Genomic DNA, 57,242 nt, shown 5'->3' on the forward strand with positions numbered 1-57,242 from the left:
TAACCGGGGTGGCCCTGAAACGCGTCCGGGGCCAGATGCGGCGACGAACCCGCTTGCCGGAACCGGCCCGGGGAGCCGCCAGCGGATCGCGGATCCCCGGGCGGGATCAGGAGCGCGTCTGGATCCCCTCGCGGATCTGGCGCAGCAGGTCACCGGCGGAGTCCACGGGCCGGCCCGGGAACATCGCCATCGCGACGCTGCCGTGGTCGGCCCAGCCGCAGATCGCGAAGTCACCGCCCTCACCGCTGGTCGTGCCGCACTTCATCACCCCGCCGAACCGGCCGGGGGAGACCTCCCGCAGGCCGGTGACCTTCCCGGTCTCGTCCGTCATGAGGCGGAACAGGGTGTCCAGGTCGCGTTCCGGCTGCCAGAGCAGGGTCGTACCGCCGAAGATGAGCACCGACCGCTTGTCGTCCGCCGGGTCCCGGTAGACGGTGCCGAAGCTGCGGTCCAGGTCGATGTCGGCGGACAACCCGTCGCGCAGGTACTCGGCGGTGCTGCGGGCGCGTTCGCTGTCGTCCCGTCGCAGGCCGGCGACGGTGTCGGGGCTCGACAGCTCGGTGTCCTTCTGCTGCGCCACCCGCCAGCCGGCGATGCCGAGCGCGCCCACCCCCGCGAGGCCGGCCGCCAACACCACCGCGAGGACGATGCGCCGACGCCGGGATCGGGGCGCGCGGCCGGGGCCGTCCTCCGGGTCCTGGTTGCCGAGCCGGATCGGCTCCTCGGTGAGGTCGATCGGCTCGGGCTCGTCGGCGAGCGAACGCTGCGTGAGATGCGCGTCGGACATAGCCGACACCGTACGCGAACAACAGGTGGCGCACGTCAGGTCCTCGGAAGCGCTCCGTAGACTTTGAGGGTGACCGAGAGACTGGATGCCCGACGCCCCGACGCCCCGACCCTGTCCGCCCAGTACCAGCCGGGCGAGGTAGAGCAGCGACGGTACGAGCAGTGGGTAGCCGGCGGCCGGTTCCGGGCGTCGGCCCAGAGCGACAAGCCCCCGTTCACCGTGGTCATCCCCCCGCCGAACGTCACCGGCTCGCTGCACATGGGCCACGCGTTCGAGCACACGCTGATGGACGCGCTGACCCGGCGCAAGCGGATGCAGGGCTACGAGGCGCTGTGGCTGCCGGGCATGGACCACGCCGGCATCGCCACCCAGAACCTGGTGGAGCGGCAGCTCGCGGGGGAGGGCCTGTCCCGCCACGACCTGGGCCGCGAGAAGTTCGTCGAGCGGGTGTGGCAGTGGAAGGCCGAGTCCGGCGGCGCGATCCTCGGCCAGATGCGTCGCCTCGGCGACGCCGTCGACTGGGACCGGGAGCGTTTCACCATGGACGCCGGCCTCTCCCGGGCCGTGCAGACCATGTTCAAGAAGCTCTTCGACGACGGGCTGATCTACCGCGCCAACCGGATCATCAACTGGTGCCCGCGCTGCCTGACGGCCCTGTCCGACATCGAGGTCGAGCACACCGACGACGACGGCGAGCTGGTCTCGATCCGATACTCGGCCGACGTGGTGGTCGCCACCACCCGGGCCGAGACGATGCTCGGTGACACCGCCGTGGCGGTGCACCCCGACGACGAGCGGTACCAGCACCTGATCGGCACCGAGGTCGAGGTGCCGCTGACCGGCCGGCGGATCCCGATCGTGGCCGACGAGCACGTCGACCCGGCCTTCGGCACGGGCATGGTGAAGGTGACCCCGGCGCACGACCCGAACGACTTCGAGATCGGCCAGCGGCACGGCCTGCCGGCCCTGGCGATCATGGACGAGCGCGGGGTGATCACCGCCCACGGCCCGTTCCAGGGCCTGGACCGCTACGAGGCCCGGCCGGCGATCGTGGCCGCGCTGCGCGAGCAGGGCCTGATCGTGGCCGAGAAGCGGCCGTACGTGCACGCCGTCGGTCACTGCTCCCGGTGCAAGACCACGGTCGAGCCGCGGCTGTCGCTGCAGTGGTTCGTCAACACCGGCCCGCTGGCGAAGGCGGCCGGTGACGCGGTGCGCGACGGCCGGGTGAAGATCGAGCCGGCCGAGCTGGCCAAGCGCTACTTCGCGTGGGTCGACAACATGCACGACTGGTGCATCTCCCGCCAGCTGTGGTGGGGCCACCGCATCCCCGTCTGGTACGGCCCGGACGGCGAGATCGTCTGCGTCGGCCCCGACGAGGAGCCGCCGACCGGCGCGGGCTGGCACCAGGACGAGGACGTCCTGGACACCTGGTTCTCCAGCGGGCTGTGGCCGTTCTCCACGCTCGGCTGGCCCGAGCAGACGCCGGACCTGGCGAAGTTCTATCCGACCAGCGTCCTGGTCACCGGCTACGACATCCTGTTCTTCTGGGTCGCCCGGATGATGATGTTCGGCCTCTACGCGATGGACGGCCGGCAGCCGTTCGACGTCGTCGCCCTGCACGGCATGGTGCGCGACGAGCACGGCAAGAAGATGTCGAAGTCGTTCGGCAACGTGGTCGACCCGCTGGACTGGATCGACCGGTTCGGCGCCGACGCGACCCGGTTCACCCTCGCCCGGGGCGCCAACCCCGGCCAGGACGTCCCGGTCAGCGAGGACTGGTGCCAGGGCTCCCGCAACTTCTGCAACAAGCTCTGGAACGCCACCCGCTTCGCGCTGATGAACGGCGCGCACGTCGACGGGCCGCTGCCGGCCGCCGGGGAGCTCTCCACCGTCGACCGGTGGATCCTGTCCCGGCTGGCGCACGTCACCGCCGAGGTGGACGAGCAGTTCGAGGCGTACGAGTTCGCGAAGGTCTGTGACCTGCTCTACCACTTCGCGTGGGACGACGTCTGCGACTGGTACGTGGAGTTGAGCAAGCCGGTGCTCGCCGAGGGTGGGCCGGGGGCCGACGCCACCCGCCGGGTGCTCGGGCACGTGCTCGACCAGCTGCTGCGGCTGCTGCACCCGGTGATCCCGTTCGTCACCGACGAGCTGTGGATCGCCCTCACCGGCGGGGAGACGGTCATGACGGCCGCCTGGCCGGCTGCCGACCGTACCGGAATCGACGACGCCGCGGAGGGCGAAGTCGGCACCGTCCAGCGGGTGGTGACCGAGATCCGGCGCTTCCGGTCCGACCAGGGCCTGCGGCCCACCCAGCGGGTGGTCGCGCGGCTCGACGGCCTGGCCGGCGCGGGCATCGCGGGCCACGAGCGGCTGATCCGGTCGCTGGTCCGGCTCGACCCGCCCGCCGACGACTTCCAGGCCAGCGCCACGCTCGCCATGCCCGGCGAGGTGAGCGTCGCGCTGGACACCCGCGGGTCGATCGACGTGGCCGCCGAGCGGGCCCGGCTCACCAAGGACCGGGCGGCGGCCGAGAAGGAGGTCGCCCAGGCCCGGGCGAAGCTCGACAACCCGGCGTTCGTGGGGAAGGCCCCGGAGCCGGTGGTCGCCAAGATCCGCGAGCGGCTGGCCACCGCCGAGGCCGACCTGGTCCGCATCGACGCCGCTCTGGAGGCGCTGCCCTCGTGACCGACCGCACCGACCGCACCGACCGCGCCCGTGGGGGCGACGGTGGCCGCACCGAGTTCGCCGAGGTGGAGGCCGCGCTCAACGGGCGCGGCTTCACCCGCATGCACTTCGAGCTGGACCGCATCGAGACGCTGCTCGACCTGCTCGGCAGCCCGCAGCGGGCGTACCCGTCGATCCACCTCACCGGGACCAACGGCAAGACCTCGACCGCCCGGATGATCGACTCGCTGCTGCGGGCGTTCGGGCTGCACACCGGCCGCTACACCAGCCCGCACCTGGAGAGCGTCCGCGAGCGGATCAGCCTCGACGGGGAGCCGGTCGGCGAGGACCGGTTCGTGGCCACGTACCGCGAGATCGCCCCCCTGGCCGAGCTGGTCGACCAGCGCTCCGCCGAGCCGCTGACGTACTTCGACATGACGACGGCCCTGGCGTTCGCGACGTTCGCCGACGCCCCGGTGGACGTCGCCGTGGTCGAGGTGGGGCTCGGCGGCGCGGAGGACGCCACGAACGTGATCCAGGCCGGGGTGGCGGTGCTCACCCCGATCGGGCTCGACCACACCGAGTGGCTGGGCGACACGCTCCAGGACATCGCCCTGCACAAGGCCGGAATCATCCACAAGGGGGCCACGGTGGTCTGCGCGGCGCAGGAGGAAGAGGCCGCCCGGCCGATCCTGGAGCGCTGCGCCGAGGTCGGCGCGACCGTCGCCCGCGAGGGGTCCGAGTTCGGCGTGCTGCGCCGGTCGGTCGCCGTCGGCGGCCAGGTCCTGGACATCCAGGGACTCGGCGGGGTGTACGAGGAGATGTTCGTCCCGCTGCACGGCGCGCACCAGGCGCAGAACGCGGCGGTGGCGCTCGCCGCCGTGGAGGCGTTCCTCGGGGCGGGGGCGAAGCGGCAGCTCGACGTCGAGGCCGTCCGGGAGGGTTTTGCCGCCGTCAGCTCGCCCGGCCGGCTGGAGAAGGTGCGCACCGCCCCGACGATCCTGCTCGACGGCGCGCACAACCCGCACGGGATGGCCGCCACGGTCACCGCGCTGCAGGAGGAGTTCGCGTTCAGCAAGCTCGTCGGCGTGCTCGCCGTCCTCGGCGACAAGGACGCGGCGGGCCTGCTGGAGCTGCTGGAGCCGGTGCTCGACCACCTGGTGGTCACCCGCAACTCCTCGCCCCGCGCGATGCCGGAGCAGGAGCTGGCCGAGCTGGCCCGGGAGGTCTTCGGGGCGGACCGGGTGGAGGTGGCCGAGGAGATGCCCGACGCGATCGAGGCGGCGGTGGCCCAGGCCGAGTCCGACGTGCCCGGCGAACTGGCCGGGGTCGGCGTGCTGATCACCGGCTCGGTGGTGACCGTGGCCGACGCCCGCCGGCTGCTCAAGCGATGACGTCCCCCAGGGACCCCTCGTCGCCGGCCGGGCCCGGCCGGTCCGGCGCGGACGCGAACGACGGGGCGGGCTCGGGCGGCGACGGGCTGGGCTCGGGCGGCGACACTGCGGGTGCGGGCGGGGACGGGGGCTCGGGCGGCGAGACGGCGGGGCAGCGGCGGTCCGGGCTGCGTAACCCCGCGGGGGCCGTGCGTGGCCTCGGGGCGGGGACGCTGGGCCTGGAGGCGCTGGTGCTGCTGCTCGCCATCCAGCCGATCCGGGTGGTCGGCGGCGAGCTCAGCGGCGCGGCCGTCGCGGTGATCGTGTTGTTGGCCGTGGCGGCGGTGGCGCTCGCCGGCATGATGCGCCGCCCGTGGGCGTGGCACGCCGGCACCGTGCTCCAGGGGGCGCTGATGCTCGCCGGGCTGCTGCACTGGTCGCTGCTGGCGCTCGGCATCATCTTCGCGTTGGTCTGGGGCTACGCCCTGCACGTGCGCCGGGTGATCCTCGGCCGCTGAGCCGCCGGTGGGTGTTAAGAAGGGCCCCCTGCTCTACCGAATGCGTTAACAGGGGGCCCTTCCTTGCGCCTCAGGCGTCGGCGCGGGTGCGCCACTGGGTGAGGGCCACGCCGTGGCCGTCCGGGTCGCGGAACGCCGCCGCCCACACCTCCAGCTTGGTGCCCCGGTTGACGACCCGGGGGGCGTAGGTGAAGCGGACGCCGGAGTCGCGCATCCGCTCGTACGCGCCCTGGATGTCGTCGACCTCCAGGTTGACGTGGACGAGGCGGCGGCTCATGGGGGCGGCACCGGCGACCTCGCGCAGCACCAGCCGGGTCGCCCCGGAGGCGAGCACGGCGTTGCCGGAGCCCCGGTCGACCTCGGTGAAGCCGAGCGTGTCCCGGTAGAACTCCAGCGAGCGGCCCAGGTCGGTGACCAGCAGGGTGATGCCGACGCCGCTGATCGGGGCGGCGGCGTCGGCCGGCTCGGCCTCCGGGTCGTAGCCGAAGATCGCCTCGTCCAGCTCGGCCTGGTCCAGGGGCGCCGGCCGGGTGCCCGGGTCGTCCAGCGGCACGTCGATCGGGTCGAGGGAGGGGCGCGCGTCGACCGGGTCGGCGGGCGCGGGGCCCGCGTCGATGGTCTCCACCGGCACCGTCGGTTCGAACCGCTCGTCGGCCGGGTCGAACCGTTCCTCGGTCGCCGCGAAGCGCTCCTCGGCCGGGGAACGGGGGGCCGGGGTCGCCCGGCGGGGCAACTGGCCGGCGCTCGGCTCCACCAGCGTCCCCTCCAGCACGACCGGTCCGCCGGGGCGGTGGTGCATCACGACGGGCTCCCGGTCCTCCGGCAGCGGGCCGAGGTCGTCGTGCAGCGGGTGGAGGTCGTCGCGCAGCGGGTCGGGTGCCGACGGGTCGCGCGGGTCGTCGTGGTAGTCGTCGTCCGGGCCCCGGTCGGCCCACGGCGGCGCCTCCTGCCCGATGAGCACCTCGTCGACCGGGTCGGGGCCGCCGAACTCGGGCGGCAGGTCGGCGGCCGCCGCGGCGGCGGTCTCCGCGTGGGTGGGCACGTCGTCCCAGAGGACCCGGACGTGGCGCTGGTCGTCCAGGGCCACCCGGATCGGCAGGGACTGGCCGACCGACGGCCACTTCGCCACCGGCACCCTCGGCTCGATGATCTTTTTCGACCGGGGCGGCATGCCCGGCGCGTCGATGACCAGTTGCAGCTCGCAGCGGCCGAACGCATACGTGGTGGGGGGCTCGGAGGCGCTGTGCACGTGCCCGACGCCGACGACCCAGGTGCGCCCGCCGCCGCGCACGGTGGCCAGCGCGATCGCCAGCACCACCAGCGCCACGCCGAGCGCCACGATCGCCCAGCTGGTCATGCCCAGCCCGAACAGGACCACGAAGGTCGCCACGGTGCCGAGCACCGCGGCGATGAGCTTGCGTACCGGCGCGATGGGTCGGTTCCCGTTAGCCACAGTGGACCTCCCTGGAGTCAAGGGCCAGGCTAGGCCGGATCGGCGACCCAGGGAAAGAGCAGCCGCCGCGCCGGCGCCGGGACCGGGTCGCTAGGCTGACCGTACCCAGCCGAGCCGCCTTCCGCGCACAGGAGGAACCCAGCGTGTCCAGCAGCAGCCCGGACGAGCGCACCCTCGTCCTGATCAAGCCCGACGCGGTCCGCCGTGGCCTGGTCGGCGAGATCCTCTCCCGCTTCGAGCGCAAGGGCCTGCGGATCGACGCCATGGTGTCCCGGACGATGGACGGCGACTTCGCCGACCAGCACTACGCCGAGCACGTCGACAAGCCGTTCTACCCGCCGCTGAAGGGCTTCATGACCGGCGGCCCGCTGGTGGCGCTCGTGCTCGCCGGCGACCAGGTCATCGAGGTCGTGCGCGGCATGATCGGCAGCACCGACGGTCGCCGGGCCGCCGCCGGCACCATCCGCGGCGACTTCTCCCTGTCCAACCGGGAGAACCTGGTGCACGCCTCCGACTCGACCGACAGCGCCAAGCGCGAGATCGCGCTCTGGTTCCCCGAGCTGGACTGACGGGTTCCCGAGCCGGACTGACGGGTATCCGACCGGCGGGCGGCGGTGCCGCCCGCCCGGTCGCCTCACGCCGCCAGTCCGGCGAGCTTGTCCGGGTTGCCGACCAGGTAGAGGCCGGTGATCCGGCCGTCGGCGGCGGCCACGGCCAGCGCGTACCGCCGGCCGTCGGGCCAGTGGATGACGACCCCCGGCTGGCCGTTGAGCTCGGTCGGGGCGAGGCGGGGCGGCTGCCGCCTGCGGGGCCCGTGGACGCCGGCGAAGAAGCGGGCGACCCGGTCCGCCCCGCGCACCGGGTTGCGGGCCGACCGGACCCGCCCGCCGCCGTCGCTCCACGCCGTGACGTCGTCGGCCACCAGGGCGGTCAGCCGGGCCAGGTCACCGTCGCGGGCGGCGGCGAGGAACGCGTCGAGCAGCCGCCGCTGCTCGCCCGGGCCCGCGGTGAAGCGGCGGCGGTCCGCGGCGACCCGGTCCGTCGCCCGGTGGTGCAGCTGCCGGCAGTCCGCCGCCGACCGGCCGAGGATCTCGGCGATCTCCGCGAACGGCAGCGCGAACGCGGTGCGCAGCACGTAGACGGCGCGCTCCGGCGCGGTCAGCCGTTCCAGCAGGTGCAGCAGCGCCAGCGAGAGCGAGTCGCGCAGCTCCGCGTGCTCGGGTGGCCCGAAGGGCGGTTCGGCCGGCGGCCCGAAGGGCGAGGGCGCGGTGGCCACCGGCTCGGGCAGCCACGGACCGACGTACGTCTCCCGGGCCGCCTGCCGCGCGCGGAGCCGGTCGATCGCCAGCCGGGTGACCACCCGGGACAGGTAGCGGCGCGGCTCGGCCACGGCCGCCCGGTCGGCGCCGAGCCACCGCAGGTAGGCGTCCTGGAGCACGTCCTCGGCGTCGTGCAGGCTGCCGAGCAGCCGGTACGCCAGCCCGAGCAGCATCGGCCGGTGCGCGTCGAGCGCGCCGGCCGCCCCCGTCGCGTCGGCTGCCGTCGCCCGGCCCGGCTCCGCCGGCGGAAGCGGCGCGCGGCCGGGCCCGCACCCGCTCCCGGCCAGCCGCGCCCCCGGTGCCGTCACTCGTGCGTCGAGGGGCGGCGTCGGGTGGCCGCCACGATCCGGTTCCACACGTTGATGGTGGCGATCGCGACCGTCAGGTCCGCCAACTCCTTGTCCGACCACACCTTCGCGGCGGCGTCCCACACGTCGTCGGGCACCCCGTGCTCGCCGAGGCGGGTGAGCGCGTCGGTGAGCGCGAGCGCGGTGCGTTCCCGCTCGTCGAAGAAGGGCGCCTCCCGCCAGGCGGCCACGGCGAACAGCCGCCGGCTGGACTCGCCCGCCGCGAGCGCCTCCCGGCTGTGCATGTCCACGCAGAACGCGCAGCCGTTCAGCATGGACGCCCGGAGCTTCACCAGCTCCAGCACCGTGTGGTCGACGTTGTCCCGGGCGTAGCGCTCCAGCCCGGACACCGCCCGGTAGGCCTCCGGCGCCACCGCCGTCAGGTCGATCCGGCTCATCGTGCCTCCCATCGTCGTGAGCATGCACCCGTCACGACGGTCGGCGAGGGCCCGGATGTGACGGCTCGCGGTGTGACGCGCGTCATCCCGGCGGCGCGCGGGGGCACGGCGCCCCCGACTGGTCAGTCGGCCTTCCCCCGCCGGTCATCCGGCCCGCCGCGACAGCACACCTGCCCCCGGTACACCACTGGTGACCAACTTCCCGTGGAGGGGACAGATGACTTCTCTCGACCGACGTACCCTGCTGCGCGCCGGCCTCGCGACCGGGGCGGGCCTGGCCGGCGGCGCCCTGTTCGGCGCGGCCGGCGCCCAGGCCACCGGCGCCGGGGCGACCCCGCCGGCAGGCGCGCCCGCCTGGCGGCCCTCCGGCCGGCCCGTGCTCACCCACGGCGTGCAGAGCGGCGACGTCACGGCCGACTCGGCGCTGGTGTGGACCCGCGCCGACCGGCCGGGCCGGATGTGGGTGGAGGTGAGCCGCCGGCCCGACCTGCGCGGCGCGCGGCTGCTGCGCGGCCCGGTGCTCGACCCGTCCGCCGACCACACCGGCCGGGTGCGGGTGCGCGGCCTGCCGTGCGGCGAGCGGCTGCACTATCGGGTGTCGGTGGAGAGCCTGGACCGGCACGGAGTGCGCAGCGAGCCGCTGGTCGGCTCGTTCGCCACCGCGCCCGGCGCGCACGGCCGGCGGGGCGTGCGGTTCGTCTGGACCGGCGACATCGCCGGGCAGGGGTGGGGCATCGCCCCCGACTTCGGCGGGATGCGGATCTTCCAGGCGATGCGGTCCGTCCGCCCCGACTTCTTCCTGTGCAGCGGCGACACCGTGTACGCCGACGGGCCGCTCGCCGAGACGGTGACGCTGCCCGACGGCCGGATCTGGCGCAACCTGGTCACCCCGGAGAAGAGCAAGGTCGCCGAGACCCTCGCCGAGTACCGGGGGCAGTTCGCGTACAACCTGCTCGACGAGCACCTGCGGGCGTTCGTCGCCGAGGTGCCGCAGGTCAACCAGTGGGACGACCACGAGGTGACCAACAACTGGTATCCCGGCGAGGTCCTGGCCGACGCCCGGTACACCGAGCAGCGGGTGGACGTGCTCGCCGCGCGGGCCCGGCAGGCGTTCGGCGAGTGGCTGCCGGTGCCGGCGGGCGGGCCGCTGTACCGGAAGCTGTCGTACGGGCCGCTGCTGGACGTGTTCGTGCTGGACATGCGCACCTACAAGGACCCCAACGACGGCAACACGTACGCCGACCCGGAGCGTGGCCTGCTCGGCCGGGAGCAGCGGGCGTGGCTGGTCCGGGAGCTGAAGCGGTCCCGGGCGACGTGGAAGGTGATCGCCAACGACCTGCCGATCGGCCTGGTGGTGCCGGACGGGTCGGCGCAGGAGGGCGTGGCGCAGGGCGACCCCGGCGCGCCCGCCGGGCGGGAGCTGGAGTTCGCCGAGGTGCTGGGCTCGGCGCACCGGGCCGGGGTGACCGGGATCGTGTTCCTCACGGCCGACGTGCACTACACGGCGGCGCACCACTACGACCCGGCGCGGGCGGCGGTGGCGGACTTCACCCCGTTCTGGGAGTTCGTCTCCGGGCCGGCGCACGCGGGCGCGTTCGGGCCGAACGCCCTGGACGGCACGTTCGGCCCGAAGGCGGTCTTCGTCAACGCCCCGCCGCGGGCGAACACGTCGCCGGCCGAGGGCTTCCAGCACTTCGGCGAGGTGGCCATCGACGGGGAGTCGGGCGCGTTCACGGTGCACCTGCGCGACCGCGACGGGGCGTCGCTCTGGACCACCACCCTGCCCGCCCCGGGCCGCTGACCTGATCCCGACCCGGTCCGCGGGCGGTTGCCGTGGTGCGCGAGACGGTAACCGCCCGGGGCCGGGCGGGGCAGTTAAGTCGGCGGCGGGCGCCGCCGCCGATCGCGTATCCTTGACCCTCAGTAAGGCGACGACCCGGCCATCACCGGTGAGCCTCCGGAAGAACAGCCGGCGCAACCCGGCCCAGTAGAACCGGACGGGTCCGGCCCGTCACAGCCGGCAACGAGCGGGCGGTCGATCCTGGCCGCCAAGCGGGGTGGTACCGCGGGCCTTCCCCGGCGCGCCGGTGACGGCGTACCGGAAAAGGGCTCGTCCTCGCAGACCCACAGTTGAGTGAGCTGCGCGAGGAGAGCGACCCCCGATGGCCTATCCGTTGCACGACCCGACCGCCGCCGGCGTCCCGGCGAGCCCCGACCTGCCCGCGGTCGAGCGCCGGGTGCTGGAGCACTGGGCGGCCGACAAGACCTTCGAGGCGTCCGTCGAGGCCCGCCCCGCCGGGGACGACGGCAAGAACGAGTACGTCTTCTACGACGGCCCGCCGTTCGCCAACGGCCTGCCGCACTACGGCCACCTCTTCACCGGGTACGTCAAGGACGCGGTGCCCCGCTACCAGACCATGCGGGGCCGGCACGTCGAGCGGCGCTTCGGCTGGGACTGCCACGGCCTGCCCGCCGAGGTCGTCGCCGAGAAGCAGCTCGGCATCACCAGCAAGGCGGAGATCCTCGACCTCGGCGTGGCCCGGTTCAACGAGGCGTGCCGCACCTCGGTGCTGGAGTTCACCCAGGACTGGGAGCGGTACGTCACCCGGCAGGCCCGCTGGGTCGACTTCGCCAACGACTACAAGACCCTCGACCTGGACTACATGGAAAGCGTCATGTGGGCCTTCAAGACCCTGCACGACAAGGGCCTGGTCTACGAGGGCTTCCGGGTGCTCGCGTACTGCTGGCGGTGCGAGACCCCGCTGTCGAACACCGAGACCCGGATGGACGACGTCTACAAGGACCGGCACGACCCCACGCTGACCGTGTGGTTCGAGCTGACCGCCGACGACGCCGCCCCCGAGCTGCTGCGCGGGCCGGTCCGGCTGGGCGTGTGGACCACCACGCCGTGGACGCTGCCGTCGAACCTGGCGCTCGCCGTCGGCCCCGACATCGAGTACGCGGTGCTGGAGCGCGACGGCGACCGGTTCGTCGTGGGCGCGGCGCGGCTGGGCGCGTACGCGAAGGAGCTGGAGGGGTACGAGCAGCTCGGGACCGTGTACGGCCGCGACCTGGTCGGCCGCCGCTACACCCCGCTGTACGACTTCCTGGTCTCCCGGGCCGGCGAGAACGCGTACCAGGTGCTCGGGGCCGAGTTCGTCACCACCGAGGACGGCACCGGGATCGTGCACCTCGCCCCCGCCTTCGGCGAGGACGACCAGAACGTCTGCAACGCCGCCGGCATCCCGACCGTCGTCACCGTCGACGACCACACCCGGTTCACCGCGCTCGTGCCGCCGTACCAGGGCGAGCAGGTCTTCGACGTCAACAAGCCGGTGATCCGGGAGCTGAAGGAGCGGGGGGTGGTGCTGCGGCAGGACACCTACACCCACTCCTACCCGCACTGCTGGCGCTGCGACACGCCGCTGGTCTACAAGGCGGTGTCGTCGTGGTTCGTGGCGGTGACGCAGTTCAAGGACCGGATGGTCGAGCTGAACCAGCAGATCAACTGGACGCCGGGCCACATCAAGGACGGCTCGTTCGGCAAGTGGCTGGCCAACGCCCGGGACTGGTCGATCAGCCGCAACCGGTTCTGGGGCTCGCCGATCCCGGTGTGGAAGTCCGACGACCCGAACTACCCGCGCCTCGACGTCTACGGCTCGCTCGACGAGATCGAGCGGGACTTCGGCGTACGCCTGACCGACCTGCACCGGCCGGCGGTCGACGACCTGGTGCGCCCCAACCCGGACGACCCGACGGGCAGGTCGACGATGCGCCGGGTGCCGGAGGTGCTGGACTGCTGGTTCGAGTCCGGCTCGATGCCGTTCGCCCAGGTGCACTACCCGTTCGAGAACCGTGACTGGTTCGAGCACCACTACCCGGGCGACTTCATCGTCGAGTACATCGGGCAGACCCGCGGCTGGTTCTACACCATGCACGTGCTGGCCACGGCGCTGTTCGACCGGCCGGCGTTCCGCAACTGCCTCAGCCACGGCATCCTGCTCGGCTCCGACGGGCGCAAGATGTCCAAGAGCCTGCGCAACTACCCGGACGTCTACCACGTCTTCGACTCGTACGGCTCCGACGCGATGCGCTGGATGCTGATGTCGTCGCCGGTGCTGCGCGGCGGGGACATGCCGGTCACCGAGGGGTCGATCCGCGACGCCGTCCGGCAGGTGCTGCTGCCGCTGTGGAACGTGTGGTACTTCTTCTCGCTCTACGCCAACGCCGACGGCTACACGGCGAAGCGGCGGGTGGACTCCACCCACCTGCTCGACCGGTACGTGCTGGCGAAGACGAACGAGCTGGTCGCCACGGCGCAGGCGCAGCTCGACGCGTACGACATCTCGGGGGCCTGCGCGACGGTCCGGTCGTTCCTCGACGCGCTGACCAACTGGTACGTCCGCCGGTCCCGCGACCGGTTCTGGTCCGGCGACGCCGACGCGTTCGACACGCTCTGGACGGTGCTGGAGACGCTGTGCCGGGTGGTGGCGCCGCTGGCGCCGCTGACCGCCGAGGAGATCTGGCGTGGCCTCACCGGCGAGCGGTCGGTGCACCTGACCGACTGGCCGGCGGCCGAGGAGTTCCCCGCCGACCACGACCTCGTCGCGGCGATGGACGCCGTCCGGGACGTCTGCTCGGCGGCGCTGTCGCTGCGCAAGGCCAAGGGGCTGCGGGTGCGGCTGCCGCTGTCGAAGCTGACCGTGGCCTCGCCGGTGGCGGCGCAGCTGCGCCCGTTCGCCGACCTGGTCGCCGACGAGGTCAACGTGAAGGTCGTGGAGTTCTCCGAGGAGGTCACCAGCTACTGCCAGCAGGTGCTGACCGTGGTGCCCCGGGCGCTCGGGCCCCGCGTCGGCAAGCAGGTACAGCAGGTGATCAAGGCGGTCAAGGCGGGCGAGTGGGAGCTGGTCGACGGCGCCCCCGTCGCCGCCGGGGTCACCCTCGCCGAGGGCGAGTACGAGCTGCGCCTGGTCGCCGCCGACGCCGAGCACTCCGCGCCGCTGCCCGGCGGCGAGGGCGTGGTCGTGCTCGACACGGAGGTCACCCCGGAGCTGGCCGCCGAAGGGCTGGCCCGCGACGTGGTGCGGGTGGTGCAGCAGGCCCGCCGCGACGCCGACCTGGACGTGTCGGACCGGATCGCGCTGACGCTGTCGGCGTCGGCGGAGGTCCGGGCGGCGGTGGCGGCCTACCGGGACTTCGTGGCCCGCGAGGTGCTCGCCGACTCGATCGAGGTGGTGGCGGAGGACGCCGACCTCGCCGACCGGGCCGACCGGCCCGGCTTCGCCGGCGAGGTCGGCGACGGCGACCGCGTGACGGTCGCGGTGCGCCGCGCCTGAGGTGTAAGGAGGGGCCCCCTGTTAACGCTTTCTGTATAGGAAGGGGCCCCTCCTAACTGCCCCGGGCCGCGTCGTGTGACGGCCCGGGGCGGTGCCGGCCATCGGCTGCGGCGTCCATCGAACGGTCGCGGCGGCAAGGAAAGGTCGGGGCGGCCAGGAAGGGTCGCGGCGGCCACGGAGCGGGCGCGGCGGCGACCCGTGCGGGCGGGCTCGACAGCGTCGGCTAACGTGACAACACCCGTGCCAGTACGACCGCCGGTATCGGCCCGACCGCTGGTTACCGGCCCGACCGGCCGTCACCGCACGGCCGCCTGTCCCAGCACGACCCCGGAGGACCAGTGCCGCTGCTCTACACCATCGGCAAGCTCACCGTGGCACCCACGCTCCGGTTGGCGTTCCGACCGACCGTGGAGGGGCTCGAGCACATCCCGGAGACCGGGGGCGCGATCTTCGCCGGCAACCACCTCTCGGTCGCCGACGAGCTGTTCCTCGGCACGGTCGTGCCCCGGCACCTGGCGTTCTGGGCGAAGTCGGAATACTTCAAGGGCACCGGCGTGAAGGGTGCCTTCTCCAAGTTCGTGCTCACCGGCCTGGGGGCGATCCCCGTCGAGCGGGCCGGCGGCCGGGCCGCGCTGTCCGCGTTCGACGCGGCGATCCCGGCCCTGCGGGGCGGCGACCTGGTCGCCGTCTACCCGGAGGGGACCCGCTCGCCCGACGGGCGGCTCTACCGGGGGCGCACCGGCGCTGCCCGGCTGGCCGTAGCGGCCGGCGTGCCGATCATCCCGGTCGGCATGATCGGCACCGACAAGGCCCAGCCGATCGGCGCCCGGGTGCCCCGGCCGGGCAGGTCGAAGATCATCGTCCGGTTCGGCAAGCCGCTGGACTTCACCGGTCGCCCCGACGACCGGACGTCGCTGCGCGAGATGACCGACGAGCTGATGAGCGAGATCCAGAAGCTCACCGGTCAGGAGTACGTCCCGCGCTACGCCCCGCCGCGCGCGAACGCGCCGGTCGCCGGCGAGCCCCCGGCCGGGGCCTGACCCGCCCGAGCACGCCCGGCCTCCCGGGGTCGCGCCGTTTCTACGGCCGTTCCCAAGGGGCGGGTCGGTTCTGCGGGGCGGGTCGTCACGGCGCGTCGTTGCCGCGGCGGCGTTCCTGCGCCACGACCCGGTCGACGTCCGCGAGGCGGTCCAGCTGCTTCATCGTGCGGGCCATCCGGGCGTTCGCCGGGATCCGGTCCCGGTTGCGGTCCAGGAACGCCCAGTACCCCGCCGTGTACGGGCACGCGTCCGCGCCGAGCCGCTTGCGCGGGTCGTACCGGCAGCCGCCGCAGTAGTCGCTCATCCGGTTGACGTACGCGCCGCCGGAGACGTACGGCTTGGTGGTCATCCGGCCCAGGTCGGCGTACTGGCTCATGCCGACCACGTTGGCGGTCATCACCCACTCGTAGCCGTCCACGAAGCGGGTGTGGAACCACTCCACCAGCTCGGCCGGCCGCCAGCCGCGCTGCAGGGCGTAGTTGCCGAGCACCATCAGCCGGGGGATGTGGTGCACCCAGCCGTGGTCGCGCACCCCGGCCAGCACGTCCGACAGGCAGTGCGCCTGCACCGCGTCGGCGTCCAGCTCCTGGAACCAGCCGGGCACCGGGCGGCGGGCCGCGAGCGCGTTGCTGCGCCGCCAACCGGCGTCGAAGTGCCAGTACAGGTGCCAGACGAAGTCCCGCCAGCCCAGGACCTGCCGCACGAAGCCCTCCACGCTGGCCAGCGGCGCGCCCTGGCTCCGGTACGCCTTCTCCGCGCCCCGGATCGCGTCGAGGGGGTCGAGCAGGCCGAGGTTGAACGAGGAGGAGAGCATGCTGTGCGCCAGCCACGGGTCGGTGGAGAGCATCGCGTCCTCGTACGGGCCGAAGGCCGGCAGCCGGTGCCGCAGGAAGTGGCGCAGCCGGGCCTGGGCCTCCTTCGTGGTGGCCGGGAAGCGCCGTGGCCCGTCCCGGCCGACGAACCGGATGCCCTCCCGCTCCCAGCGGTCGAGGTCGGCGCGGACCTCGGCGTCGATGTCGTCCTCCTTCGGCACCGGCGCGGCGGGGACGGCGAGCCTGCCGTCCTTCGGCGGCGGCTCCCGGTTCTCGACGTCCAGGCTCCACCGGCCGCCGACCGGCTCGTCGCCGTCGACCAGCACCCGGTGGTGCTCGCGGGCGAACCGGTAGAACGCCTCCATCCGCAGCGCGCCGCGCCGCCCACCGGCCCACTCGGCGAAGTCGTCCAGGCTGGTGACGAAGCCGCGCGGCGGCAGCACGGTCACCCCGTCCCGCCGCCGGACGAACTCCAGGGCCCGGCGCGAGGTGGGATGACACACCTCGACCGGCTCGCGGACCTTGCGCAGCCCCTCCGCGTACGTCTCGGTGCGCAGGTAGGTGGCCTGCGCACCGAGCTCGGCGGCGCGGTGGCGCAGCGCGGAGAGGATCAGGTGCGCCTTCTGCCGGTGGTAGACGCGGCGGCGGAAGACCGCCTTCGACTCGATCAGCAGGACCGGCTGGCGGCGGTCGTCGAGGAAGTGCGGCCCCAGCTGATCGGCGAAGAGCCAACGCCGCGGCATGCCCCGATTGTGGCCCGGGTCGGCCGCCGTCCGGCCCGGAAGCCGGAAAACCCGAGCACCCGAGACCACCGGCGCGGACCCGCCGCCCGCTGGTCCGCCTCCCGTCGCCCGCCGGCCGGGCGGGGCGCGTCACGTCGCGCTGGAGCCCACCTGTTCCGGGGTGATGATCTGCTCGCGCATCTCGTCGAGCAGCCGGGCGCTGTCGTCCACGGAGAGCTGGGTGAAGATCCCGGTGGTGAGGCTGCCGTGGTCGACCGAGGTGCAGACCACGACGGCGGTGGCGTCGAGCGCGCCGACGGCGCAGCGGGCGAACCGCCCCCGGACGTCGGTGTCGACCACCTGCGGATCGCCGAGCTGGTATCGCGGCTTGAGCCGGGCCAGTTCGTCGTCCGCGTCGCTCTCGGGGGTCAACCGGAAGCCGGTGCCGCCGAACACGACGACGGGCTTGCCGGCCGACGAGGCGTACACGCCGGCGAAGGTGTCCTCGGCCAGCAGGTGCGCCTCGCGCGTCTCGGCCTCGAGCTGGTTCGCGGTGGCCTTGCTGCGGGCGTCCTCGCGCAGCGACAGGTCGGCGATCTGCGCAGGCAGCGCCGCCTTCGCCGGATACTGCTCCCACATCGGCTTCACCCAGTACGCCGGGCAGCCGCAGCAGCAGGCGATGCTCAACAGCAGCACCCACGGCCAGCGCCGCCGGCGTCGGCGGGGGGCCTTCGGCGCGGGCGGGGGAGGGGCGGGCCGGCGTTGTTGCGGAGGCGGTGGGGGCGGTGCCACCGGGCGAGCCGCAGGCGGGGGTGACACCTGTCGGGCCGGCGGAGGCGACACCTGCCGGGGCGGCGACACCTGCCGGGCGGGTGCCGGCGGCAGCGGCCGGGCCATGGGCGGCGGGGCGGACCGGGCGGCCGGCGGTGGGCTGACGGGCCGGGCAGCGGGCGACACGGGCCGGGCCGGCTGCGGCGGGGTCACCGGGTGGGACGCCGCCGGGGTGCCGCGACCGACGACGGGTGCCGAGCCGGCCGCCGGCCCCGGGTACTGCCGGGTGGGTGGCGTCGCGGGGTACGGCGTGGTCGGCGGCAGCGGGGGCAGTTCGGCGGCGTGCAGGTCCCAACTGCCGGTGTCCACGCCGGCCCACGGGTCCACCGGAACCTGGCTCTCCGGGGGCGGCAGCGGCCCGTGCCCGACGGGTGCGGGCGGCAGCGGAGCCGGGGGCGGGGTCGACGGCGGAGGGGCAGGCGGGGTGAACACGGCGGACTCCCCCCAGCTCCGCTTGCGCGGGACCGGCGGCGGGACCGACGCGGACCCGCGCAAGCGGGGCGCGGGCGGCTCGGCGGCGGCGGGGTCGACGGTCGTCCGGTCCGGACGCGCGTCCAGCTTCGTGGCGTCCGGGCGTGCGGCGGATTCCGGGGCGTCCGGGCCGGGATCCAGCCTCGTGGCGTCCGGGCGCGAGCCCAGCTTCGCGTCCTGGTGGGCCTCGATCCTCGTCGGGTCCGGGGTGGGGGTCGGCCTGCTGGCCCTGGCACGGCCCGGGGCGAAGGCCGGCGAGGTCACACCGGCCCGGCCGAGGGCGGGCCGCGGCGGCGTGGGCTCGACCCGGGTCGGGTCCGGGCCGGGGAGCGGCGGGGTGGGGGCGATCCGGGTCGGGTCCGGGCCGGGGCGCGCCGGGGTGGCGGAGCCGACCGGTCGAGGCGGCGCGGGAGGTGCCCCGTGGGCGCCGGCAGGATCGACCCGGGTGGGCTCCGGCCCCGGCGACGAACCGGGCTCCGGCGAGGCGTCCGCGACCGGGACGGTCGCCTCGGCGGCCCCGCCGTCGGGGAGCGCGGCGGTCCTGGTCGCGTCGGTTCCGTGGTCGATCGCCCCGTCGGTCACCTCCGTGCTGTCGCCGGTCGCCCCGTCGGTCGCCGCGCCGTCGGCCCTCACCGCACCGTCGGCCCTCGTCGTACCGCCGGTCGGCGGCTCTCCGTCGGCGCCGGTCGCGCCGTTCGTCCTCGGTTCTCCGTCGGTCGGCGTCTCCGGGTCGGTCGGCGCGTGCTCCATGGCCGCCGTCTCGACCGGGGCCGTCGTGTCGTCGGTCGCCGTGGAGCCGGTCGCTGTGGAGCCGGTCGCCGTCGTGTCGGTCGCGGTCGTGTCGTCGGTCGCCGTCGTGTCGGTCGCCGGCTCGGCGGAGGGGACCGGCACGGCATCGACCGGCTCGACCCGCTGGGTGCCGACCTGCTGGGTGTCGACCTGCTCGGTGTCGGTCTGCCCGGCCTGCGTGGGGTCGGCCTGCCCGCTGTCGGCAGGCTCGGCGGGGCCGTGCGGGGTCGGTGCGACGGGCGATGGTACGGGGGAGGGGGCCGCCTCTCCGGCGACCGCCGGGCCCTGGTCCTGGTCGACGGCCGGGGTGCCCCCGTCGGCCGGTCGATCTGCTCCCGGCTGCGGGTGCGGCATCGCGGCAATCTCCTCTCGCGCCGGTCCGAGGTTAGTACCGGCGTGCCACCGGCGGCGATCCGCCCACGTCCGGGGCGACCGTGACCAGGCTCGCGGCCCGCTTGCCCACGCCGGGAGCCGGGAGATCCCGCAGCGGTGACCGGGCCGCGCCGCGGGACCGGACGTTCTTCCGGCTGGGGCCGGGCGGGCGCGGTGGGCGCGACGCGGCGGCCGGCGGGCGGACGCGTACCCTTGGGCATCATGAGCGTTCCGTCCACCACGCCGCGTCCCGCCGTGGAGCCGTCGATCTGGCCCCGTCTGGAGCCGCTGCTGCCCCAGGTGACCAAGCCCATCCAGTACGTCGGTGGCGAGCTGGGCGCGGTGGTCAAGGGCTGGGACGAGGTCGTCGTGCGCTGGGCGCTGATGTATCCCGACGCGTACGAGGTGGGCCTGCCCAACCAGGGCGTGCAGATCCTCTACGAGGTGCTCAACGAGCTGCCGGACGTGCTGGCCGAGCGGACGTACGCGGTCTGGCCCGACCTGGAGAAGCTGATGCGCGCCCACGGCGTGCCGCAGTTCACCGTCGACGCCCACCGCTCGGTGCGCGACTTCGACGTGTTCGGCGTCTCGTTCTCCACCGAGCTGGGCTACACCAACCTGCTCACCGCGATCGACCTGGCGGGCATTCCGCTGCTGGCGGCCGACCGCACCGACGCCGACCCGGTCATCGTGGCCGGCGGGCACGCCGCGTTCAACCCGGAGCCGATCGCCGACTTCGTTGACGCCGCCGTGCTCGGCGACGGCGAGGAGGCCGTCCTGGAGATCACGGCGATCGTCCGGGAGTGGAAGGCCGAGGGCTCCCCGGGCGGCCGGGACGAGCTGCTGCTGCGGCTGGCCCGCACGGAGAGCGTCTACGTGCCGCGCTTCTACGACGTGGACTACCTGCCCGACGGCCGGATCCAGCGGGTGGTGCCGAACCGGGCGGACGTGCCCTTCCGGGTGCACAAGCGCACGACGATGGACCTGGACGCCTGGCCGTACCCGAAGAAGCCCCTGGTCCCGTTGGCCGAGACGGTCCACGAGCGGTACGCGGTGGAGATCTTCCGGGGGTGCACCCGGGGTTGCCGGTTCTGCCAGGCCGGCATGATCACCCGGCCGGTGCGGGAGCGGTCCATCACGACCGTGGGGCAGATGGTGCAGCAGGGGCTGGAGTTCTCCGGCTTCCACGAGGTGGGCCTGCTGTCGCTGTCGTCGGCCGACCACTCGGAGATCGGCGACATGTGCTCGGGCCTGGCCGAGCAGTACGCCGGCACCAACGTGTCGCTGTCGCTGCCGTCGACGCGGGTGGACGCGTTCAACATCGACCTGGCCCAGGAGCTGTCGCGCAACGGCCGGCGCACCGGTCTGACCTTCGCCCCCGAGGGCGGGTCGGAGCGGATCCGTAAGGTCATCAACAAGATGGTGTCGAAGGAAGACCTGATCCGCACCGTCGTCACCGCGTACACCAACGGCTGGCGGCAGGTGAAGCTCTACTTCATGTGCGGCCTGCCCACCGAGACCGACGCCGACGTCCTGGAGATCGCGGACATGGCGCACGAGGTGATCCGGGCGGGCCGGGCCGCCACCGGCAGCAAGGACATCCGCTGCACGGTCTCGATCGGCGGGTTCGTGCCGAAGCCGCACACCCCGTTCCAGTGGGCGTCGATGGAGCGGCCGGAGGTCATCGACCACCGGCTGCGGCTGCTCAAGCAGGCGATCAACGCCGACCGTTCGCTCGGCCGGGCGATCGGCTTCCGCTACCACGACGGCGAGCCGTCGCTGATCGAGGGCCTGCTCAGCCGGGGCGACCGCCGGGTCGGCGCGGTCATCCGGCGGGTGTGGGAGAACGGTGGCCGGTTCGACGGCTGGAGCGAGCACTTCTCGTACCAGCGGTGGGTGGACGCCGCGACCGAGGTGCTGCCGGCCTTCGGCGTGGACCTCGACTGGTACACCACCCGCCAGCGCGACGAGCTGGAGGTCCTGCCCTGGGACCACCTGGACTCGGGCCTGGACAAGGACTGGCTCTGGCAGGACTGGCAGGACTCCCTGTCCGAGTACGAGCAGGACGACTGCCGGTGGACCCCGTGCTTCGACTGCGGCGTCTGCCCGTCGATGGACACCGAGATCCAGATCGGCCCCACGGGCAGGAAGCTGCTCCCACTGACCCCGGTCAACGGTGCCGGGCTGCGGATTCCCGCCCCCACCCCGCAGTGATCCCCCCGCGCGGGATGATCAACCGATCCGAGGAGCACGACGATCAGTAGGAAACCACAGCCGGAGGGCGGGCAGGCGCCGGTCGTCCAGCGCGTCCGCATCCGGTACGCCAAGCGTGGGCCGTTGCGGTTCACCTCGCACCGCGACTTCGCCCGCGCGTTCGAGCGGGCGCTGCGGCGGGCCGGGGTGCCGATCGCCTTCTCCCAGGGCTTCACCCCGCACCCCAAGATCTCGTACGCCAGCGCGGCCCCGACCGGGGTGGCCAGCGAGGCGGAGTACCTGGAGATCGGGCTGCGGGAGCCGGTCGACCCGGGGCAGCTCCGGGCGGCGCTGGACGCCGCGCTCTCGCCCGGGCTCGACGTCCTCGACGCGGTCGTCGCCGCCGGGGGCAGCCTGGCCGACCGGATCGAGGCGTCGTACTGGCGGATCGAGCTGCCGGAGGTGGAGCCGGCCGTGCTGGAGCGCGCCGTGGCCGCTTTCGCGGCGGCGGGGGAGGTTCAGGTCGAGCGGATGACGAAGCAGGGGCGGCGCACCTTCGACGCCCGCGCGGCAGTCATGAAGATCGATGTGATCCGGTCCGTCGAGACGCCTTCCGGGGCACCGGGCGTGTCGTGTGCGATACTCGAACTGGTCGTCCGGCAGGTCACCCCGTCCGTGCGACCCGATGACGTCCTTTCCGGCCTGCGCGCGGTGGCCGACCTGGAGCCGCCGGTCTCCCCGAGGGTGATCCGGCTGGCGCAGGGCACGTTGACCGCACAGGGCGAGATCGTCGATCCGTTGGACGCGGATCGCGACGGGGCAGCCATCGTGTGAGCGTTGACCGACGGTCAGCGTTCTGGCAGGCAGACTTCGGCGGTCGCGCAGCTCGCGCGCCCGGCGGAAACACTTTTGCGGCGACCCTGCGTGGCAGCGCTCACCCGCGCCCGGGGCAGCCAGAACTGGAGAACGTCCATGCTCGAGAACGAGCCCGAGGGCGGCGAACGGACCGGTTCCCAGCCGGCCGGCGACACCGCTGACCGCACCACCGACACCGGCCGCGCCGGCGGTGACACCGTCACCGGCACGGCGGATCTCACCGCGGGCGGCCCCACCGCCGAGGGGGCGGCCCCGGCCGGCGGGCCCACCGCCGCGCAGGGCGAGGCCGCCGGGGATGCCGCCGCCGAGGCGCCGGCCCCGCCGCCCCGCAAGCGGGCCACCCGTCGGCGGGCCACCCCGCTGAACCAGCCGGAGCAGACCGAGGCTCCGGTGGAGGCGTCCACCTCCGCCGGCTCGGCCAGCGGGGAGGCCCCCCAGGCCGAGGTCCTCGCCCCGGTCGCCGGTGAGCTGGAGGAGGCGCCGAAGACGCCGCGTCGACGCCGGAAGGCGACCACCGCGAAGGCGACGGCGGAGCCGATCGTCGCCGCCGCCGCGGAGGAGGCCGGCGCGGAGGTCGTACCCCCGGTCAAGGTCACCCGGACCCGCCGCCGCAAGGCCGCCGCGGCCCCGGCGGAGGCCCCGGCCGCCGAGCCGGCCGAGGCCGCCGCGCCGGGCGAGCAGCCGACGGAGGCCGCGCCGACGCCGGCCGTGGCCGAGCCGCCGGCAGCCCAGCCGCCGTCCGCTGCCGCAGCCCAGCCGGATGCTGCCGCTGCCGGCGGTGCCGTGGACCAGCCGGCAGCCGGTGCGACCGAGGCCAGCCAGCCGGCCGCTTCCGGCCGGGCCGCCGCCGGGCGTGGCCGCCGCCGGTCCAGCGGCGCCGAGAACCGTTCCGGGGAGGTGCCGCCCGGGGTGGCCGTCTCCGGTGCCGTCGAACTGCCGGCCGGCACCGCCGAGGCTGCCGAGATCATCGAGCCCGCCGAGCCCGCCCAGGTCGCCGAGCCCGCGCAGGCCAGCCAGCCCGTCGAGGCCGCCGAGCCCGCCACGCCCAGCGAGCCGGTCGAGGCCGCCGAGCCGAGGACCCGCCGGCGGCGGGCCGTTCTCTCCGCGCCGACCGTCCTCTTCATGGCCCCGCAGCCGGACGAGCCGCCGGTCGCCCGGGTCGTGGTGTCGACGCCGGTGGAGCCGGAGCCGGTCGAGGAGCAGCCCGAGCCGCCCCGCCGGCGTCGCCGCGCCCGGCGCGAGGTCGAGCCGGTCGAGCAGGCCGAGGTGCCGGAGGTCGAGGAGGAGCCGGCCGCCGAGGCGGAGGAGCCCGAGGCCGCCGAGGACGAGGAAGACGAGGAGAGCGCCGCCCGTCGGCGTCGCCGCCGGGGACGCCGGGGCCGGGGCCGGGGCAAGGGCGGCGCGGACGAGGCCGACGACGACGAGGCCGAGGAGGCCGCCCAGGCCGAGGAGCCCGAGGCCGAGGGCGACGAGGACGAGGGCGAGGGCGAGACCGACGAGGGCGGGGACGGGCTGACCCGTCGTCGGCGGCGTCGCCGCCGCCGGGGCGCCGGGGACACCGACGGGGGCGCCGACGACGGCGTGCCGACGGTCGTCAAGATCCGGGAGCCGCGCAAGGCCGTCGACGAGGTGCAGGGTGTCTCCGGCTCGACCCGGCTGGAGGCCAAGCGGCAGCGCCGCCGGGACGGCCGGGAGCAGCGCCGGACCCGCCCGCCGATCCTGAGCGAGTCCGAGTTCCTGGCCCGCCGGGAGGCGGTCGACCGGGTGATGGCCGTCCGCCAGCGCGGTGACCGCACCCAGATCGCCGTCCTGGAGGACGGCGTGCTGGTCGAGCACTACGTCACCCGCAACTCCTCCGGCACCATGGCCGGCAACGTCTACCTCGGCAAGGTGCAGAACGTCCTGCCGAGCATGGAGGCGGCCTTCGTCGACATCGGGCGCGGCCGCAACGCCGTCCTGTACGCGGGCGAGGTCAACTGGGACACCACCGGCCTGGAGGGGCGGGCCCGGTCGATCGAGCAGGCCCTGCGCTCCGGCGACTCGGTGCTGGTGCAGGTCACCAAGGACCCGATCGGGCACAAGGGCGCCCGGCTGACCAGCCACATCGCGCTCTCCGGCCGGCACCTGGTCTACGTGCCGAACGGCAACGCCTCGGGCATCAGCCGCAAGCTGCCGGACACCGAGCGTAAGCGGCTGCGCGACGCGCTCAAGAAGCTGGTCCCGGACGGCGCGGGCGTGATCGTCCGGACCGCCGCCGAGGGGGCGAGCGAGGACGAGCTGGCCCGCGACGTCAAGCGCCTGCAGGCCCAGTGGGAGGACATCCAGGCCAAGGCCGCCTCCGGCGGCGCCCCGGTGCTGCTCTACGAGGAGCCGGACCTGGTCATCCGGGTCGTGCGGGACCTGTTCAACGAGGACTTCCGCGAGCTGGTGATCGAGGGCGACGAGTCGTACGGGATGGTCGAGTCCTACCTCTCGCACGTCTCGCCGGACCTGGTCGACCGGGTGCGCCGGCACGCCGGCACGACCGACGTGTTCGCCACGTACCGGATCGACGAGCAGATCCTCAAGGGCCTGGACCGGAAGGTCTTCCTGCCCTCCGGCGGCTCGCTGGTGATCGACCGCACCGAGGCGATGACCGTCATCGACGTCAACACCGGCAAGTACACCGGCTCCGGCGGCAACCTGGAGGAGACGGTCACCCGGAACAACCTGGAGGCGGCCGAGGAGATCGTCCGCCAGCTCCGGTTGCGCGACATCGGCGGCATCGTCGTGATCGACTTCATCGACATGGTGCTGGAGTCCAACCGCGAGCTGGTGCTGCGCCGGCTCACGGAGTGCCTCGGCCGGGACCGCACGAAGCACCAGGTCACCGAGATCACCTCGCTCGGGCTGGTGCAGATGACCCGCAAGCGGATCGGCGCGGGGCTGCTGGAGGCGTTCAGCGAGCCCTGCGAGTGCTGCAAGGGGCGGGGCCTGATCATCCACACCGAGCCGGTGCCGGAGAAGCCCCGTTCGGGCGGCGGCGCGGGGGACAAGGTCAAGGCGGTCGCCTCGGCGGCCCCCGCCGCCGCACCGGCCCCGGCCGAGTCGGTCGGCGGGGCGTCGTCGCGGCGTCGGGCGCGCAAGAGCGCGGCCCCGGAGCGCACGGTGGTCGAGGTGGTCGAGGCGCCGGCCGACGCCGACACCGAGGCCGACTACCACGACACGATGGGCTACGACCTGTCCCGGTACGAGGCGGACACCGCCGCCGCGCCGGCCGTGGCGGACAGCCAGCAGGGCGAGTCCGCCCGGCTGGCGGGTGCCGACGATCCGGACGCGCTCGGCGACGACGAGGGCGACGGCGACGGCGGCGACACCGGTGGCGGCCGGCGGCGCTCCCGCCGGGGTGGCACCCGGCGGCGTACCCGCCCGTGACCGGCTGACCGGCCGCGCGTTTCGCAGGGCCCCTGCCCGGGTGACAGCACCGGGGCGGGGGTCCTGTCGCGTGCCGGACCCCGGTTAGGATCGGCCACCCCCGGTCAGGAGAAGAAGAATGCGTCGTCTGCTCGCCCTCACCGTCGCCGCGGTCGTCCTGTCCGCCGCGGCGGCCTGCTCCGCCGAGCGCTCCGGCTCCGACCCCGCCGACGGGCCGGGCGGCTCCTCCCCGGCGGTGGCCGGCGGGGCCACCCCGGGCGGCGGGGGCGCGGCACCCGGCGCGTCGGGCGGGCCGCCCGCCGCGAGCGGCGCGGCCGGGGGGAACGCCCCGGAGGTCTGCGCCGCCGCCCAGCAGGCCAGCGGCGCGGCGGTCCGCACGTACGTGGCGGAGCTGGGCCGGATGATCGGTGCGGTCGGCGCGAGCGACAGCGCCACGGCGGAGGCCGCCCGCAAGCGGGCGGAGGCGGCGTTGACCGGCTGGCGCACGGCGCTGCGGGAGCAGTCGACCCGGGCGACCGACCCGCAGCTGCGGACGCTCCTGGCCGACCTCGCCACCGAGGTGGGGATGCTCGGCACCGACGTGGACGCGATCGACGAGGAGGAGCTGGACGAGCTCCAGCAGCGCCTCGACCAGCTCTGCGCCCGCTGACCGGCCCCCCGCCGGCCGGCGGGACGGCGCACCCCGGTTTGGGTGTCGCCCCGCCGATGGCGTACGCTATCTTGCGGCGCACTTTGGTGTGCCGAGTTCCCGCGTGCCCGCGCCGCCGCGCTTCTGCTACCCGGCGAGCCGCCGAGGGAACGACCGCCAGCAGCCTCAACGACAGGGAGTCCGCCTCCGATGTACGCGATCGTCAAGACCGGCGGCAAGCAGTACAAGGTCGCCGAGGGCGACGTGATCGAGGTCGAGAAGCTCGCCGGTGCCCCCGGCGACGCGGTGAAGCTCACCGCGGTGCTCCTCGTCGACGGTGACGACCTGGTGACCGACGCGGCGAAGCTTGCCGAGGTCGCGGTGTCCGGCGAGATCGCCGCGCACACCAAGGGCCCGAAGATCAAGATTCACAAGTTCAAGAACAAGACCGGCTACCACAAGCGCCAGGGTCACCGCCAGCCGCTGACCCAGGTCAAGGTGACCGGCATCTCCAGCGGGAAGTAGGTCGTCCTCAGATGGCTCACAAAAAGGGTGCGTCCAGCTCGCGCAACGGCCGTGACTCCGCGGCCCAGCGACTCGGCGTGAAGCGCTTCGGTGGTCAGGTCGTCAGCGCGGGTGAGATCCTCATCCGGCAGCGTGGCACCAAGTTCCACCCCGGTGACCTGGTCGGCCGCGGCGGCGACGACACGCTCTTCGCGCTGGCCGCCGGCTCGGTCCTGTTCGGCACCAAGCGCGGTCGCAAGACCGTCAGCATCGTGCCGCAGCAGTAGTTTCGACGCGTCGCGGGCCGCGGACCGGTTGGTCCCGGCCCGCTTCGCTTTTCTCGTACGTGCGGGGCGTCTCCCGCTGGAAGGATTGACGACGTGACGATGTTCGTGGACCGGGTCGTCCTGCACCTGCAGGCCGGCGACGGCGGGCACGGCTGTGTCTCGATCCACCGGGAGAAGTTCAAGCCGTTCGGGGGCCCGGACGGCGGCAACGGCGGGCACGGCGGCAGCGTGACCCTGGTCGTCGACCCGCAGGTGCACACCCTGCTCGACTTCCACTTCCACCCGCACGTCAAGGGCGAGAACGGCAAGGGCGGCGCGGGCTCGAACCGGGACGGCGCGAACGGGCGCGGCCTGGTGCTCAAGGTGCCCAACGGCACCGTCGTGCAGACCCCCGGCGGCGAGGTGCTGGCCGACATGGTCGGCGCGGGCACCACGTTCGAGGTGGCCCGGGGCGGCCGGGGCGGCCGGGGCAACGCCTCGTTGGCCAACGCCCGGCGCAAGGCCCCCGGCTTCGCCGAGCTGGGCGAGCCCGGCGAGCAGCTCGACGTGGTGCTGGAGCTCAAGAGCGTCGCCGACGTGGGCCTGGTCGGCTTCCCGTCGGCCGGCAAGTCGTCGCTGATCTCGGTCATCTCCGCCGCCAAGCCGAAGATCGCCGACTACCCGTTCACCACCCTCGTGCCGAACCTGGGCGTGGTCCGGGTCGACAACCACACCTTCACCGTCGCCGACGTGCCCGGGCTCATTCCCGGCGCGGCCACCGGCAAGGGCCTCGGGCTGGAGTTCCTCCGGCACGTCGAGCGCTGTGCGGTGCTGGTGCACGTGATCGACACCGCGACGCTGGAGCCGGGCCGGGACCCGCTGGCAGACATCGACGCCATCGAGTCGGAGCTGAGCCAGTACGGCGGGCTCACCGACCGGCCCCGCCTCGTCGCCCTCAACAAGATCGACGTGCCGGACGGCCGGGACCTCGCCGACATCGTCCGCGCTGACCTTGAGGCCCGTGGCCTGCGGGTGTTCGAGGTCTCCGCGGCGACGCACGAGGGCCTCAAGGAGCTGATGTTCGCCATGGCGGAGCTGGTCGAGAAGGCCCGCGCCGCCGCCCCGCCGGCCGAGCCGACCCGGATCGTCATCCGCCCGAGGGCGGTCGACGACACCGGCTTCACCATCACCGCCGAGCCGGACGGCTCGTTCACCGTCCGGGGCGAGCGGCCGGAGCGCTGGGTGCGGCAGACGAACTTCGACAACGACGAGGCCGTGGGCTACCTGGCCGACCGGCTGGCCCGCCTCGGCGTCGAGGACAAGCTGGCCAAGGCCGGGGCGAACCCGGGGGACCTGGTGCGCATCGGCGAGCGCGAGTTCGACTGGCAGCCCACCCTCTACGCGGGTGTCGACTTCGTCCCCGGCAACCGGGGCACCGACGTGCGGCTGGAGGAGAAGTCGAGCCGCCCCTCGGCCGCCGAGCGGCTCGCCGCGCGCAAGGCCCGCCGGGTGCGGCCCGCCGACGAGCTGGGGGCCGACGTCACCGACGACGAGCCGACCGCCGACGACGACCTCGCCGACGACCTCGACGACGAGCAGTGGGCGAGCGACGAGAAGTAGGCGGCGACGGGGAGCGGCCCGGCGACGCGACGACGACCGCTCGCGGGGCCTCCGCCGGCGGGTCGCCCGCCGGAAACCTGCCGGAAATCCGCCGCGCCTAGCTTGACGGGATGCTGATCGAATCGCGGCCCACGACCGACCCGGAGATCGCCACCCTGGTCGTGGCGCAGCAGCGTGAGCTGCGCGAGGCCGACGGCGGGCTGGACGGGCAGGTGACCGTCACCCACGACGACATCCGCTACCTCGCCGTCGTCGACGCCGGCCGGGCCGTCGCGTGCGGCGGCATCCAGGAACTCGACCCGCGCACCGGCGAGCTGAAGCGGATGTACGTCCGGCCCGCCTTCCGGGGGCGGGGGATCGCCCGCCAGCTGCTGGCCGCCCTGGAGGACCTGGCCTTCCAGCAGGGGTACGCCGAGCTGCGGCTGGAGACCGGCAGCTACCTGCCGGCGGCCATCGGCCTCTACACCTCCTGCGGGTACGCCCCCATCCCCGTGTACGGCGAGTACGTCGACAACCCGTACAGCCGCTGCTTCGCCAAGCGCCTCCCGGTGGCCGCCTGACTTCGCGGGCGCGCGCCGGCCGGGCGGGGCGGCCCGGTCAGGGGCGGTCGATCGGGTCGTCCAGCCGACCGCCCGTGCCCACCCGGTTGGACAGCAGCAGGCCCAGGGCGAGCATGCCGAGGCCGAGCAGCAGGTGCAGGAAGTCGTCCGCGCCGTTGAGCGGGATGAAGTTGGCCGCGCCGTGCTCGTTTTCGGCGAACTTGACGAACAGCCCGTAGAGACAGAGCCCGAGATAGAGCGCGCCGCCCCCGGCCAGGAAGACCCGGGCCCCGGCGACGCTGCGGGCCAGGGCCAGCCCGGCCAGCCCGAAGATCAGGTGCAGGGCGTTGTGCAGGACCGAGACCTGGAACAGCCCCAGCAGCTCGGCGCCCGAGTGGTGCCCGGCGAAGGTCAGGTCGTCGTATCCGGTGGTGATGCCCGGGACGAAGCCGAGCACCCCGAGCAGGAGGAAGAGCACGGCCACCGCGACGGCGGCCACCTGCACCCGGGCCCGTGGGCGCTGCCGGTCACGCGCCATCGATGTCACCTCCGTGGATCAGCAGCCCCCGACGATCCTCCATTGTGTGTGCGCGGCGACACGTTCCGCAGAGAAACCGGGAATCAGGTGTGGGCCCTCGGAGCGAGGGTAGGTCAAAAGACGCCGGCAGGATGAACGCCGGCGAATCCCCTGATTTGACTACCGCGACGACTTATCGAGCGGAAGGGACATCATGACCTACGATCTCTCACCCACGACGTCCACCTACGGGCAGGAGTCGAGCAACGGCCACGGCGTACGCGATCAGGCCCGCCAGGTGGGCTCGGAGGCCGCGCACGCGGGCGGTGCGGTCGCGCAGACCGCCAGGGAGCAGGGCCGGGAGGTCGTCGGCGAGGCCGCGCGGCAGGCCCGCAACCTCTATGGCGAGGCCCGCGACCAGCTCGCCGGGCAGGCCGGGGAGCAGCAGCGCCGGGCGGCCGGCGGGCTGCGTTCGCTGGCCGACGAGATGCGCACGATGGCGCAGAACAGCGGCCAGTCCGGCCCGGTGACCGAGCTGGCCCACCAGGCCGCCGAGCGCGTCAACGGCGTTGCCGGCTGGCTGGAGGAGCGGCAGCCCGGCGACATCCTCACCGAGGTCAAGGACTACGCCCGCCGCAACCCGGGCACCTTCCTCGTCGGCGCCGCCGTGCTCGGCGTGCTCGCCGGCCGGCTGACCAGGGGGCTGTCCGCGGCGTCCGACGGCCCCGGCGGCGGCTCGACCCCGGCGTACGACCCGGAGCGCACCGCCGTCATCCCGACGCCGCCGGCCCAGCGTGCCGTGCCGGACCAGATCCCCCCGGGCGGCTACCTCGATCCGACCCCCGAGGCCGGCCACACCGGCCAGGGCGCGGCCTACCCCGACCCGGGCACCACCACCGGCTACGCCGACCCGGCGGACGGCACCGGAACGCCGCTGCCCCCGGTGACCCAGACCGACCCGCTGCCGGGCGTGCCGTCCAGCGGCGCTTCCCGCCCGTGAGCCGTCGAGCCAGCCGAAGGGAGGAAACGGCATGACCGCGCCGACGCAGGACCCCGGACTCGACTCCGGGTACCACCCCGCGGGTGCCCCGCACACCGCGGACGAGGTCAGGAGCAGCTCGATCGGTGAGCTGCTGCGCCAGGTGAGCACCGACCTGTCCACGCTGATGCGCCAGGAGGTGGAGCTGGCCAAGGCCGAGATCCGCCAGGAGGGCAGGAAGGCGGGCAAGGCCGCCGGACTGTTCGGCGGCGCCGGCTTCGGCGGGTACATGGTGGCGCTGTTCCTGTCGATCGCGCTCTGGGCCGGGCTGTCCAACGTGCTGGACGCCGGCTGGGCCGCGTTGATCGTCGCCGTGCTCTGGGGCGCGATCGCCGCCGTCCTCTACTCCCTGGCCAAGAAGCACGCCCAGCGCGTACGCGGCCTCAGGCAGACCAACGACAGCGTGCAGCGCATTCCCGACGCGCTCAAGCCCCACCCGGAGGGAGTCACCCGATGAGCACCGATCCCGACCAGATCCGCCGGGAGATCGAGGCCACCCGCAACAGCCTCAGCACCGACGTGGACGCCCTGGCGTACAAGGTCAGCCCGGGCCGCATCGTCGACGACCGCAAGCAGCGGGCGCGCAACGCGCTGCAGAATGTGAGGGACAAGGTCATGGGCACCGCTTCCGACTACGGCCACAGCACCGGACACGCCGCCCACGCGGTGGCCGACCGGGCGTCGTCGGCCGCGTCCACGGTGAGCGACAAGGCGCACTCGGCGGCCTCCACCGTCGGCGACGCCGCCCAGCGGGCGCCGCAGGTGCTGCGGGAGAAGTCCGAGGGCAACCCGCTGGCCGCCGGCCTGATCGCCTTCGGCGTCGGCATGCTGGTCTCCTCCCTGATCCCGGCGAGCCGCCGCGAGCAGCAGGTGGCCGCTCAGGTCAAGGAGCGGGCCGGCGCGCACGCCGGCGCGGTGAAGGAGAAGCTCGGCGAGGTCGCCGGCGAGCTGAGGGAGGAGCTGCGCGAGCCGGCGCAGCACGCGGGCGAGTCGGTGAAGGCCACCGCCCAGGACGCCGTGCACGCCGTTCGCGACGACACCCGGTCGGCCGCCCACGACGTGAAGGACCACGCGCAGCAGTCCCGCGACCAGGTGCGGTACTGACGGAGGAGATCCCGCCGCAGCTCGCGGCCCCGGGTTGGGAAGGGTCCCCTGTACAACAGAATGCGTTAACAGGGGGCCCTTCCTTGCACCGGGGTCAGGCGGTGCGGCGCACGTCGGCGATGACGAGGCCGCTCGGCGGCAGGGCGGGCATCCGCCGCAGGTCGATCGCGAGGTCCTGCGGCGGGACCTCGTAGCGCATGGTCGTGGTCAGGTTGGTGACGGCCCGCTTCAGCAGCTCGATGGTGATCCACTCGCCGGCGCAGCGGTGGCCGGTCAGGTGCTCGCCGCCGCCCTGCGGCACCAGCGCGTACGGGTCGCCGCGCCAGCCGGCGAAGCGCTCCGGACGGAACCGTTCCGGCTCGGGCCAGAGCGCCTCGTGGTGGTTGGTGCCGTACAGGTCGAGCAGCACCCGCCGGCCCTGCGGGAAGTGGTGCCCCTGCCAGTCGAAGGAGCGCCGCACCCGGGCGGCGGCGACGGGGAAGAACGGGTAGTAGCGGCGTACCTCCTGCACGAAGCACTCGGTGGCGTCGTCGTCGCCGCGCACCTGGTCGCGCCACTGCGGGTGGTCGTGCAGGGCGAGCGCGGCGAAGACCACGAAACGGTCGACGGCGACGGTGGGTCGCAGCACGTTGAGCAGCTCCACGGCGGCGATCCGGCGGGGCAGCAGCTGCCCCCGGCCGTCCCGGTGCTCGGCGATCGCCCGCAGCGCGCTGCCCGGCGGGGCCGGCAGGACGCCCACCCGGGTGCGTTCGACGACCTCCCCGAGCCACCGCTCGCCGCGGCGGCGGCCGACCCGGCCCCGCCAGTGCCGGGGGCCGAACGCGGTGGGCCCCTCGATCATCGACCGCATGACGGCGGTGCGCCGGGCCACCTCGGTGTCGGCCAGCGGCACACCGGCCCAGGCGCAGACGGCCCGGGTGAGCAGCGGGGCCACCTCGTCGTGCAGCACCACCCGGCCGGCGCGCTCCCAGGCCGGCACCCGGGCCCGCCACTCGTCGTCGAAGAGCTGGCCGAGCTGCCGGACCGCCGACGGCGTCATGATCGACATGAACATGGCCTTGCGGTCGTGGTGGGCCGCCCCGTCGAGGCCCTGCACCCCGCCCACGCCGGTGAGGGTCCGCTGCATCCGCTTCGGCGCCGCGCCCGCCCGGACGAAGCGCTCAGGGTCGTAGAAGATCGCCGCCGCCGGTCGGCCGCGCAGGCAGATGGTCGGTTCGAGCAGCAGCCTGGTCTGGAAGATGTCGGTGCCGTACCGGTCGCAGCGGTCGCCGATGAACCGGTAGCCCTCCCGCAGCAGGGCCAGGGTGCTGTCCGGGCTGCGGTCGGCCGGCATGCTGGCCATCGGACCCCTCCTGACGTTCCCCGCCCGGTGGCACCGCGCGGTGGGGGTTCGTCTACCCACGTCGCGGCGGCCGAATCCCCGCAGCCCGGCCGAGCCCGGTCGAGGCTTGTGGAGGCCGACGGCGCGACGGCGGTCCGCGCGGCGGGCGCCGGCTGGCCCCTCCCAGGGCGCCGGGAACCTGGTTATCTGGAGCGCACGGGCCGGCGACCGGTCGGTCCGGGGCGCTCGGGCCGCCGGTGGCGGGAGCGTCCGGGCAGTCACGACGGGGAGGACACATGCGGGAGAACGCGTCGCGCTACTGGCGACAGCGGCGGGCGGTCGACGCGCTGGGCGCGGGCCGGGCCGGCGGCGGGGAGCCGGTGGGCCCGCTGCTCGCCCGGCCCCGCCGGGAGCAGCGCCCACCGCGCTGGTTCACCGTGCATCTCGGCTTCGCCGCCGCCGGGCCCGACCTGGCCCGCGAGCTGGCCGTGACGTACGCCGAGGGGCTGAGCGTGCTCCGCCCCGAGCTGGCCCTCGGGGCCGCCGCGCTGTCCCCGGCCGACGCCTGGCACCGGGCCGAGCGGCTGTTCTGCGGGGCGATCGGCCCCGACGGGGAGCGCTGCGCCGACGTGGCCGGTCACCCCGGCTTCCATCACGCCCCGGGCCCCGGCGGCCTCGGCTGGGGCGACGGCGACTGACGGGCGTTTCGGGCGGTTTGGGAGGTTCGGGGCCGGGCCGTGACCGGCTGCCGCTCCCGGGGACGCACGTCGGCGTGCCGTCCCCGCGGGCTACAGGCGGTCGCGGCCCGGCGGCCCGGTTCAGTCCAGGTCGAACTCGCCGTCCTGGGCGCCGGCGACGAACGCGTCCCACTCGGCCTGGGTGAAGACGAGCACCGGGCCGTCCGGCTCGGCGGAGTTGCGCATGCCGATCAGGTCGTCGACGAAGGCCACCTCGACCGCGCCTTCCGAGGTGTCCCCCTCGGCCCGCTGCCAGACCGCCCGGGACAGGTCGAAGTCGCCCTTGGGGTGCTGACCCATTGTTGCTTCCTCCATCGCATGCCGTGACGGGAAACGAGTGTGGTTCCCCATCGGGCAGGATAAGCGGATGCCGAGCCTGAGCCGTGTAGAGGCGACCGCGCGTGGCGCGTTGATTACCGTCGAGTCCTACCACGTGGACCTCGACCTGACCGCAGGCGACGAGCGGTTCCGCTCGCACGCCACCATCCGCTTCCGGGCGACCCCCGGCGCGGAGACCTTCGTCGAGGTGCTGCCCGCGCAACTGCTGGGGGCACGCCTGAACGGGCGGCCCCTCGACCCGGCGACGCTCGCCGGCAACCGGTTGCCGCTGACCGGCCTCGCCGAGGCCAACACGCTGGTCGTCGAGGCCGAGATGGCCTACTCGAACACCGGCGAGGGGCTGCACCGGTTCGTCGACCCCGCCGACGGCGAGACCTACCTCTACGCCATGTCCTTCCTGGACAACGCGCAGCGCATCTTCGCCGCCTTCGACCAGCCCGACCTGAAGGCCCCGGTCCGGCTCGCCGTCACCGCCCCGCCGCAGTGGACGGTCGCCGCCAACGGCGCGCTGGCCGCGACGCCCCGGCCGGGGCGCTGGGAGTTCGCCCCCACGGCCCCGCTGGCGCCGTACTTCGTCACGCTGATCGCCGGGCCGTGGCACGTGCGCCGCGCCGAGCACGACGGCATCCCGCTGGGCGTCTGGTGCCGGCGTTCGCTCGCCGCCCACCTGGACGCCGACGTCGAGGAGATCCTCACCGTCACCCGCCAGTGCCTGGACCGGTTCCACGAGCTGTTCGCCGAGCGCTACCCCTTCGGCAAGTACGACCAGGCGTTCGTGCCGGAGTTCAACGCCGGCGCGATGGAGAACCCGGGCCTGGTCACCTTCCGCGACGACCTCGTGTTCCGCTCGGCGGTCACCGACACCCAGCGCGAGCTGCGGGCCACCACCATCGCCCACGAGATGGCCCACATGTGGTTCGGCGACCTGGTCACCATGCGCTGGTGGGACGACCTGTGGCTCAACGAGTCGTTCGCGGAGTACCTGGGCACCCGGGTCACCGCCGAGGCGACCCGGTTCGACCGGGCGTGGACGACGTTCGCCCTGCGCCGCAAGGGCTGGGGGTACGCGGCCGACCAGCGGCCCTCCACCCATCCCGTCGCGCCGGAGGAGGTCGCCGACGCCGCCCTGGCGCTGCTCAACTTCGACGGCATCTCGTACGCCAAGGGCGCCAGCGTGCTGCGCCAGCTCGTCGCCTGGCTCGGCGACGACGCGTTCCTGGCCGGGCTGAACGCCCACTTCGCGGCGCACCGGTTCGGCAACGCCACCCTCGCCGACCTGCTCGGCGCGCTCTCCACCGCCGCCGGGCGGGACCTGTCGGGCTGGGCCGAGCGCTGGCTGCGCCGGGCCCAGGTCAACACCCTGCGGGCCGACGTGACGCTCGACGCCGACGGTCGGTACGCGGACGCGGCGATCGTGCAGACCGCCCCGGCCGGCCACCCGGTGCTGCGCCCCCACCGCGTCGGCGTCGCCCGGTACGCCGCCGACGGCACCGTCACCCGCGACGAGGTCGACCTCGACCCGGACGCCGACGGCGGCCGGACGGTCCTCGCCGGGCTACGCGGGCAGCCGGCCGCCCAGCTGCTGTTGCCCAACGCCGGTGACCTCACCTTCGCCAAGATCCGCCTCGACCCCGCCTCCGTCGACGCGGTGCCGCTGGTGCTGCCGACCCTGGCCGACCCGCTGGCCCGGGCCCTGCTGTGGGGCGAGGCGCTGGACGCGGCCACCGACGGCGAGCGGCCCGTCGCCGCCCTGGTGGAGCTGGTCGCCGCGGCCCTCCCCGGCGAGACCGAGGTGATCATCGTGGAGGACGTGCTGCGCACCGTCCGGCCGCTGGTCGACCGCTATCTCGACCCCCTCGCCCGGGACGCGGCGCTGCTCCGGCTCGCCGGTGCCGGCCAGCGCCTGCTCGCCGCCGCCGAGCCGGGCGGGTCGCGGCAGCTCGCCGCCGCCCGGGCCCTGATCGGGGCCAGCACCGACGCCGACCTGCTCGCCGGCTGGCTGGCCGGCGAGGGCGTCCCCGCCGGGCTGGCCGTGGACGCCGAGCTGCGCTGGGCGCTGCTGGGCCGGCTCGTGGTGCTCGGCGCGGCCGGGGAGGCCGAGATCGCCGCCGAAAGGGTGGCCGACCCGAGCGCCACCGGCGCCGAACGGGCCGCCCGGTGCCGGGCCGCGCTGCCCGACCCGGCCGCGAAGGCGGCGGCGTGGGAGATCGTGGTGCGCAACACCGAGCTGTCCAACCGGCTGGTCGAGGCGGCCGCGCAGGGGTTCTGGCAGCCCGAGCAGGCCGAGCTGACCGGGCCGTACGTCGAGCGGTACTTTGCCGACATGCCGGCGGCGGCGCGCAGGCGTACCCCCTGGGTCGCCGACCAGGTCGCGGCCGACGCCTACCCCCGCTACGCCGTGGCGCAGCCCACCCGGGAACTGGCCGCGGCGCTGCTGGCCCGCGACGACGTCACGCCCGGCCTGCGCCGGGTGGTCACCGACGCCGACGACGACCTGCGCCGCGCCCTGGTGGCCCGCACCGCCGTGGCCGCCGCCTCGGCCTGATCCGCCGCGGCCCGGGGACCGTAACGCCCCGTTCCGTCCCGTCTTCGGCCTTCCCCTGGCCCCGGCCGCGCCCGCGGCCCGGGTCGGGGGAGGGGTCGAGAACCGGGTCGGGGGCGCCGCCGCGCGCGGCCCGCATACGATCTGCGGGTGCGGGAAGACATCCGGCGGGTCGGGATCATGGGCGGCACGTTCGACCCGATCCACCACGGTCACCTGGTCGCGGCCAGCGAGGTGGCCGACCGGTTCGGGCTGGACGAGGTCGTCTTCGTGCCGACCGGGCAGCCGTGGCAGAAGGCGGACCAGCCGGTCACCCCGGCCGAGGACCGGTACCTGATGACCGTCATCGCCACCGCGTCCAACCCCCGGTTCCAGGTCAGCCGGGTCGACATCGACCGGGGTGGGCCGACGTACACCGTCGACACGCTGCGCGACCTGCACGCCGAGTACGGGCCGAAGGTGCAGCTCTACTTCATCACCGGCGCGGACGCGCTGGAGCGGATCCTGTCCTGGAAGGATCTCGACGAGATCTTCGCGCTGGCCCACTTCATCGGCGTCACCCGCCCCGGGTTCGAGCTGACCGACGAGCACGTGCCCGCCGACACGGTGAGCCTGGTGCAGGTGCCCGCGATGGCCATCTCGTCGACGGACTGCCGCGCCCGGGTGGCCCGGGGCGAACCGGTCTGGTATCTGGTGCCCGACGGTGTGGTGCAGTACATCGCGAAACGGCGCCTCTATCAGCAGTGATCGCGCCGGATATGCGGTCGTTCGTCCCCGAAACCGGCCAGAACCGACAGGTCGTCACGCCGACGGGTGTGAGACGCTTGGAGGGTCGCACGGTTGATCGAAGGAGAACGGTGACAGTTTCCGAACGCGCTCACGAGCTGGCGATGGCCGCCGCCCAGGCCGCGGCCGACAAGAAGGCGCAGGACATCGTCATCATCGACGTGGGTGACCAGCTCGCCATCACCGACGCGTTCCTGCTCGCCGCCGCCCCCAATGAGCGTCAGGTGCTGGCCATCGTCGACGCCATCGAGGAGCGGCTGCTGGAGCTGCCGGAGAAGGCCAAGCCGGTCCGGCGCGAGGGCGAGCGGGGCGGGCGCTGGGTGCTGCTCGACTACGTCGACATGGTGGTCCACGTCCAGCACACCGAGGAGCGCGAGTTCTACGCCCTCGACCGGCTCTGGAAGGACTGCCCGCAGATCCCGTTCGTCGACCGGGACCTGGTCGAGGCCGACGCCGCCGCCGGCACCGCACCGGCCGAATGACCCGACTGATCGTCTGGCGGCACGGCAACACCGACTGGAACGCCGCGAGCCGGGTGCAGGGCCAGACCGACATACCCCTCAACGACCTCGGCCGCGAGCAGGCCGCCGCCGCCGCGCCCCTGCTCGCGGCCCTGCGCCCCGACGCGATCGTGGCCAGCGACCTGCGCCGCGCCGCCGACACCGCCGCCGCCCTCGCCGCGCTCACCGGCCTGCCGGTGCGCTCCGACGCCCGGCTGCGCGAGCGGCACTTCGGGCGGTGGCAGGGGCTGGAGCTCGCCGAGGCGGAGCAGCGCTATCCCGACGAGCACGCCCGCTGGCGGGCCGGCCACCCCGACCCGGGTGCCGACATCGAGAGCCTCGACGACCTCGGCAAGCGGGTCGGCGGCGCCCTGCAGGACGCGGCCGACGCCGCGCCCGGCGCGACGATCGTGATCGCCACCCACGGTGGCGCGGCCCGGCAGGGCTGCGGGCACCTGCTCGGCTGGGACCACGCGGTGCTGCGGGCGATCGGTGCCCTGCGCAACTGCCACTGGACCGAGCTGCGCGACAGCGGCACGCGGGGCTGGCACCTGCGGGCGCACAACGTTGGCGTGCTGACCACCACGGCGGCGGCCGAGGCGGTCTGACCCGGCGGCGTCCCGGGCCACTGTTCCCGGGCGGGCGGGCCAGGTGGCCCCGGCGGCCTGGGCCCGGATCGGCTACGGTGCCGGAATGCCCGTCGCGGTCGTCACCGACTCCACCGCCTACCTCCCGCCCGAGCTCGTGCGCCAGCGCGGGCTCACCGTCGTGCCGCTGACCGTGGTGCTCAACGGCGCGGAGGGGCTGGAGGGCGTCGAGACGTTCCCCGACGACGCCACCCGGGCGCTCGGCGGCCGGCGGGTCTCGGTCAGCACCTCCCGCCCGGCACCGGAGCAGTTCGCGCGGACGTACCGCGACCTGCTCGACGCCGGTGCCGACGCGGTGGTCTCGGTGCACCTGTCCGCCGAGCTGTCCGGCACTGTCGAGGCAGCCCGGCTCGCCGCCGCGCAGGTCGGCGGCGACCGGGTCGCGGTCGTCGACAGCCGCTCCACCGGCATGGGCCTCGGCTTCCCGGCGCTCGCGGCCGCCGAGGCCGCCGCCGTGGGCGCCGACCTTCCGGGGGTACGCCGCGCGGCGGCCGACGCGATCGACCGCACCACGATCTACTTCTATGTCGACACCCTGGAGTTCCTGCGCCGGGGCGGCCGGATCGGGGCCGCCGAGGCGCTGCTCGGCACCGCCCTGTCGGTCAAGCCGATCATGCACATGCCGGACGGGGCGATCGTGCTCAAGGACAAGGTGCGCACCGCCAGCCGGGGCGTGGCCCGCCTGGTCGACCTCGCCGTCGAGGCGGCCGGCGACGCCGACGTCGACCTCGCCGTGCACCACCTCGCCGCCCCGCAACGCGCCGAGCAGCTCCTCGCCGCGCTCACCGAGCGGCTCGGCGGCCGGGTCCGTTCGACGTACGTCACGGAGGCCGGCGCGGTGGTCGCCGCGCACGCCGGCCCGGGGCTGGCCTGCGTCGTCGTGCACCGCCGTCCCGGCCTGGGCGGGCGGGAATCCGGCTCGGGCCCAACCGGTGCGGGTTCGGTCGATTCGGGGCCGGTCGGTTCGGGGCCTGACGGAGTGGTGGAGGCACGCTGATGGGTGGCTCCTTCGTGGTGACGGGCGGGGGCCGGGGGATCGGCCGGGCGATCGTCGAGCGGCTGCTCGCCCCCGGTGACACGGTGGTGGTGCTGGAACGCGACCCGGCGACGACGGAGTGGACCCGGACGCACCCCGCCGGGGACCGGGTGCGCGCCGTCGTCGGCGACGCCGGTGACGCGGACGACGCCGCCCGCGCGGCGGACCTCGCCGAACGCGCCGCACCGCTGGCCGGCTGGGTCAACAACGCGGCGGTGTTCCGTGATGGCGTGGCCGACTCCACCGACCCCGCCGAGTTGTACGAGCTGATCGGGCTCAACGTACGGCCGGCCGTGGTCGGCGCCGCGACGGCCGTCTGTCGGTTCCGGGCCGCCGGGCGGGGTGGGGCGATTGTCAACGTCTCCTCCCACCAGGCCCGTCGGGCAGTCCCCGGCGCACTGCCGTACTCCGTGGCGAAGGCCGCCGTGGAGGGGCTGACCCGGGCGCTGGCCGTCGACCACGGCCGGCACGGCATCCGGACCAACGCCGTCGCGCTGGGCTCGGTGGTGACCGAGCGGCACGAGACGTTCCTCGCCGGCCTCCCGCCGGCCGATGCGGCGCGGGTCGAGGCGGAACTCGGCCGGCTGCACCCGGTGGGCCGCATCGGCCGCCCGGACGAGGTGGCGGAGGCGGTGGCGTACCTGCTCTCGCCGCAGGCGAGCTTCGTCAACGGCGTCACCCTGCCGGTCGACGGCGGTCGGGCCGCGCTCGGCCTGGACCCCGAGGCCCACTGACCGCAGATCCCGCCGCCGAGCGCTGTCGCCTGCCGTCCCGGTGGTAGGTCCGGCCATTGGTACCGGACCAGGTGGCGGGACCGTCGGTGCGGGAGTGCTTCCCCTGCTGCATAGGGAGCTGAGTCGAATACGACATCACCGACCACCCCCGGCACCCCCGACCCGTCGATCAAGAGAAAAGCGTCAGGATTGATCTCGACGGTGACGCAAACTTCTTGATCACCGGGTGGCTGGGGGCGCGGGCTGCCGGGTGGGGTGGGGTTTCGCTGCCTTAGCACATGGTGGGCATGATCAGGCGGTTGTCCACAAGGGCCTTCGTTGTCCACAGGCGGTGGTCGGTGGGCCTCGGAGGGGCCTTGTGCCGGCCTAACCTCGCGCCGTGTCAGACGACGAGGAGACGGTCGTACGGCGGCGACTGCGATGGCTGGCGGGCGACCCGTCGCCGGCTACACCCGCAGTACGCCCGGCCGTGCCGGCGGAGCCGGTCGCGCCACCGGCGGGCGGGCGGCCCGAGGCGGCCGGACGGCCGCCGGCACCGGGACCGACGGGTGGGCCTGCTGTGGGGCGGGCCGTCGTGGTGCCGCCGGAGGACCGGTGGCCGCTCGCCGACGGGTCGATGATCGAGCGGCCGGTGCCCTGGCCGGGGGAACGGCACCCCGGCTCGGGCCGACGGATCGCCCGCGCGTCGTCTCCCGTCCGGGACCCGCTCGGGGGTGACGCTCTGGGCCTGTCCGGCTCGGTCGGGGGTGACGCTCTGGGTCGGTCCGGCTCGTTCGGGGGCGGTGGCCTGGGCCGGTCCGGCTCGGCCGGAGACGACGGTCTGGGGCGCGCCGGTTCACCCGGGGGCGGTGGTCTGGGGCGCGACGGCCTGCTCGGCGGCGACGATTCGGGGCGTTCCGGTGAGTCGACCCTCGGCCCCGACGGCGAACCGGCGTCCGCGTCGTGGTCGTCGCGGCTGCCGGGGCCCGGCGCGTTCGACCCCGGCCGGCGGGGCGTGCGGGCGCTGGCGGCGGTCGCTGTCGCGGTGGTGCTCGCCGCCGGCTTCTGGGCGTGGCGCTCCCGCCCGCAGGCCGAACCCGTCCGGGCCGAGCCGTCCGCCGCCGCCGGCTTCGACGCGACACCGGGGGCGGAAGCGCCGGTCGCCGCCCCGACGCCGGGCGGTGAGCTGGTGGTGGCCGTCGCCGGCAAAGTACGCCGCCCCGGGCTGGTCCGGGTGCCGGCGGGCGCGCGGGTCGGCGACGCGGTGCAGGCCGCCGGCGGCGCATTGCCCGGCGTCGACGTGGCATTGCTCAACCCGGCCCGCAAAGTCGTCGACGGCGAGCTGATCCTGGTCGGTGTCACCGCCCCGCCGGGTCAGCCGGGTGCCGCCCCGGCCGCACCTGGGCAGCCGGCCGCCGGGGGCGGGGCGGCCCCGGCCGGGTTGATCAACCTGAACACGGCCACCCTCGCCCAGCTCGACACGCTGCCCGGGGTGGGACCGGTGCTGGCCCAGCGCATCCTCGACCACCGCGACCGCACCGGGGGGTTCCGTTCGGTGGGCGACCTGCGCCAGGTGGAGGGCATCGGCGACTCCCGGTACGAGCAGCTCAAGGAACTGGTGACGGTGTGAGCGGGAGCGCGGGGGCGCCGGCGGCGGATGCGTCGGCAGGCCGCGGCGGCACGGTCGTCACCGCACCCGGGGCTCTGCTGGCCGGGGTCGGGACAGCGGGCGATCCGCCGGCCGAGCGGGCCGCCGGTGCCGGGGACGGGCCCGACCTGCGGCTGGCCGGGCTGGCCGTGGCCGCCTGGCTGGCCGCGTTGGCGAGCCTGCACCTGAGCGCCCGGTCGGCGGCGCTGCTCGCCGCCGGGGCGGCCGGGCTGGCCGCGCTCGTCGCGGCGCACCTGCTCGGCTGGTTGGGACGCCCTGCGGGCCCCGTCCGGCGGCACGGGTGGATCGCCGTGGCCGTGCTGCTCGGCGTGGTGTGCGGGGCGACGGCGACGGCCGCCCGGCTCGGCGTCCGGGACGCCCCCGCCGTCCGCGCGCTCGTCGACGACCGGGCCACGGTCACCGCCGACCTGGTCGTACGGGCCGACCCGCGCCCGCTCCGGGGCGTCGCGGGCCGCCCCGCGACCCTGCTGGTCCGGGCCGAGTCGGTCGCCCTGACCGGCCCCGACGGCGTGCGGGTCGTCGCGTCCCTGCGGGTCCTGCTGCTCGCCACCGACCCGGCGTGGCGGGCGTTGCTGCCCGGGCAGCGGCTGACCGCCGAGGGGCGACTCGGCGCGCCGCGCGGCGGCGACCTGACCGCCGCGGTGCTCACCGTGCGCGGCGCGCCGACGCCGCACGGACCGCCCCCGTGGTCGCAGCGGGCCGCCGGCACCCTCCGGGCGGGTCTGCAACGCGTCTGCGAGCCGCTGCCCGACGAGCAGGGCGGGCTGCTGCCCGGCCTCGTGGTCGGCGACACCAGTCGACTGCTGCCGGCCGTGGAGGAGGACTTCCGCACGACGGGCATGACCCACCTGAACGCCGTCTCGGGCTCCAACGTGGCGATCGTCGTCGGCGCGGTGCTCCTGCTGGCCCGGTGGGCCAGGGCCGGGCCACGGGTGGCCGCCGGGCTGTGCGTACTGGCCCTGGTCGGTTTCGTCATCCTGGTCCGCCCCTCGCCGAGCGTGGTGCGCGCCGCCACCATGGGCGCGATCGGGTTGGCGGCGCTGGCCGCCGGCCGGCCCCGGGCCGCCCTGCCGGCGCTGGCCGCGGCGGTGGCGGCGCTGGTGCTGTTCGACCCGGAACTGGCCGGCGACCCGGGGTTCGCCCTGTCCGTGCTGGCCACGGCCGGGCTGTTGCTGCTCGCCCCCGGGTGGCGCGACGGGCTGCGCCGGCGGGGTGTGCCGCCCGGGATCGCCGAGGCGCTGGCCGTGCCGGCCGCCGCGCAGCTCGCCTGCGGCCCGGTGGTCGCCGGGATCTCCGGCACGGTGAGCCTGGTGGCGGTCCCGGCGAACCTGCTGGCCGTCCCGGCGATCGCGCCCGCCACGGTGCTCGGCGTCGCGGCGGCGGTGCTGTCCCCGGTCTGGCCCCCCGGTGCGGAGCTGGCGGCGTGGCTGGCGAGCTGGCCGGCCTGGTGGCTGGTCACGGTCGCCCGGTACGGTGCCCGGCTGCCCGCCGGCACGCTGCCCTGGCCGGACGGGGTGCCGGGCGCGCTGCTGCTGGCCGGGCTGACCGTGGCGCTGCTGGTCGCCACCCGGCGGCCGGTGGTGCGCCGGCTGGTGGTGGTGGTCGCCGTCGCGGTGGTCGCCGGCACCCTGCCGGTCCGCCTCGTCGCCGGCGGCTGGCCGCCCGACCGCTGGGTGGCGGTGGCGTGCGCGGTGGGCCAGGGCGACGCGCTGGTGCTGCCGGTGGCCGTCGGCCGGGCGGTGGTGGTCGACGCCGGTCCGGACCCGGCGGCGGTGGACGGCTGCCTGCGGCGGCTCGGCGTACGGGAGGTGCCGCTGCTGCTGTTCAGCCACTTCCACGTCGACCACACCGGCGGGGTCGCCGGGGTGTTCCGGGGGCGCCGGGTCGCGGCGGTACGCACCCCGCAGTGGCCCGAGCCCGCCGCCGGGCGGGACCTGGTGCGGGCCGCCGCGGCGGCGGGCGGGGCGGTGCTGGCTCCGGCCCCGGCCGGGTGGGCGTACCGGGCCGGCGGGGTGGAACTGGTCGTGCTCGGGCCGCCGTATCCGCTGCGGGGCACCCGGTCCGATCCGAACAACAACTCGCTGGTGCTGCGGGCCACGGTCGCCGGGGTGCGGATCCTGCTCGCCGGGGACGCCGAGACGGAGGAGCAGCGGGCTCTGCTCGACCGGATGCCGTCCGGCGGCGTACGGGCCGACGTGCTGAAGGTCGCCCACCACGGGTCGGCGTACCAGGACCCGGCGTTCCTGGACGCCGTCCGGCCGAGCGTCGCGCTGGTGCCGGTCGGCGCCGGCAACTCGTACGGGCACCCGAACGCCGCCGTTCTCGCCCGGCTGGTGCGCGGCGGTGCCCGGGTGCTGCGCACCGACACCGACGGGGACGTGGCGGTGGTCCGCGGTGGCGGCGACGGCATGGCCGTGGTGGTCAGGGGCGTGCCGCCCGGACAACGCCCGTGAGACCCCGGGGCATTGGCGGCATTGATGGTGGAGAGAGTTGAATGTCTAGATTTGCGTTGAGTGCGGGGTCTGGCGTCACGGGGCTCGACGAGCAGGCACGCGCGGCGGAGGGGACGTGCGAACATGGGCGGCGTGACCGCGCCCGACCTCGCCCCCATTCTGCTGGTCCTCGGCGACGAGGAGTTGCTCGCCACGCGCGCGGTGACCGAAGCGGTGGCCCGGGTCCGCGCCGTCGACGCGGGCGTGGACGTCCGGGAATACCAGGCCGGAGCACTGGCCGTCGGCGAGATCGCCGAGATGCTCAGCCCGTCGCTGTTCGGCGGCCGGCGGGTGCTGGTCCTGCGCTCCGGTCAGGACGCCCGCAAGGACCTGGTCGCCGCTCTGCTGGCGTACGCGAAGAACCCCGACCCCGAGGTCCACCTCGTGGTGCTGCACCTCGGGGCGGCCAAGGGCAAGGCGTTCGCGGACGGGCTGCGCGCGGCCGGCGCGACCGTGGTGCCCGCGGCGAAGCTCAAGGGGCACCGCGAGCGGGTGGCCTTCGTCCGCGACGAGGTGCGCCGGGCCGGCGGCAGATGCACCGACGACGCGGCGGAGGCGCTCATCGCGGCGGTCGGCACCGACCTGCGCGAGCTGGCCGCCGCCTGCTCCCAACTGGTCGCCGACACCGACGGCCGGATCGGTGCCGACACCGTGGCCCGCTACTACAAGGGGCGGGTGGAGGTGACCGGCTTCACCGTCGCGGACGCCACCATGGTCGGCGACGTCCCGGCGGCGCTGGAGGCGCTGCGTTGGGCGCTGCACGTCGGCGTCGACCCGGTCCCGATCGCCGACGCGCTGGCCGACGGCGTACGTACCGTCGCCCGGGTCGCAGCGGCGGGGCGGGGCGACCCGTACCAGCTGGCCAGCAGCCTCGGCATGCCGGCGTGGAAGGTCAAGAGCGCCCAGCAGCGGGCCCGGGGCTGGACGCCGGAGGGACTGGTGCGGGCGATGCAGGCGGCCGCCGAGTGCAACGCGGCGGTCAAGGGCGGCTCGGACGACCGGGCGTACGCCCTGGAGCGGGCGGTCTTCTCGGTTGCGGCGGCCCGGCAGGGCGGCGCCCGGTGAACCGGCCGGTCCGGGCGTCGTGGGCGACCGTGCCCACCGAGGAGGAGCGGTACCGCCCCCTCTACGCCCGGGCCCTCGGCCTGCGGTTCGTCAACCCCGGCGGGGTGCTCTGCTTCCTCTTCTTCGAGGGGGCCGTCTCGCTGGCCGCCCTGCTCGCCCTGGCCGAGCTGGTGACCTGGTGGGCGGTGCTCGTCCTGCCCGCCGCCGTGGCCGTGATGGTCAAGCTCAACGACATGGTGGCCGAGCTGGTGGTCCGGACGGCCGCCCTGGTGCCCGAGCAGGAGCGGGACCGCTTCCGCCGGCAGTTGGAGCCCGTCGTCGGCCGCGCCTCGGTGCGGAGTGCGGCCGCCCCGTTCGGCGGTGCCGGTGTCCCGTTTGGGAACCCTGGTGCCTCGGCCCGGAACGTCGGTGCCACTGTGCCCGGTGCCGGCGGCCACGCCAGCGCGGCTGGCGCAGCCGGTGCGGCTGGCGTGGCTGGCGCACGGGGCCGGGTCGCCATCAGCAGCGTGCGGTCTGGCGGACCGTCCGTGGCTCCGGGCGTGGGCCCCGACGCTCTCGTCGACTCCGAATCGGTCGGCCCCGGGTTCGCCGATCCCCGGTTCGTCGATCCCCGCCTCGTGGGCTCCGAGTTCGCCGACCCCCGGTTCGTCGGCTCCGAGTTCGCCGGGTTCGGCCCGGCGCCTTGGGTGGAGGAGACCCGACCCGACCGGTGATCCGACTGCCGGCCCGGGAAGCGGGATCCTCCGGGACAGGACGATCCTTCGGCACGGGGCGATCCTCCAGGACGGGACGATCCTCCGGGACGGCGATCCTCCAGGACGCGCGATCCTCGCGGGCCGGTGGCGGACTGAAGTGATCGACTCCATGTCGCCGACATGGTGGTATCAGCGCCGCCGGAAGGCCCCATGTCGCCGACATGGCAGCGCCCGCGTCGCCCGAAGCCCCCGCGTCGCCGCCTACACGGCGGGCCCGCGCGTCGCCGCCTGGGGGACGGCCACTCGCGTCGCCGACATGGCGGCACCCGCGTTGCCGGAAGGCCCCGCGCCGGGCGGGCAGGCACGCGGAAAGCCGGAAGCCCCGGTGGTTCCGGGGCTTCCGGCTCAGGTCTGTGTTCGCCGCGTCAGGCGGAGAGCGAGACCACGCGCTTGGCGATCGCCGACTTGCGGTTGGCCGCCTGGTTGGAGTGGATCACGCCCTTGCTGACCGCCTTGTCCAGCTTGCGCGAGGCGTCCCGCATGAGAACGGCGGCCTTCTCGGCGTCACCGGCCTCAGCGGCCTCGTGGAACTTCCGGATGGCGGTCTTCAGCGACGACTTGACCGACTTGTTACGCAGCCGGCGCTTCTCGTTCTGCCGGTTGCGCTTGATCTGGGACTTGATGTTCGCCACGCGACAGCCTCGTCTTGATAGCTCGGGTTGGTCTGCTTGTGCGCGCGACGAGCATGCGTCATCGCTGCGCGAAGAGCCAGGTTACCAGGTCCGTCGGGACGAGCCAAAACAGCCCTTCGCGCCCCCGCCGGCCGGGCCTCCACCGGACCGGTCACCGCAGGCCGGGCACCGCAGGCCGGGCACGGTAGGCCCGGCACTGCAGACCGGACAGTGTCCGCGGGGCACGGCAGGCCGGGCCCCGCCGGGTGACGCGGCCCAGCCCCGTGCCGCACCAAGCCCCACGCGGTCGGGCGGCGAAGCCTCACGCGGTCGGGCACGGAAGCCCTGCGCCGCCTGACGGCGAGCCTCACGCGGTCAGGCGGCGGGCGAGCCTTACGGCGTCAGGCGGCGATGTCCCAGCCCTGTCGGGCGGCGAGCCAGCCGAGGGCCTGCTCACCGCTCCAGCGCTGGTGGGCCCGCAGGTGCGGGGACGCGTCCGTCGGGCCGGAGGCCGCCGAGGTGAGCAGGTACCCCGAGAGCACGGCGAGCGTCACGTCGAGGGCGTCCGTGGGCGCCCCGGCGGTCGCCGGGTGCCCCGCGAAGAGCGCGTCGGCGTCCAGTCCGCTGGCGTGGGCGGTGATCAGCAGGCTGACCAGGTCGAACCAGGCCGGCCCGTGGCAGAGCCAGTTCCAGTCGCAGAACCAGGCCCGCCCGGCCGGGTCGACGAGCACGTTGTCCAGGCGCAGGTCGCCGTGGGCGAGCCCGCCGCGCGCGGCGTAGCCGGGGAGGCGGGACTCCAGCGTGACCAGCTCCGGCAGCCGCCGCCGCGCCCCGGGCGGCAGGTCCGGGGCCGGCTCCCGGCCGGCGGCCACCTCGCACCACCAGAGGATGTCCTCCCTGGCCAGGTCGGCCAGCCGGGGCAGGCCGAGCGCGACCAGTTCGGGCGGCGGTTCGGCCAGGGCCGCCGCCACCTCGGCGTACCCGGCCAGGGTGGCGTCGAGGTCGGCGCGGGCCCAGGGCAGCGTGGGCGTCCGGCCGTCGATGGCGTCCAGGCCGAGGGCGTACCAGCCGGCCGCCGAGACCGTCCAGCGCGGGCGGGGGACCGGCAGGCCGGCGGGGAGCCGGTCGAGCACGGCGGCCTCCCGGGCGTACCAGTCGACGAGGTGACGCTGCTCGGTCAGCGACGCCGCCTTGACGAACACGCGCCGGCCGTCGGCACCCGCCACCAGGGCGGCGAAGCCCCGGGTGAACCCGGCGCCGGCCACCTTCACCTCCGACACGGGCGCGCCCAGCCGGGCGGTCACCGCCGCCCGCAGCCCCGCCGGCAGTTCCGCCCAGGAGGGGCGGTGGGCGGTCGCGTCGTACGACACCGGGGGGAGCGCGATCGGGGTCACCCGCCCATGCTGCCCCACCCCGCCCACTCCCGCCGTACCGTGTCGCCCGCCGGCGTCGGACGGCTCTGCCAGACTGCCAGACCATGAGGACCGACGACTTCTGGCAGTTGATCGACCAGGCCCGGGCCGGCGGGGGCGGCGCGGCCGGCGCGGTCGCCGCCCGGGCGGTCGCGCTGCTGGCCGAGCGCGACGCCGCCGACATCATCGGGTACGCGCGGCACCAGCGCCGGGTGATGGCGGCGTCCCACCGGGCCGAGCTCTGGGGTGCGGCCTACCTGATCAACGGCGGCGCGTCGGACGACGGGTTCGAATACTTCCGGGGCTGGCTGATGACCCAGGGCCGGCAGGTCTTCGCCCGTGCCGTGGCCGACCCGGACTCGCTGGCCGAGCTGCCGAAGATCCGTCAGGCGGCGCTCACCGGCGAGGAGTTCGAGGCGGAGGCGATGCTGACGGTCGCGGAGGAGGCGTACCGGAAGGCGACCGCCGCCGAGCTGCCGCCGGTGGAGGAGGTCCCCTACCCGGAGCTGGGCGAGTTCTGGGACTTCGACGACGAGGACGAGGCCCGCCGCCAGTTGCCGAAGCTCGCCGCCCTGTTCGTCGAGGCCCCGCAGGAGTGAGCCGCGTCCTGCAGGAGTGAGCCGTGCTGCGCGGGAGTGAGCCCTGCCCGCGGGGGTGAGCCGGGGCCGGCGGGGGTGAGCCGGGGCCGGCGGGGGTGAGCCGGAGTGACGGGCCGGGGCGGGCCCGGCGGCCCGGTGGGACGCCGGGAGGAGTGATCCGACTGCCCCGGGGGCGACGTGGGAGCATAGAGGGGGCTGGCGTCCGCGCCGGCCCGCTCACGTCAGCCGACCAGAACGGACCGCTGTGCCACCGACGCTCGATTCCGGCGCGAACGCTCCTGGTGCCACCGACCCGGCGCGCATCCGGAACTTCTGCATCATCGCCCACATCGACCACGGGAAGTCGACCCTGGCCGACCGGATGTTGCAGCTCACCGGCGTGGTCGACCCCCGGCAGATGCGCGCGCAATACCTGGACCGGATGGACATCGAGCGCGAGCGCGGCATCACTATCAAGAGCCAGGCCGTGCGGATGCCGTGGACGATCCGGGAGGGCGACCGGGCCGGCGAGCAGGCCGTCCTCAACATGATCGACACCCCGGGGCACGTCGACTTCACGTACGAGGTGTCCCGGTCGTTGGCCGCCTGCGAGGGCGCGCTGCTGCTGGTCGACGCCGCCCAGGGCATCGAGGCGCAGACCCTGGCGAACCTCTACCTGGCGCTCGAGAACGACATGCGGATCATCCCGGTGCTCAACAAGATCGACCTGCCGGCCGCCCAGCCCGAGAAGTACGCCGAGGAGCTGGCCCACCTGATCGGCGGCGACCCGGCGGACTGCATCCGGGTCTCCGGCAAGACCGGCATCGGCGTGCCGCACCTGCTCGACGAGATCGTCCGGCAGTTCGCCGCGCCGGTCGGCGACGCCGCCGCGCCCGCCCGCGCGATGATCTTCGACTCGGTGTACGACGTCTACCGGGGCGTGGTCACCTACGTCCGGGTGATCGACGGCCGGATCAGCGCCCGGGACCGGATCAAGATGATGTCCACCGGCGCGGTCCACGAGCTGCTGGAGATCGGCGTCATCTCCCCGGAGATGGTGAAGGCCGACGCGCTGGGCGTCGGCGAGGTGGGTTACCTGATCACCGGCGTGAAGGACGTCCGCCAGTCCCGGGTCGGTGACACCGTCACCATCAACAGTCGGCCCGCGACCCAGGCCCTGGGCGGCTACAAGGACCCGAAGCCGATGGTCTACTCCGGCCTCTACCCGATCGACGGGTCCGACTACCCCAACCTGCGCGAGGCGCTGGACAAGCTCAAGCTCAACGACGCCGCGCTCGACTACGAGCCGGAGACCTCGGGCGCGCTCGGGTTCGGTTTCCGCTGCGGCTTCCTCGGCCTGCTGCACCTGGAGATCATCCGGGAGCGGCTGGAGCGGGAGTACAATCTCGACCTGATCTCCACCGCCCCGAACGTGGTCTACCGGGCCATCACGGAGGACGGCCAGGAACTGGTGGTGACCAACCCGAGCGAGTACCCCACCGGCAAGATCGCCGAGGTGTACGAGCCGGTGGTGCGGGCCACCGTCCTGACCCCGAACGACTACGTCGGCGCGGTCATGGAGCTGTGCCAGGGCCGCCGGGGCAGCCTGCTCGGCATGGACTACCTCTCGGCGGACCGCGTCGAGCTGCGGTACACCCTGCCCCTGGCCGAGATCATCTTCGACTTCTTCGACCAGCTCAAGAGCCGCACCAAGGGGTACGCCTCCCTGGACTACGAGCCCTCCGGCGAGCAGGCGTCCGACCTGGTGAAGGTGGACATCCTGCTGCACGGCGAGCCGGTGGACGCGTTCAGCGCCATCGTGCACAAGGACAAGGCGTACAACTACGGCGTCACCATCGCCGCGAAGCTGCGCAACCTGATCCCGCGCCAGCAGTTCGAGGTGCCGATCCAGGCGGCCATCGGCAGCCGGGTGATCGCCCGCGAGACCATCCGGGCGATCCGCAAGGACGTGCTCGCCAAGTGCTACGGCGGTGACATCAGCCGCAAGCGCAAGCTGCTGGAGAAGCAGAAGGAGGGCAAGAAGCGGATGAAGATGGTGGGCCGGGTCGAGGTCCCCCAGGAGGCCTTCATCGCCGCCCTCTCCTCCGACTCCGGCGACGGCAAGGCCGCCGGCAAGAAGTGAGGGTGTCCTCGGTGGTGTGACACGAACCCGGCCGGGCGCGACGCCCCGGCCGGGTTTGGAATTTCGGGCCCTCGGGAACTTAGCGGTCACGACAGCTTCAACACACCGTTGTGACACTTCTTGAGGAGGAGGGCGACCGTGGAGCTCACCGTTTGGGGCATCATCACCGCCATCGTCGTTGGTCTCATCGTCGGCGCTCTGGGCCGCCTGGTCGTCCCGGGTCGGCAGAACATGCCGATCTGGCTGCACATGCTGATCGGCATCGGCGCGGCCCTGCTCGGCACCGTGCTCGCCCGGGCCATGGGCATCGCCACCGAGACCGCCGGCGTGGACTGGGGCGAGCTGCTGGTCCAGGTCGTGCTGGCCGCCATCGCCGTGGCCCTGGTCGCCGGTGTGGGCCGCCGCCGCAGCGTCACCCACCGGTAACGACACATCGCTGGCTCGACGGGCGTCCGACCATTGCGGTCGGGCGCCCGTTCGCATTTTGTCCGGCGCTCCTGGCCTGCGGGGACGTGTCCCGGCGGCAGCTTTCTGACCGCATGCCGCGATGACGGGTTTGAATTTCCGGCGGCCCGGGAACTTGATGGTCGCGACAGTGAACAAACCTTTTAAGCTTTCTGAGGAGAACGACCATGACCGTTGTCGGAATCATCACCGCGCTCATCGTCGGTCTGATCGTCGGCGCTCTGGGCCGCCTGGTCGTCCCGGGCCGGCAGAACATGCCGATCTGGCTGCACATGCTGATCGGCGTGGGCGCGGCCCTGCTCGGCACGGTGCTCGCCCGGGCGGTGGGCATCGCCACCGAGACCTCCGGCATCGACTGGGCCGAGCTGCTCGTCCAGGTCGTGGTCGCCGCCATCGCGGTGGCGATCGTGGCGGGCGTGGGCGGTCGCCGCAGCGTCACCCACCGGTAAGCACCCCGCACGCACGAACGGGCGTCCGACCTCCGCGGCCGGGCGCCCGTTCGCGCGCGTACGCCCGGTTTTGCCCCGAAGTCGGGCTGCCCCCGGGTTCCTCGCCTGCGGTACGGTCGCCTCGCCCCCGCCCGCCCCCTGTCGTAAAGGAATTTTTCCTACTAGGGTGCGGCAGAGAAGGTTAGTGCCAGGACGGCGCGAGGGAGATGTGGCGTGAACAGGTGGAAACGGCTGGCCCCGGTCACCGCCGTGGTGGCGTCGGCCGCGATGGTGCTCGCCGGCTGCGGCGGCTCGGGCGACGACGAGGCCGCCGACAACAGCAAGCTGACCGTCTGGATGATGGGCGAGGGCAGCGAGGCGCAGACGGCGTTCCTCGACGGTGTCGAGGCCGAGTTCAAGAAGAAGCACCCCGACACCGACGTCGTCGTCCAGTACATCCCCTGGCTTGAGGCACCGAAGAAGTTCCAGGCGGCCCTCGCCGGTGGCGAAGGCCCCGACGTGACCGAGCTCGGCAACACCGAGACCCAGGGCTGGGCCGCCCAGGAGGCGCTCGCCGACGTCACCGCCAAGTTCGCCGCCTGGCCCGAGGGCAAGGACATCCTGCCCGACCTCGTCCGAAACGCCCAGCTCGACGGCAAGCAGTACGGCGTGCCGTGGTACGCCGGCGTCCGCGCCCTCTACTACCGCACCGACTGGTTCGCCGAGGCCGGCGTCAAGCCGCCGACGAACTGGGACGAGCTGGTCGCCGCCGCCAAGGCCGTGCAGGCCAAGAAGCCGGGCACCTACGGCATCGCGCTGCCGGGCAACTCGGAGCTGCCCTTCTACTCCTTCCTCTGGGGCGCGGGCGGCGAGATCGCCACCCAGCAGGGGGACACCTGGAAGTCCGGCTACACCAGCCCGCAGGCCCAGCAGGCGGTCAAGTTCTGGACCGACCTCGTCACCGTGCACAAGGTCGCCCCGCCCGCCGCCGCCGGGTGGAACGAGATCGACGCCCGCACCCAGTTCGCCACCGGCAAGGCGGCGATGGCCTTCGCCGGCAGTTGGCAGGCCGGCGCCATCAAGAAGGACAACCCCGAGATCGAGAAGGTCTGGGGCACCTTCCCCATCCCCGGCCCGGACGGCAAGCCGGCCCCGGCCTTCGCCGGCGGCTCGGACATCGCCCTGTGGCAGGACAGCAAGAAGCAGGACCTCGCCTGGGACTACCTGACCGTGCTGCTGAGCAAGCAGAAGGACAAGGAGTTCGCCAGCAGCCTCGGCTTCTTCCCGGTCTACTCCGACCTCGTCGGCGGCGGCGAGTACGCCAACGACAAGATCATGGCCGCGTTCGCCACCTCGTTGCAGAACACCAGGCTGACCCCGCTCACCCCGAAGTGGGTCGAGGTCAGCCGCACCAAGACGGTGACCCAGGCTATGAACAGCTCGGTCATCAAGGGTCAGAAGACGGTCGAGCAGGCCACCGCCGACGCGGCCGCCGAGATGGAAAGCATCCTCAACGCGAAGTGACCACGCTGACCCAGGCACCGGAGACGCCTGCCGCGCGGGAGACCCCCGCGCGGCGGCGTCGCCGGGTCGACCGCCTGCCCTACCTGCTGCTCCTGCCCTGCCTGGCGATCATCGGCGTGCTGCTGCTGTGGCCGCTCGGCCAGGTCGTGGCGATGTCCTTCTTCCGGCTCGACAACGTCCGGCAACTGCGCGGCGACCGGGACTGGCCGTGGGTCGGGCTCGGCAACTACGCCGAGATCCTCGGCGACCCGTTCTTCCGCACGGTGCTGCGCAACACGGTGCTCTTCGCCGCGGCCAACGTCGCCCTCACGATGATCCTCGGCACGCTGGTCGGGCTGCTGCTCAACCGGCTCGGCAAGCGGATGGCCACCTTCGTCGCGAGCTGCGTGATGCTGGCCTGGGCCACCCCGGCGCTGACCGGCACCATCGTGTGGAAGTGGCTGTTCGACGACACCTCGGGCCTGGTGACCTGGCTGTTCAACGCCCTGCCCGACGGGCTGTCGAACGCGCTGTTCGGCCGCGCCGACTGGACCGGGTACGGCTGGTTCAACTCGCCGCTGATGTTCTTCTCGATCCTCACCCTCGTGGTGGTCTGGCACTCGTTCCCGTTCATCGCGGTGAGCGTGCTGGCGGGGCTGAAGAGCGTGCCGAGCGAGCTGCACGAGGCGGCCCGGGTCGACGGGGCCGGCCCGTGGAAGGTCTTCTGGAAGATCACCTTCCCGCTGCTGCGGCCCGTCTTCGGCATCCTCGTGGTGCTCTCCACGATCTGGGACTTCAAGGTGTTCACCCAGCAGTTCGTGCTGGCCGGCGGCACCCAGGACCGGCCGACGTTCATGCTGTCGATCTACTCGTACGCCGAGGCGTTCTCCCCGCCCCCCAAGTACGGCCTGGGCGCGGCGATCGCCGTCATCCTCACGCTGATCCTGCTGGTGGTGACCGGCCTCTACGTGCGGATGGTGCTCAAGCAGGAGGAGGACGCGTGAAGCGCGGCGCGGTGGTGAAGCGGGTCGCCCTCAACGGGGCGGGCCTGCTGGTGGCGCTCTTCGCGGCGTTCCCCGTCTACTGGATGATCGCGACGTCGCTCAAGCCGAACCGGGAGATCTTCTCGGCCACGCCCCGGCCGGTGCCGACCGCGCCGACGCTGGAGCACTACCGGGAGATCCTCACCGGCAACCTCATCCCCGGCGTCACGTTCCTGGACTTCTTCCTCAACTCCGTGCTCGTGGCGGTGTCGACCGTGGTGCTGAGCGGCCTCGTCGCGCTGCTCGCCGCGACGGCGGTGGCCCGGTTCCGGTTCAAGCTGCGCACCAGCTTCCTGATCATGCTGCTGGTGGTGCAGATGATCCCGCTGGAGGCGCTGGTCATCCCGCTGTTCCTGATGATCCAGCGGCTGGGCCTCTACAACACGCTGCCCAGCCTGGTCCTGACGTACCTCGGCTTCTCGCTGCCGTTCGCGGTCTGGATGCTGCGCGGCTTCGTGGCCGCCGTGCCCAAGGAGTTGGAGGAGGCCGCGGCGATCGACGGCGCGAGCCGCGCCCAGACCTTCCGCCGCGTCCTGTTCCCGCTGGTCGCGCCGGGCCTGGTGGCCACGAGCATCTTCTCCTTCATCACCGCCTGGAACGAGTTGATCTTCGCCCTCACCTTCGTCAACGACCAGGACCGCTACACCCTGCCGGTGGCGATGACGTTCTTCTTCGGCCGCGACGACACCGCCTGGGGGCCGGTGATGGCCGCCTCGACGCTGTTCACCCTGCCGGTGATCGTCTTCTTCCTGCTGGTGCAGCGTCGGATGGTCTCCGGCCTGGTGGCGGGCGCCGTCAAGGGCTGAGGTGCAAGGAAGGGCCCCTTGTTAACGCATTGTGTCGAGAAGGGCCCCCTTCTCACACCCCGTCGGGCAGACGGGCGGCGTCGGGCGGGGCATCGGCGGGCCGCGATGCCGCCGTAGGCTGTCGCCATGACGGGCAGGCTGGTGACGGTGAACCTCGGCGTGGTGACCGAGGCGGAGTGGGCGGGCGACGCGAGCGGCCGCAGCGGGATCGACAAGCGGCCGGTGGACGGGCCGGTGCTGCTGCGCGTCGACGGGGTGGCCGGCGACTTCATCGGCGAACGGGCCCACCACGGGGGCCCCGACCAGATCGTCTACGCGTACGCCGAGGAGGACGCCGCGTGGTGGGCGGCCGAGCTGGGCCGCGACATCCGGCCGGGTGCCTTCGGTGAGAACCTGACCACGTACGCGGTGGACGTGACCGGGGCGGTCGTCGGCGAGCGGTGGCAGATCGGGTCGGCCCTGCTGGAGGTCACCAAGCCGCGCACGCCGTGCCGGACGTTCGCCGGGTTCTGGGGCGTACCGGACCTGATCAGGCGGTTCACGGTGCGCGCCGCCCCGGGGGCGTACCTGCGGGTGCTGCGGGAGGGCGAGGTCGGCGCGGGCGACCCGGTGGAGGTGGTGGAGCGGCCGGCGCACGGCGTGACCGTCGGCGAGGTGTTCCGGGCGAGCACCCTCGAACCGGAGCTGCTGCCCCGGCTGCTCGACGTCCCCGAGCTGCCCGAGCCGCTGCGGCGGAAGGTCGCGCGCCGGCTCGCCACGCCCGACGCCTGACCGCCCCGGCGGCCCCAGGGCCCGCGCCCCAGGCGCCGAGCGCCGCGCCAGAGCGCCGCGCGCCGTGCCCAGGCGTTAACAAGGGCCCCCTGCTATGCGGAATGCGTTAACAGGGGGCCCTTCCTTACACCGTCAGCGGAGCCAGGGGATGCTGCGGTCGAGCAGGCCGCGCTCCTTGAGCTCCTTGCGCAGCGGGATCTCGTCGTCGATGTACCCGTTCCAGTTGATGCCCCAGTAGTTGGCGGTGTGGGTGCCCTCGCCGCAGAGCTGGCGCTGCACCGGCGTCCGGTTGGCCCACCACTCGCCGTCGGTGTCGATGTGCAGCTCGTCCAGCGGCCGGATCCACCGGTAGGTGTAGCCGACGAAGAGCATCTTGCGGGTGATGTTCGACAGGTTCGTCGACCGGGAGTGCCACTGGCGGCGGTCGAAGATGAACGCGTCGCCCGGGTTCGCGGTGATCTCCACCGTGCCCTCCGGGTCCGGGTTGTGCACCGTGAGGTCCGCCGGCCGGGGCAGCGAGTTCCACAGGTGGCTGCCCGGGATCACCTTGGTCGCGCCGCGGCCGGTCTCCGACAGGTCGGAGAGCACGTACGCCACCTTCAGCGAGAACATCGGCCGGGGCAGGTTCGGGTCCATCGTCTCCGGGTCGGAGTTCTGCCGGTACCCGTCCTGGTGCCACCCCCAGTACGGCTTCTCCGGCTCCAGCGCCGGCGGGGTGACGTCGAGGTGGTTGTGGTGGGTGTAGATGTTCCAGCCGGCCAGCCCCCACATGTACGGGAAGGCGATCGGGTGGGTCAGCAGCTGGCCGAAGAGCTCGTCGCGCTCCAGGAAGCCCAGCAGGTGCAGGGTGCCGTCCTTGGTGGTGTTGCCCTTGGCCTTCTCCTCCGCGTACACGCGGTCGACGGCCTCCTCCAGGGCGGCCCGGTGGTCCTCCGTCAGCACGTT

General features: G+C 74.1%; 48 protein-coding genes and 1 pseudogene (1 of these 49 running past the window's edge). 37 read left to right on the top strand and 12 right to left on the bottom strand.

The window, feature by feature from the left end; genetic code table 11:
- Nucleotides 1-106: 106 nt before the first annotated feature.
- Nucleotides 107-787, bottom strand: a complete 681-nt coding sequence (locus ACVMYR_RS14995; protein WP_077938706.1) for a hypothetical protein — start codon at nt 785-787, stop codon at nt 107-109.
- Nucleotides 788-856: 69 nt separating this feature from the next.
- On the opposite strand from ACVMYR_RS14995, the gene ACVMYR_RS15000 reads away from it, so the two are divergent.
- From ACVMYR_RS15000 to ACVMYR_RS15010, 3 genes are all read left to right on the top strand, one after another.
- Entirely contained in the window at nt 857-3,475 is a 2,619-nt protein-coding gene (locus ACVMYR_RS15000; protein ID WP_043966699.1) for a valine--tRNA ligase, read from the top strand.
- Nucleotides 3,476-3,576: 101 nt separating this feature from the next.
- Nucleotides 3,577-4,848 carry a bifunctional folylpolyglutamate synthase/dihydrofolate synthase gene (locus ACVMYR_RS15005; RefSeq protein WP_228986781.1) on the top strand — a complete coding sequence of 424 codons (1,272 nt, stop codon included), beginning with the start codon at nt 3,577-3,579 and terminating at the stop codon, nt 4,846-4,848.
- Nucleotides 4,845-5,345, top strand: a complete 501-nt coding sequence (locus ACVMYR_RS15010; RefSeq protein ID WP_431893427.1) for a DUF4233 domain-containing protein — start codon at nt 4,845-4,847, stop codon at nt 5,343-5,345. Before ACVMYR_RS15005 ends, ACVMYR_RS15010 begins: the two co-directional genes overlap by 4 nt.
- 70 nt (nt 5,346-5,415) lie before the next feature.
- On the opposite strand, the gene ACVMYR_RS15015 is transcribed toward ACVMYR_RS15010, so the two are convergent.
- Nucleotides 5,416-6,798 (bottom strand): VOC family protein, encoded by a 1,383-nt coding sequence (locus tag ACVMYR_RS15015; protein WP_431893429.1) that lies wholly within the window; start codon nt 6,796-6,798, stop codon nt 5,416-5,418.
- A 143-nt stretch (nt 6,799-6,941) separates the two neighbouring features.
- Between ACVMYR_RS15015 and ndk the strand changes: the two genes are divergently transcribed.
- Nucleotides 6,942-7,367: a nucleoside-diphosphate kinase gene (ndk, locus tag ACVMYR_RS15020; protein ID WP_043966706.1), complete on the top strand. Its 426-nt coding sequence runs from the start codon at nt 6,942-6,944 to the stop codon at nt 7,365-7,367.
- A 65-nt stretch (nt 7,368-7,432) separates the two neighbouring features.
- Here ndk and sigJ read toward each other — a convergent pair whose 3' ends face one another.
- Nucleotides 7,433-8,473 (bottom strand): RNA polymerase sigma factor SigJ, encoded by a 1,041-nt coding sequence (sigJ, locus tag ACVMYR_RS15025; protein WP_457122061.1) that lies wholly within the window; start codon nt 8,471-8,473, stop codon nt 7,433-7,435.
- Nucleotides 8,422-8,862 (bottom strand): carboxymuconolactone decarboxylase family protein, encoded by a 441-nt coding sequence (locus tag ACVMYR_RS15030; protein WP_396787666.1) that lies wholly within the window; start codon nt 8,860-8,862, stop codon nt 8,422-8,424. The genes sigJ and ACVMYR_RS15030 overlap by 52 nt, the downstream gene beginning before the upstream one ends.
- Before the next feature lie 217 nt (nt 8,863-9,079).
- Between ACVMYR_RS15030 and ACVMYR_RS15035 the strand changes: the two genes are divergently transcribed.
- From ACVMYR_RS15035 to ACVMYR_RS15045, 3 genes are all read left to right on the top strand, one after another.
- On the top strand, nt 9,080-10,663 hold the full coding sequence (locus tag ACVMYR_RS15035; protein WP_457122062.1) for an alkaline phosphatase D family protein: 1,584 nt from the start codon (nt 9,080-9,082) through the stop codon (nt 10,661-10,663).
- Nucleotides 10,664-11,024: 361 nt separating this feature from the next.
- The gene (gene ileS / locus ACVMYR_RS15040) at nt 11,025-14,198 is read left to right on the top strand and encodes an isoleucine--tRNA ligase (protein WP_457122063.1); all 3,174 of its coding nucleotides are present in this window, start codon (nt 11,025-11,027) and stop codon (nt 14,196-14,198) included.
- 338 nt (nt 14,199-14,536) lie between these two features.
- Nucleotides 14,537-15,238 carry a lysophospholipid acyltransferase family protein gene (locus tag ACVMYR_RS15045; protein WP_457122064.1) on the top strand — a complete coding sequence of 234 codons (702 nt, stop codon included), beginning with the start codon at nt 14,537-14,539 and terminating at the stop codon, nt 15,236-15,238.
- A gap of 85 nt (nt 15,239-15,323) precedes the next feature.
- On the opposite strand, the gene ACVMYR_RS15050 is transcribed toward ACVMYR_RS15045, so the two are convergent.
- Both ACVMYR_RS15050 and ACVMYR_RS15055 read right to left on the bottom strand, forming a co-directional pair.
- Nucleotides 15,324-16,793, bottom strand: a complete 1,470-nt coding sequence (locus ACVMYR_RS15050) for a cryptochrome/photolyase family protein (protein WP_457122065.1) — start codon at nt 16,791-16,793, stop codon at nt 15,324-15,326.
- A gap of 129 nt (nt 16,794-16,922) precedes the next feature.
- Nucleotides 16,923-19,217 carry a hypothetical protein gene (locus ACVMYR_RS15055; protein WP_457122066.1) on the bottom strand — a complete coding sequence of 765 codons (2,295 nt, stop codon included), beginning with the start codon at nt 19,215-19,217 and terminating at the stop codon, nt 16,923-16,925.
- A 240-nt stretch (nt 19,218-19,457) separates the two neighbouring features.
- Here ACVMYR_RS15055 and ACVMYR_RS15060 point away from each other — a divergent pair, with 240 nt between their 5' ends.
- The 8 genes from ACVMYR_RS15060 to ACVMYR_RS15095 all read left to right on the top strand — a co-directional run bounded on the left by ACVMYR_RS15060 (nt 19,458) and on the right by ACVMYR_RS15095 (nt 29,296).
- Complete coding sequence (locus ACVMYR_RS15060) at nt 19,458-21,449, top strand: TIGR03960 family B12-binding radical SAM protein (RefSeq protein WP_077938747.1); 1,992 nt, start codon at nt 19,458-19,460, stop codon at nt 21,447-21,449.
- 99 nt (nt 21,450-21,548) lie between these two features.
- Nucleotides 21,549-22,262 (top strand): TIGR03936 family radical SAM-associated protein, encoded by a 714-nt coding sequence (locus tag ACVMYR_RS15065; RefSeq protein WP_077938717.1) that lies wholly within the window; start codon nt 21,549-21,551, stop codon nt 22,260-22,262.
- A 138-nt stretch (nt 22,263-22,400) separates the two neighbouring features.
- Complete coding sequence (locus ACVMYR_RS15070; RefSeq protein ID WP_457122067.1) at nt 22,401-25,718, top strand: Rne/Rng family ribonuclease; 3,318 nt, start codon at nt 22,401-22,403, stop codon at nt 25,716-25,718.
- A 118-nt stretch (nt 25,719-25,836) separates the two neighbouring features.
- On the top strand, nt 25,837-26,367 hold the full coding sequence (locus ACVMYR_RS15075) for a hypothetical protein (protein WP_457122068.1): 531 nt from the start codon (nt 25,837-25,839) through the stop codon (nt 26,365-26,367).
- Nucleotides 26,368-26,556: 189 nt separating this feature from the next.
- Nucleotides 26,557-26,871, top strand: a complete 315-nt coding sequence (gene rplU, locus ACVMYR_RS15080; RefSeq protein ID WP_007072512.1) for a 50S ribosomal protein L21 — start codon at nt 26,557-26,559, stop codon at nt 26,869-26,871.
- 11 nt (nt 26,872-26,882) lie between these two features.
- A complete protein-coding gene (gene rpmA / locus ACVMYR_RS15085) occupies nt 26,883-27,137 on the top strand; it encodes a 50S ribosomal protein L27 (protein ID WP_043966727.1) in 255 nt (84 codons plus the stop codon).
- A 93-nt stretch (nt 27,138-27,230) separates the two neighbouring features.
- Nucleotides 27,231-28,736 carry a GTPase ObgE gene (obgE, locus tag ACVMYR_RS15090; RefSeq protein WP_077938720.1) on the top strand — a complete coding sequence of 502 codons (1,506 nt, stop codon included), beginning with the start codon at nt 27,231-27,233 and terminating at the stop codon, nt 28,734-28,736.
- A 110-nt stretch (nt 28,737-28,846) separates the two neighbouring features.
- Entirely contained in the window at nt 28,847-29,296 is a 450-nt protein-coding gene (locus ACVMYR_RS15095; RefSeq protein ID WP_043966731.1) for a GNAT family N-acetyltransferase, read from the top strand.
- A 37-nt stretch (nt 29,297-29,333) separates the two neighbouring features.
- On the opposite strand, the gene ACVMYR_RS15100 is transcribed toward ACVMYR_RS15095, so the two are convergent.
- Entirely contained in the window at nt 29,334-29,813 is a 480-nt protein-coding gene (locus ACVMYR_RS15100; RefSeq protein WP_077938721.1) for a DUF4383 domain-containing protein, read from the bottom strand.
- A 193-nt stretch (nt 29,814-30,006) separates the two neighbouring features.
- Between ACVMYR_RS15100 and ACVMYR_RS15105 the strand changes: the two genes are divergently transcribed.
- The 3 genes from ACVMYR_RS15105 to ACVMYR_RS15115 are packed head-to-tail and all read left to right on the top strand — an operon-like array spanning nt 30,007 to nt 31,935.
- A complete protein-coding gene (locus ACVMYR_RS15105; RefSeq protein ID WP_457122069.1) occupies nt 30,007-30,792 on the top strand; it encodes a hypothetical protein in 786 nt (261 codons plus the stop codon).
- A 31-nt stretch (nt 30,793-30,823) separates the two neighbouring features.
- Nucleotides 30,824-31,288: a phage holin family protein gene (locus ACVMYR_RS15110; protein ID WP_077938723.1), complete on the top strand. Its 465-nt coding sequence runs from the start codon at nt 30,824-30,826 to the stop codon at nt 31,286-31,288.
- On the top strand, nt 31,285-31,935 hold the full coding sequence (locus ACVMYR_RS15115) for a DUF3618 domain-containing protein (RefSeq protein WP_077938724.1): 651 nt from the start codon (nt 31,285-31,287) through the stop codon (nt 31,933-31,935). Before ACVMYR_RS15110 ends, ACVMYR_RS15115 begins: the two co-directional genes overlap by 4 nt.
- Nucleotides 31,936-32,029: 94 nt before the next feature.
- Here ACVMYR_RS15115 and ACVMYR_RS15120 read toward each other — a convergent pair whose 3' ends face one another.
- On the bottom strand, nt 32,030-33,277 hold the full coding sequence (locus ACVMYR_RS15120; protein WP_457122070.1) for a cytochrome P450: 1,248 nt from the start codon (nt 33,275-33,277) through the stop codon (nt 32,030-32,032).
- A gap of 275 nt (nt 33,278-33,552) precedes the next feature.
- Here ACVMYR_RS15120 and ACVMYR_RS15125 point away from each other — a divergent pair, with 275 nt between their 5' ends.
- Entirely contained in the window at nt 33,553-33,954 is a 402-nt protein-coding gene (locus tag ACVMYR_RS15125) for a hypothetical protein (RefSeq protein WP_077938726.1), read from the top strand.
- Between the two features lie 120 nt (nt 33,955-34,074).
- Here the strand turns inward: ACVMYR_RS15125 and ACVMYR_RS15130 are convergent, their stop codons facing one another.
- Complete coding sequence (locus ACVMYR_RS15130; protein WP_013287999.1) at nt 34,075-34,293, bottom strand: DUF397 domain-containing protein; 219 nt, start codon at nt 34,291-34,293, stop codon at nt 34,075-34,077.
- Between the two features lie 67 nt (nt 34,294-34,360).
- On the opposite strand from ACVMYR_RS15130, the gene pepN reads away from it, so the two are divergent.
- The 10 genes and pseudogenes from pepN to ACVMYR_RS15180 form a co-directional block, all read left to right on the top strand.
- Nucleotides 34,361-36,877 (top strand): aminopeptidase N, encoded by a 2,517-nt coding sequence (gene pepN, locus ACVMYR_RS15135; protein ID WP_457122071.1) that lies wholly within the window; start codon nt 34,361-34,363, stop codon nt 36,875-36,877.
- Between the two features lie 147 nt (nt 36,878-37,024).
- Complete coding sequence (nadD, locus tag ACVMYR_RS15140; protein ID WP_077938728.1) at nt 37,025-37,621, top strand: nicotinate-nucleotide adenylyltransferase; 597 nt, start codon at nt 37,025-37,027, stop codon at nt 37,619-37,621.
- Nucleotides 37,622-37,731: 110 nt separating this feature from the next.
- Nucleotides 37,732-38,142, top strand: coding sequence for a ribosome silencing factor (gene rsfS, locus ACVMYR_RS15145; protein ID WP_043966746.1), 411 nt, complete (start codon nt 37,732-37,734; stop codon nt 38,140-38,142).
- A complete protein-coding gene (locus tag ACVMYR_RS15150; RefSeq protein WP_396787676.1) occupies nt 38,139-38,768 on the top strand; it encodes a histidine phosphatase family protein in 630 nt (209 codons plus the stop codon). The genes rsfS and ACVMYR_RS15150 overlap by 4 nt, the downstream gene beginning before the upstream one ends.
- 85 nt (nt 38,769-38,853) lie before the next feature.
- Complete coding sequence (locus tag ACVMYR_RS15155) at nt 38,854-39,804, top strand: DegV family protein (protein WP_457122072.1); 951 nt, start codon at nt 38,854-38,856, stop codon at nt 39,802-39,804.
- Nucleotides 39,804-40,577 carry an SDR family NAD(P)-dependent oxidoreductase gene (locus ACVMYR_RS15160; protein ID WP_396787678.1) on the top strand — a complete coding sequence of 258 codons (774 nt, stop codon included), beginning with the start codon at nt 39,804-39,806 and terminating at the stop codon, nt 40,575-40,577. Before ACVMYR_RS15155 ends, ACVMYR_RS15160 begins: the two co-directional genes overlap by 1 nt.
- A 559-nt stretch (nt 40,578-41,136) precedes the next feature.
- A complete protein-coding gene (locus tag ACVMYR_RS15165) occupies nt 41,137-42,186 on the top strand; it encodes a helix-hairpin-helix domain-containing protein (protein WP_457122073.1) in 1,050 nt (349 codons plus the stop codon).
- Nucleotides 42,187-42,260: 74 nt separating this feature from the next.
- On the top strand, nt 42,261-44,678 hold the full coding sequence (locus ACVMYR_RS15170; RefSeq protein ID WP_457122291.1) for a ComEC/Rec2 family competence protein: 2,418 nt from the start codon (nt 42,261-42,263) through the stop codon (nt 44,676-44,678).
- Nucleotides 44,679-44,801: 123 nt separating this feature from the next.
- On the top strand, nt 44,802-45,782 hold the full coding sequence (holA, locus tag ACVMYR_RS15175) for a DNA polymerase III subunit delta (protein ID WP_091274888.1): 981 nt from the start codon (nt 44,802-44,804) through the stop codon (nt 45,780-45,782).
- Nucleotides 45,779-46,213 (top strand): annotated as a pseudogene (locus tag ACVMYR_RS15180) (hypothetical protein); the annotation flags it as partial. The gene holA and the pseudogene ACVMYR_RS15180, both read left to right, overlap by 4 nt.
- Nucleotides 46,214-46,902: 689 nt before the next feature.
- Here ACVMYR_RS15180 and rpsT read toward each other — a convergent pair.
- Together rpsT and ACVMYR_RS15190 are read right to left on the bottom strand one after the other, a co-directional pair.
- Complete coding sequence (gene rpsT, locus ACVMYR_RS15185) at nt 46,903-47,169, bottom strand: 30S ribosomal protein S20 (RefSeq protein WP_043966753.1); 267 nt, start codon at nt 47,167-47,169, stop codon at nt 46,903-46,905.
- A gap of 380 nt (nt 47,170-47,549) precedes the next feature.
- Nucleotides 47,550-48,542 (bottom strand): phosphotransferase family protein, encoded by a 993-nt coding sequence (locus tag ACVMYR_RS15190; RefSeq protein ID WP_457122074.1) that lies wholly within the window; start codon nt 48,540-48,542, stop codon nt 47,550-47,552.
- Nucleotides 48,543-48,625: 83 nt separating this feature from the next.
- On the opposite strand from ACVMYR_RS15190, the gene ACVMYR_RS15195 reads away from it, so the two are divergent.
- From ACVMYR_RS15195 to ACVMYR_RS15230, 8 genes are all read left to right on the top strand, one after another.
- Nucleotides 48,626-49,159: a DUF4240 domain-containing protein gene (locus ACVMYR_RS15195; protein ID WP_077938732.1), complete on the top strand. Its 534-nt coding sequence runs from the start codon at nt 48,626-48,628 to the stop codon at nt 49,157-49,159.
- A gap of 244 nt (nt 49,160-49,403) precedes the next feature.
- Nucleotides 49,404-51,281, top strand: coding sequence for a translation elongation factor 4 (gene lepA / locus ACVMYR_RS15200; RefSeq protein ID WP_077938733.1), 1,878 nt, complete (start codon nt 49,404-49,406; stop codon nt 51,279-51,281).
- Nucleotides 51,282-51,419: 138 nt separating this feature from the next.
- A complete protein-coding gene (locus tag ACVMYR_RS15205; RefSeq protein WP_043966762.1) occupies nt 51,420-51,707 on the top strand; it encodes a GlsB/YeaQ/YmgE family stress response membrane protein in 288 nt (95 codons plus the stop codon).
- A gap of 206 nt (nt 51,708-51,913) precedes the next feature.
- Complete coding sequence (locus ACVMYR_RS15210; RefSeq protein WP_077938734.1) at nt 51,914-52,195, top strand: GlsB/YeaQ/YmgE family stress response membrane protein; 282 nt, start codon at nt 51,914-51,916, stop codon at nt 52,193-52,195.
- Nucleotides 52,196-52,408: 213 nt separating this feature from the next.
- Nucleotides 52,409-53,698 carry a sugar ABC transporter substrate-binding protein gene (locus tag ACVMYR_RS15215; RefSeq protein WP_043966767.1) on the top strand — a complete coding sequence of 430 codons (1,290 nt, stop codon included), beginning with the start codon at nt 52,409-52,411 and terminating at the stop codon, nt 53,696-53,698.
- A complete protein-coding gene (locus ACVMYR_RS15220) occupies nt 53,695-54,681 on the top strand; it encodes a carbohydrate ABC transporter permease (protein ID WP_091274902.1) in 987 nt (328 codons plus the stop codon). Before ACVMYR_RS15215 ends, ACVMYR_RS15220 begins: the two co-directional genes overlap by 4 nt.
- Before the next feature lie 11 nt (nt 54,682-54,692).
- Entirely contained in the window at nt 54,693-55,526 is an 834-nt protein-coding gene (locus ACVMYR_RS15225) for a carbohydrate ABC transporter permease (RefSeq protein ID WP_043969224.1), read from the top strand.
- Nucleotides 55,527-55,652: 126 nt separating this feature from the next.
- On the top strand, nt 55,653-56,297 hold the full coding sequence (locus ACVMYR_RS15230) for an MOSC domain-containing protein (RefSeq protein ID WP_457122075.1): 645 nt from the start codon (nt 55,653-55,655) through the stop codon (nt 56,295-56,297).
- A gap of 132 nt (nt 56,298-56,429) precedes the next feature.
- Here ACVMYR_RS15230 and ACVMYR_RS15235 read toward each other — a convergent pair whose 3' ends face one another.
- Nucleotides 56,430-57,242, bottom strand: partial view of a phytanoyl-CoA dioxygenase family protein gene (locus ACVMYR_RS15235; RefSeq protein ID WP_228986774.1) — the 3' portion only. The gene runs 90 nt beyond the window's last position; 813 of the gene's 903 nt are visible here — the last part of the coding sequence; its start codon lies off the right edge, out of view; the stop codon is at nt 56,430-56,432.

This window comes from Micromonospora sp. PTRAS2 (assembly GCF_054052245.1).

What these genes read in the sequence shown, in the direction of transcription:
- ACVMYR_RS14995 (WP_077938706.1), bottom strand. Translation starts at nt 787, where the DNA reads ATGTCCGACGCGCATCTCACGCAGCGTTCGCTCGCCGACGAGCCCGAG.
- ACVMYR_RS15005 (WP_228986781.1), top strand. Translation starts at nt 3,577, where the DNA reads ATGCACTTCGAGCTGGACCGCATCGAGACGCTGCTCGACCTGCTCGGC.
- ACVMYR_RS15010 (WP_431893427.1), top strand. Translation starts at nt 4,845, where the DNA reads ATGACGTCCCCCAGGGACCCCTCGTCGCCGGCCGGGCCCGGCCGGTCC.
- ACVMYR_RS15030 (WP_396787666.1), bottom strand. Translation starts at nt 8,862, where the DNA reads ATGAGCCGGATCGACCTGACGGCGGTGGCGCCGGAGGCCTACCGGGCG.
- ACVMYR_RS15035 (WP_457122062.1), top strand. Translation starts at nt 9,080, where the DNA reads ATGACTTCTCTCGACCGACGTACCCTGCTGCGCGCCGGCCTCGCGACC.
- ileS (WP_457122063.1), top strand. Translation starts at nt 11,025, where the DNA reads ATGGCCTATCCGTTGCACGACCCGACCGCCGCCGGCGTCCCGGCGAGC.
- ACVMYR_RS15050 (WP_457122065.1), bottom strand. Translation starts at nt 16,793, where the DNA reads ATGCCGCGGCGTTGGCTCTTCGCCGATCAGCTGGGGCCGCACTTCCTC.
- ACVMYR_RS15055 (WP_457122066.1), bottom strand. Translation starts at nt 19,217, where the DNA reads ATGCCGCACCCGCAGCCGGGAGCAGATCGACCGGCCGACGGGGGCACC.
- ACVMYR_RS15060 (WP_077938747.1), top strand. Translation starts at nt 19,458, where the DNA reads ATGAGCGTTCCGTCCACCACGCCGCGTCCCGCCGTGGAGCCGTCGATC.
- ACVMYR_RS15070 (WP_457122067.1), top strand. Translation starts at nt 22,401, where the DNA reads ATGCTCGAGAACGAGCCCGAGGGCGGCGAACGGACCGGTTCCCAGCCG.
- ACVMYR_RS15075 (WP_457122068.1), top strand. Translation starts at nt 25,837, where the DNA reads ATGCGTCGTCTGCTCGCCCTCACCGTCGCCGCGGTCGTCCTGTCCGCC.
- rplU (WP_007072512.1), top strand. Translation starts at nt 26,557, where the DNA reads ATGTACGCGATCGTCAAGACCGGCGGCAAGCAGTACAAGGTCGCCGAG.
- rpmA (WP_043966727.1), top strand. Translation starts at nt 26,883, where the DNA reads ATGGCTCACAAAAAGGGTGCGTCCAGCTCGCGCAACGGCCGTGACTCC.
- ACVMYR_RS15095 (WP_043966731.1), top strand. Translation starts at nt 28,847, where the DNA reads ATGCTGATCGAATCGCGGCCCACGACCGACCCGGAGATCGCCACCCTG.
- ACVMYR_RS15100 (WP_077938721.1), bottom strand. Translation starts at nt 29,813, where the DNA reads ATGGCGCGTGACCGGCAGCGCCCACGGGCCCGGGTGCAGGTGGCCGCC.
- ACVMYR_RS15105 (WP_457122069.1), top strand. Translation starts at nt 30,007, where the DNA reads ATGACCTACGATCTCTCACCCACGACGTCCACCTACGGGCAGGAGTCG.
- ACVMYR_RS15110 (WP_077938723.1), top strand. Translation starts at nt 30,824, where the DNA reads ATGACCGCGCCGACGCAGGACCCCGGACTCGACTCCGGGTACCACCCC.
- ACVMYR_RS15115 (WP_077938724.1), top strand. Translation starts at nt 31,285, where the DNA reads ATGAGCACCGATCCCGACCAGATCCGCCGGGAGATCGAGGCCACCCGC.
- ACVMYR_RS15120 (WP_457122070.1), bottom strand. Translation starts at nt 33,277, where the DNA reads ATGGCCAGCATGCCGGCCGACCGCAGCCCGGACAGCACCCTGGCCCTG.
- ACVMYR_RS15125 (WP_077938726.1), top strand. Translation starts at nt 33,553, where the DNA reads ATGCGGGAGAACGCGTCGCGCTACTGGCGACAGCGGCGGGCGGTCGAC.
- ACVMYR_RS15130 (WP_013287999.1), bottom strand. Translation starts at nt 34,293, where the DNA reads ATGGGTCAGCACCCCAAGGGCGACTTCGACCTGTCCCGGGCGGTCTGG.
- pepN (WP_457122071.1), top strand. Translation starts at nt 34,361, where the DNA reads ATGCCGAGCCTGAGCCGTGTAGAGGCGACCGCGCGTGGCGCGTTGATT.
- ACVMYR_RS15150 (WP_396787676.1), top strand. Translation starts at nt 38,139, where the DNA reads ATGACCCGACTGATCGTCTGGCGGCACGGCAACACCGACTGGAACGCC.
- ACVMYR_RS15155 (WP_457122072.1), top strand. Translation starts at nt 38,854, where the DNA reads ATGCCCGTCGCGGTCGTCACCGACTCCACCGCCTACCTCCCGCCCGAG.
- ACVMYR_RS15160 (WP_396787678.1), top strand. Translation starts at nt 39,804, where the DNA reads ATGGGTGGCTCCTTCGTGGTGACGGGCGGGGGCCGGGGGATCGGCCGG.
- holA (WP_091274888.1), top strand. Translation starts at nt 44,802, where the DNA reads ATGGGCGGCGTGACCGCGCCCGACCTCGCCCCCATTCTGCTGGTCCTC.
- ACVMYR_RS15195 (WP_077938732.1), top strand. Translation starts at nt 48,626, where the DNA reads ATGAGGACCGACGACTTCTGGCAGTTGATCGACCAGGCCCGGGCCGGC.
- ACVMYR_RS15210 (WP_077938734.1), top strand. Translation starts at nt 51,914, where the DNA reads ATGACCGTTGTCGGAATCATCACCGCGCTCATCGTCGGTCTGATCGTC.
- ACVMYR_RS15230 (WP_457122075.1), top strand. Translation starts at nt 55,653, where the DNA reads ATGACGGGCAGGCTGGTGACGGTGAACCTCGGCGTGGTGACCGAGGCG.